This window comes from Massilia sp. LXY-6 (assembly GCF_051233485.1).
GTDB lineage: Bacteria > Pseudomonadota > Gammaproteobacteria > Burkholderiales > Burkholderiaceae_D > Telluria.
This window is the reverse complement of sequence record NZ_JBKFGF010000026.1, coordinates 56104-112801: the sequence shown is the minus strand read 5'-3', so window position 1 is coordinate 112801 and position 56698 is coordinate 56104. Positions and strand designations below refer to the sequence as shown.

Genomic DNA, 56698 nt, shown 5'->3' with positions numbered 1-56698 from the left:
ATCGGCATCAACGAGCGCTACGAGGACTATGGCGAAAAGCCTGCATTGGAGCTCGAATTGCGTTGATGCGCAGGGTGGGCACCCCGTGCCCACGCGTAAGGTTCGCGCCATGTTTGGTTGCCGCGTGGGCACGGAGTGCCCACCCTACCCGGAACGGCCAGTATAATGTTCTGCTCACCTCCCTTTAGTCCGCAGAACATCATGCAAGATAAATATAGTCCAGCCGAAGTCGAACAGGGCGCCCAGGCCTACTGGAAGTCGATCGACGCCTATAAAGCGGTCGAAAACGATCCGCGTTTCCCAAAAGGCAAGTATTACGCCTGCTCGATGCTGCCTTACCCGTCCGGTAAGCTGCACATGGGTCACGTGCGCAACTATACGATCAACGACGTGATGTACCGCTACCTGCGGATGAACGGCTACAACGTGCTGATGCCGATGGGCTGGGACGCGTTCGGCATGCCCGCCGAAAACGCGGCGATGGCCAACAACGTACCGCCGGCCGAGTGGACCTATTCGAACATCGCCCACATGCGTGGCCAGATGGAGTCGATGGGCCTGGCCATCGACTGGTCGCGCGAAATGACCGCCTGCAAGCCGGACTACTACAAGTGGAACCAGTGGATGTTCCTGAAGATGCTCGAGAAGGGCATCATCTACCAGAAGACCGGCACCGTGAACTGGGACCCGGTCGACCAGACCGTGCTGGCCAACGAGCAGGTCGTCGACGGCCGCGGCTGGCGTTCGGGCGCGCTGGTCGAAAAGCGCGAGATCCCGATGTACTACGTGCGCATCACCGACTACGCCGACGAGCTGCTGGACTACGTCGACAACAAGCTGCCGGGCTGGCCGGAGCGCGTGCGCATCATGCAGGCCAACTGGATCGGCAAGTCGACCGGCGTGCGCTTCGCCTTCCCGCACGTGATCATGGACGAGCAGGGTGAGCTGATCAACGAGGGCAAGCTGTACGTCTTCACCACTCGCGCCGACACCATCATGGGCGTGACCTTCTGCGCGGTCGCCGCCGAGCACCCGCTGGCGGCGCAGGCGGCCAAGGACAATCCGGAACTGCAGGCCTTCATCGCCGAGTGCAAGCAGGGTTCCGTGATCGAAGCCGACATGGCGACGATGGAAAAGAAGGGCATGCCGACCGGCCTCACCGTCATGCACCCGATCACCGGCGAACAGGTCCCGGTCTGGATCGGCAACTACGTGCTGATGACCTATGGCGACGGCGCCGTGATGGGTGTGCCGGCGCACGACGAGCGCGACTTCGCGTTCGCGAAAAAATACGAGCTGCCGATCAAGCAGGTCGTCGCGGTGGAGGGCGAGACCTTCTCGCTGGACGGCTGGCAGGAGTGGTACGGCGACAAGGAGAAGGGGGTCCTGATCGACTCCGGCAAGTACGACGGCCTGGATTACACGTCCGCCGTCAACGCGGTGGCCGGCGACCTGGCCGAGAAGGACCTGGGCGACAAGAAGGTGACCTTCCGCCTGCGCGACTGGGGCATCTCGCGCCAGCGCTACTGGGGCACGCCGATCCCGATGATCCATTGCGAGAAGTGCGGCACGGTGCCGGTCCCGGAGAAGGACCTGCCGGTCGTGCTGCCGGAAGACTGCGTCCCGGACGGCACCGGCAATCCGCTCAAGAAGCACGAAGCCTTCCTGAAGGTCGACTGCCCGTGCTGCGGCGCGCCGGCCCGCCGCGAGACCGACACCATGGACACCTTCATCGACTCGTCCTGGTACTACATGCGCTATACCTCGCCCGGTTCGAACGACGCGATGGTCGACCCGGCCCGCAACGATTACTGGATGCCGATGGACCAATACATCGGCGGCATCGAGCACGCCGTGCTGCACCTGCTGTACGCGCGCTTCTGGACCAAGGTGATGCGCGACTTCGGCCTGGTGAAGTTCGACGAGCCTTTCGTCAACCTGCTCACGCAGGGCATGGTGTTGAACGAGACCTATTATCGGGAAGAAGAATCCGGTAAGAAGACCTGGTTCAACCCGGCCGACGTCGACCTCGTGTTCGACGACCGCGGTCGTCCGCAGGCGGCGGCATCGAAGCTGGACGGCAAGCCGGTCGTGATCGGCGGCACCGAGAAGATGTCGAAGTCGAAGAACAACGGCATCGACCCGCAAGCCCAGATCGAGCAGTACGGCGCCGACACCGCGCGCCTGTTCACGATGTTCGCGGCGCCGCCGGAGCAGACCCTGGAGTGGTCGGAATCGGGCGTCGAAGGCGCGAGCCGCTTCCTGCGCCGCGTCTGGGCCTTCGCCTTTGCACAGCGTGAGTGTATCGCGGCCGCCCTCGGCGGCCAGCAGCAAGGAACCTCGGCCGCCACCCCGGTGGATGACGACCAGAAGGCCCTGCGCCGCGAAGTGCACAAGATCCTGCAGCAGGCCGACTACGACTTCAAGCGCATCCAGTACAACACCGTGGTATCGGCCTGCATGAAGATGCTGAATACCCTGGAGTCGGCCAAGCTGGCCGAAGGCGCGGCCAGCGATGCGGTCGTCGCCGAAGGCCTGTCGATCTTCCTGCGCATGCTGAACCCGGTGGCGCCACACATCACCCACGCGCTGTGGCAGGAACTCGGCTACGCCGGCGTGTACGGCGACATCCTGAACGTGCAGTGGCCGGAAGTCGACCCGGCCGCGCTGGAGCAGTCCGAGATCGAACTGATGATCCAGGTGAACGGCAAGCTGCGCGGCTCCGTCAAGGTGCCGAAGGAAGCCGACAAGGCCGCCATCGAAGCCGCCGCGCTGGCCTCGGAAGCGGCCCAGAAATTCGTCGAAGGCACGCCGAAGAAGGTCATCGTCGTCCCCGGTAAACTCATCAACATCGTGGTGTAATCGATGCGCGTCCCTATCAACAAGAAGGTGGTGCGCACTGCGCAGTTGGCAACTGCTGCGCTGCTGATCGCAAGCACGCTGACGGCCTGCGGCTTCCAGCTGCGCGGCTCGAACGGCAGCTACACGATGCCCTTCCACAGCCTGTACCTGACCTTCCCGGACACGTCTCCGCTCGGCACCGAGCTCAAGCGCAACCTGCGCGCGGGCAAGGTGGCCATCGCCGACAAGCCGGAAGCGGCGGAAGCGCAGTTCGTGGTGCTGAGCGAGAACCGCGGCAAGTCGATCCTGTCGCTGAACAGCCTGGGCCGGGTGCGCGAATACCTGCTGAGCTACACGCTGACCTTCGCGGTCCGCGACAGCAAGGGCGTCGAGCTGCTGCCGGCCACCGAGATCACGCTGCGCCGGAACATGGCCTTCGACGAGACCCAGGTGCTGGCCAAGGAATCCGAGGAAGCGCTGCTGTACCGCGACATGCAGGCCGACCTGGTGCAGCAGATCATGCGCCGCCTGGCCGCCCTGAAGCCTCCGGCAAAGTAAGGAAGAGAGACTATGCAGTTGCGGCCTGAGGCGCTCGACGGGCACCTCGCCAAGGGGCTGGCGCCCCTTTACGTGATCACCAGCGACGAACACCTGCTGGCGCTGGAGGCGGCGGACAAGATCCGCCGTGCCGCCCGCGCGCAAGGCTATTCCGAGCGCGACGTGCTCACGGTCGAGCGCAACTTCAAGTGGGGCGAGCTGCTGGCCGCCAACCAGGCCATGTCGCTGTTCGGCGACAAGAAGCTGATCGAGCTGCGCATCCCCGGCGGCAAGCCCGGCAAGGACGGCAGCGCGGCACTCCAACACTACGCGAAAGACCTGAATCCGGACAACCTGACCCTGATCACCCTGCCGAAGCTCGACTGGCAGACGGCGAAGGCGGCCTGGGTGGGCAGCCTGCAGCAGGCGGCGGTCTACGTCGAGATCCCGAGCGTGGAACGTCCCGCATTGCCGGCCTGGATCGGCATGCGCCTGTCCGGCCAGCAGCAGAGTGCCGACCGCCAGAGCCTGGACTTCATCGCGGACCGCGTGGAGGGCAATCTGCTGGCCGCGCATCAGGAAATCCTGAAGCTGGGACTGCTGTACGAGCCGGGCAAGCTGAGTTTCGAGCAGGTCCAGGATGCCGTGCTGAACGTGGCGCGCTACGACGTGTTCAAGCTGTCCGAAGCAATGCTGGCCGGCGATCCGGCGCGCCTGGTGCGCATGCTGGAAGGCCTGAAGGGCGAGGGCGAGGCGCTACCGCTGGTCTTGTGGGCGGTCTCCGAGGAAATCCGCACGCTGCTAAAATTGAAATCGGGGATGGCGCAGGGGCGGCCGCTGGGCGCGCTCCTCAAGGAATACCGGATCTGGGGACCGCGCGAGCGCATGATGGAACCGGCGCTGCGCCGGGTCTCGCTGCCGACCCTGGAAGCGGCCATGCAGGAGGCGGCCCAGGTCGACCGCATGGTCAAGGGCCTGCGTGCGAAGCAGTTCGCGGGCGATGCATGGGATGCGATGCTGCAGCTTGCGCTGCGGGTCGCTTCATAACGTATGTGTGGGCACCACCTGCCCACGTTGAACGGAAAAAGCGTCATGGACATCAACGAATACATGCAGCAAATCGGCCGCCAGGCGCGCACGGCTTCGCGCGCGATGGCGCGCGCCGACAGCGCCACCCGCAACCGCGCGCTGCTCCTGATTGCCGACGCCATCGAGCGCGACAGCGCCCAACTGGTCGAAGCGAACGCGCGCGACCTCGACGCCGCGCGCAATGCCGGCCTGGCGCCGGCCCTGCTGGACCGCCTGGCCTTATCGGATAAAGCGATCGCCACCATGGTCGACGGCCTGCGCCAGATCGTCGCGCTGCCGGACCCGATCGGCGAAATCTCCAACATGAAGTTCCGCCCGAGCGGCATCCAGGTCGGGCAGATGCGCGTGCCGCTGGGCGTGATCGGCATCATCTACGAGGCGCGCCCGAACGTGACGGTCGATGCGGCCGGCCTGTGCATCAAGAGCGGCAACGCCGCCATCCTGCGCGGCGGCTCGGAAGCCATCCACTGCAACCGCGCGCTGGCCGCGCTGGTCGCTGAAGGCCTGCGCGGCGCCGGCTTGCCGGAACATGGCGTGCAGGTGGTCGAGACCACCGACCGCGCCGCCGTCGGCGCCCTGATCACGATGCCGGAGTTCGTCGACGTGATCGTGCCGCGCGGCGGCAAGGGTCTGATCGCGCGCCTGATGCAGGAAGCGACGGTCCCGATGATCAAGCACCTGGACGGCATCTGCCACGTGTACATCGACGCCAAGGCCGACATCGCGAAGGCGCTGCCGATCGCCATGAACGCGAAGACCCACCGCTACGGCACCTGCAACACCATGGAAACCCTGCTGGTGGCGCGCGCCATCGCCCCGAGCGTGCTGCCGCAGCTGGCGGAGCTGTACGCAACGAAGGAAGTCGAGCTGCGCGCCGACCCGGAAGCGCTGGCCATCCTGCGGGGCTATCCGCACCTGACGGCGGCGACCGAAGAGGATTGGAGCACCGAATACCTGGCGCCGATCCTGGCGGTGAAGATCGTGGCCGGCATCGACGAGGCCATCGGGCACATCAACACGTACTCGTCGAAGCACACCGACGCCATCGTCACCGAAGACTACACGGATGCGCTGCGCTTCCTGCGCGAAGTCGATTCGGCCTCGGTGATGGTGAACGCCTCGACGCGCTTCGCCGACGGCTTCGAATACGGTCTGGGCGCCGAGATCGGCATCTCGAACGACAAGCTGCATGCACGCGGGCCGGTCGGACTGGAAGGCTTGACCTCGCTGAAGTATGTGGTGTTTGGGCACGGCGAGATACGTAACTGATCGGGGTCAGAGCCCGGTTCACCCGGGTGGGCTCTGACCCCGACTGGCTATAGGTTTGGTGGCTGATAACAATAAGGAAAAGAATGTACCTCTGGATCAAGGCCTTCCACATCGTCTTCATCGCCTCCTGGTTCGCCGGCCTGTTTTATTTGCCGCGCATCTTCGTGAACCTGGCGCAGGAAACCAATCCGGCAGCCCTTGAGCGCCTGCTGGGCATGGGGCGCAGGCTGTACCGCTTCACCACGATGCTGATGGTGCCGGCGTTGCTGCTGGGCCTGTGGTTATGGCTGGGCTTCGGCATCCGCGGCGGCTGGCTGCATGCGAAACTGGCGCTGGTCATTCTCGCGATCGGCTACCATCATGCGTGCGGATCGCTGCTGAAGAAGTTCGAGCGCGGCGCGAACACGCGTACCCACAAGTGGTTCCGCGTGTTCAACGAAGTGCCCGTCCTCCTGCTGATTGCGATCGTGATCCTGGTCGTCGTTAAACCTTTTTAAATACTCGGGGTCAGAGCCCGGTTCACCCGGGTGGGCTCTGACCCCGACTAATTAATTACCTCGGGGTCAGATCCCGGTTCATTCGGGTGGGCTCTGACCCCGACTGACTACGGGGGGCAGGCCCGGTTCACCCGGGTGGGCTCTGACCCCGACTGACTCTGACCCGACTGACTACAGACGATTTAAGATGAGCAAAACCATCCAGTATTTCTTTGCGCCGCAGTCGCCCTTTGTCTACCTCGGGCACGAACGCCTGCTCAAGCTGGGCGCCCAGTACGGCGCGATGATCGAGCCCAAGCCTTTCGACATCGGCGCGGTGTTCGCCGAAACCGGCGGCCTGCCGCTGGCCAAGCGCGCGCCGCAGCGCCAGGCCTACCGCCTGCAGGAACTGGAGCGCTGGTCCCGGCATCTGGGCCTGCCGATGAACCTGCAGCCGAAGTTCTTCCCGGTCGACCAGACGCCGGCATCGCTGCTGCTGGTCGCCGCCCGCGAGGAGAAGGGTGCCGACCAGGCCCTGGAACTGGCCAGCGCCATCGTGCGCGCGGTGTGGGCCGAGGACAGGAATATCGCGGACCCGGCCACGCTCGAAGAACTGGCCGGCGACGCCGGCTACGACGGCGCAGCCCTGCTGGCGGCATCGCGGTCGCCGGAAACGCAGCAGAAATACGAAGGATTCACGCAGGAAGCGCGGGACGCCGGCGTGTTCGGCGCGCCCTGGTACGTCGTCGACGGCCAGGGCTTCTGGGGCCAGGACCGGCTCGATTTCGTCGAGCGGCTGCTCCAGGCCTAGTTCTACCGTCGTTCCCGCCTGCGCGGGAACGACGGATGTTGGCGGCCGGGCTGATTCCGGCCGTTTTGTTTTTCTATTTAACGGACAAAGGGTACACCTACATGGCCTCATACTTTTGCCCATGCCCGCGCGGCATGGAAGCGGCGCTTGCCGAAGAACTCGCCGAGATCGCGCAGACCACCGGCAGCGCCACGCTGAAGGTGCACAACCAGGTGCCGGGCGGCGTGCACTGCTCGGGCAGCATGCAGGATGCCTACCGCATCAACCTGCACTCGCGCATCGCTTCGCGCGTGCTGATGCGCATGGCGAACAAGACCTACAACAACGAGAACGACATCTACGACCTGGTGCTCGAGCAGCCCTGGGAAGACTGGTTCGACGTCGACCACACGATCCGGGTCGACATCACGGCCGTCAAATCGCCGCTGAAGAGCCTGGAGTTCACCACGCTGAAGATCAAGGACGCCGTCTGCGACCGCTTCCGCGACCAGTTCGGCAAGCGCCCCTCGGTCAACACGCGCGAGCCGGACATGCGCATCCTCGGCTTCCTCGACCAGCGCAACTTCACGATCTACCTCGATACCTCCGGCGAGGCGCTGTTCAAGCGCGGCTGGCGCGAAGAGACCGGCGATGCGCCGCTGCGCGAGAACCTGGCCGCCGGCCTGCTGCGCGTGGCCGGCTGGAAGCCCGGCGTGCCGCTGTTCGACCCGATGTGCGGCTCGGGCACGATCCTGATCGAGGCGGCCCAGATGGTGCAGGGCATCCCGCCCGGCGCGCGGCGCCGCTTCGCTTTCGAAAAATTCCGCAACTTCGAGCGCGCGGCCTGGCAGGACATGAAAACGGCGATCAAGCCGAACCCGCTGCCGGACACTCCCACGATCTTCGGTTCCGACATCTCGGGCGACATGGTCGCGATGACGCGCCATAACCTGCGCGTTGCCGGCGTCCTGTTCGAGGTGCCGCTCAAGCAGATCGAAGCGCAGCAGGTGCAGCCGCCCACCAGCCAGCCGGGCATCCTGCTGACGAATCCTCCGTACGGCGAGCGCATCGGCGTGCGCGGCGATTCCACCATCCCGCAGGACGAGATGGCGGTCGGCTTCTACCAGGCCCTGTCCGGCACCCTGAAGCAGCGCTTCGCCGGCTGGACCGTCTACCTGTTCACCGCCGACCTCTCGCTGCCCAAGATGCTGCGTCTGAAGGAATCGCGCAAGACCCCGTTCTTCAACGGCGCGCTCGAATGCCGCCTGTTCCGCTTCGACATGGTCGCCGGCTTCAACCGCAGAGATGCGGCAAAGCCGGCCGAAGCGAAGCCCCAACCCGAGTAAACAATGCTGCCTGAACCCGAACCGGACAACCTGCCCAAAGACCCCGTCATTCCGGTCCCGCTGCCGACGCCGCACAAGATCACGATGCTGTCGGCCGGCGGCCTGGCCTCGCTGCTGGCCGCGCTGGCGATGCTGGGACCGTTCTCCGTCGACGCCTACCTGCCGGCCTTCCCGCGCATCCAGGCGACCCTGCATGCGACTCCGCTGGAGGTGCAGCAGACCCTGACGGCCTACATGCTGGCCTTCGCCGTCATGTCGCTGTGGCATGGCGCGATGTCGGATGCCTTCGGGCGCCGCAACGTGGTATTGGTCGGGCTGATCGTGTTCGCGGTCGGCACCCTCGGCTGCGCGTCGGCGCATTCGGTGCACTACCTGTGGGTGTTCCGCATCATGCAGGGCATCTCGGCCGGGGCCGGGGTGGTGGTGGGGCGGGCGATCATCCGCGACCTGTACTCGGACGCGCCGGCCGCGCGCCTGCTGTCGATGGTGACGATGATCTTCTCGATCGCGCCGGCGGTGGCGCCGGTGCTGGGCGGCTGGGTCGTGACCCTGCTGGACTGGCGCGCGATCTTCCTCGGCCTGCTGGTGTTCAGCCTCGGGCTGTGGTGGGTCTGCTGGCAGCACCTGCCGGAGACCATGCCGAAGGAACGGCGCCAGCCCTTCAACCCGCGCTTCCTGGCGCGCAGCTACTGGGACATCTTCAGTTCGGTGCTGTTCCAGATGAAGTCGGCGGTGGTCGCCTTCAATTTCGGCGGCATGTTCCTGTTCATCGCCGGCGCGCCGGTGCTGCTGCCGGTGCACCTGCACCTGGGGCCGTCGGACTTCGCCTGGCTGTTCGTGCCGGCGGTGGCCGGTATCTTCCTGGGCGCGCTGGCCGCCAACCGCCTGGCCGGCAGGATGCATTACGGGCGCCAGATCGGGATCGGCTACATCCTGATGCTGTCGGCGGTGAGTGGCAGCGTCCTGTACCACTCCTTCCTGCCGCCGGCCCTGCCGTGGACGGTGCTGCCGATGTTCTTCTATAACTTCGGCAGCTCGATCATCAACCCCAGCGCGACCTTGCTGACGCTCGACCTGTTCCCGCACATCCGCGGCACGGTGGCGTCCTGCCAGTCCTTCGTCACCACGCTGATGGGCGCCATCGTGGCCGGCATCATCGCCCCGGCGCTGACCCATTCGGTGCTGGCGATGGCGCTGGGCCAGGCCGGTTTTGCGCTGGCCTCACTGGCGTGCTGGATGGTGTCGCGCCATTACCGGCGCAGGCAAGCGTTGGCGTAAATCAAGAAGATTTCGGTCGCGTAGGAAGGCGACGTGAGGCGCGTCAAGACGCGCGGCCGAGGTGTGACTCTAAAACGCATCACTTTTTCCTGAAAGTGTTGTTCCCTTTCAGAAATGTATATATGCTAAGATAAGTTTTTCACGTTCGGAACAAGGGCCTGAACCCCGTCTTGTTCCGGGGACCACAATAAGAATTGTCGTGGCAGCTTAGCCGGGAAAAGCCGCCACAATCATCCAGAACAGCAGTGGCGGCCGTGCTTGAAACCAACTACCTACCAGACCAGGATATCCGCAATCGCTTGCTGATCGCGCGGCTGCCTGCCATGCCGCAGATTCTCATCAAGCTGCTGGCGCATTTGCAGGCGGACGACCTCGGCATGCCGGAGCTGGCCGCGCTGGTGGCCAAGGATGCGGGCATGACGGGCAAAATCCTGAGCGTCGCCAACACCTCGGCCTATCACCGCGGCGGGCGCCAGCCCAACCTCGAGCAGGCCATGGTGACGCTCGGCACCGACATGATCAAGACCCTGGTGATCAGCGATTCGGTGTTCCAGACCTTTAACAGTTTCCCGAATTCCGGCGCGACCGACCTGCGCGCGTTCTGGAAGAACTCGCTCACCGCCGCCGTGCTGGCGCGCGACCTGGCGCGTCACCTGAATTATTCGCAGCCCGAGGAAGCCTACCTGGCCGGCCTGCTGCACAACGTCGGCCGCCTGGCCTTGCTCGCCGCCGCGCCCAAGGAATACGGTTTCAACTTCACCGCACGCGACGACGAAGACCTGTGCGCGGTCGAGCAGCGGACACTCCAGATCACCCACGCCGAAGCCGGCGCCTGGCTGATCGAACGCTGGCAGCTCGACTCCTTCCTGGCCGACTCCGTGCTCTACCACCACGAGCCGGGCGAGCGCCTGGAGGGAACCCATCCCCTGATCCGCATCGTGCGCGCCGCCCACCTGCTGTCCGGCCATGCCGACGACCCGAACCTGGTGGTCGAGGCGGCCGGGCTGTGCGATATCGAACCCGAAGCGGCCGACCAGCTGCTGGCCCAGGCCGCGCGCCAGGTCGAGCGTGCCGCGGCCCACCTCGGGATCGACCTTGCCGGCGCCGACGACATCCCGGCCCCGCCGGCTTTCGCGCCGGCGGCGCCCGTCGATCCGGTGCAGCAGCGCCTGAGCGAAGAGATGCGCAACCTGGTGCTGGTATCCGAGATCGGCCAGTCCTTCGCCCGCCAGCAGGGCGAATCCGGCTTGCTGGAATCGATGACGCGCTCGGCGCGCGTGCTGTTCGACTTCGAGAACGCCGCCGTGCTGCTGGAGAATCCGACCGGCCACGCGCTGGTGGGCGCGCCCACCGCCAGCCAGCAGCGCATTGCCGAATTCTCGATCTCGCTGGCCAAGGGCGGTGCCGTGGCCAAGGCCGCGCTGGAACGCCGCCTGGCATTCGTGCGCCGCGACGGCGCCCCGCTCGGCCTGTCCGAGGAACAGCTGCTGCGCATGCTGGGCACCGAATCGCTGGTCTGCGTGCCGCTGGTGAGCGGCGCGCGCTGCCTGGGCGTGCTGGTCGGCGGCATCGCCAGCTGGCAGGTGCCGTCCTGCCAGAAGCGCGAACGCTTCATGCAGTCGTTCGGGGCCCAGGCCGCCAGCGCGCTGGAGAACGCGATGTCCGAGCGCGGCCATGCGCGCCGCCAGCTGGCCCACGTGGCCGAGGAGTACCGCGAGGCGTCGCGCCGCGTGGTGCACGAGGTGAACAACCCGCTGTCGATCATCAAGAACTACCTGTCGGTCCTCGACGGAAAACTGGAACGCCAGGAACCGGTGGCCGGCGAGCTGTCGATCCTGCACGAGGAGATCGACCGCGTCGGCCAGCTGGTCAACAGCCTGACCGAAGTCCGTCCCGACGTGCAGCCGAGCCGCGAGAGCCCCGGCGCAAACGTGGCGAAGGTGGTCGAGGACGTGCTGCGCCTGTTCCGCGCCACCGACTTCGTGCCGTCGAACGTCGAGATCGTGGTCAGCATGTCCGACGAAGCCGGCCGCATCGAGGGCGACCCGGACATCCTCAAGCAGATCCTGGTCAACCTGGTCAAGAACGCGATCGAGGCGCTGGCGGCCACCGGCGGACGCATCGAGATCGCCAACCGCGGACACGTCAACCGCGAGCGCAGGCTGTACCTGGAGCTGGTCGTCTCCGACACCGGTCCGGGCCTGTCGCGCGAGGTGCTGGCCAACCTGTTCTCCGCCGTGAAGAGCACGAAGGAAGGGCCGCACCATGGGCTCGGCCTGTCGATCGTGCACAGCCTGGTCAAGAAGCTGAACGGGCACATCGCCTGCCGCAGCGGCACGACCGGCACCAGTTTCGAAATCCTGCTGCCGGCGCATGCCGGCGCCAGCGCCCCGGCCGGATTGCCGGTGCGCGCGCTCGGATCCGTATAAGGTAACAATGAATCCCATCTCCGCCAGCGCCCCGCCGTCCACTCCCCACCATGCGCTTGTGCCGCACGCCGCATTCCCGGCCGGGCTGGAGCAGCCGCGCCTGCTGCTGGTCGACGACGAGCCTCGCCTGCTGTCCTCGCTGTACGAGCTGCTGCAGGGCCGCGGCTACCAGCTGGTCACCGCCGCCACCGGCAGCGAAGCCCTGGCCCACCTGTCGAAACTGCGCTTCGACCTGGTCCTGCTCGACCTGCGCCTGCCCGACATCGGCGGCCACGAGATCATGGACTTCATCAACGAGAAGGGCGTCGGCGCCGACGTCATCGTGATGAGCGGCGAGGTCGGGATCGACGCCGCGATCGGCGCCCTCAAGCGCGGCGCCTACGACTACCTGCGCAAGCCCTACAGCCGCGAGGAGCTGCTCAAGACCGTGGGCAATGCGCTCAAGGCGCGCCGCCTCGAAGAAGCCAACCGCCGCATCGCGAACCAGCTGGAAAACTCGGAGAAGATGTACCGCTACCTGGTGGACTCCTCGCCGGACATCATCTATACCCTGAACCACGAGGGCCGCTTCACCTTCGTCAACGACCGCGCCTACCAGCTGCTCGGCTACAAGCGCGAGGAGCTGATCGGCCAGCACTACTCGGTGCTGGTGCACGAAGAGGACCTGGAGCGCGCGCGCTATTCCTTCAACGAGCGCCGCGTCGACGAGCGCGCCTCGCGCAACGTCGAGCTGCGCCTGAAGTGCCACGCCGGTTCGAACCTGGAACGCACCTTCAACAATACCCTGATGACGATCTCGCTGAACGCGATCGGCATGCACGTGCCCGACCAGGAGGTGAAGAAGCTGGAGTTCTTCGGCACCTATGGCGTGGCGCGCGACATCACCGACCGCAAGCGCGCCGAGGAAGTCATCTCCTACCAGGCCTACCACGACATCCTGACCGACCTGCCGAACCGCATCCTGTTCAAGGACCGGCTCGGCTTGGCGGTGATTCAGGCCAAGCGCAAGCAGACCGAGCTCGCGGTGATGTTCATCGACCTCGACCGCTTCAAGCTGGTCAACGATACCCTCGGCCACGTGAAGGGCGACGAGCTGCTGCAGCAGGTGTCCGTGCGCCTGAAGGACTGCCTGCGCAAGGGCGACACCCTGGCGCGCCAGGGCGGCGACGAGTTCACCATCGTGCTGCCCGAGCTGCGCGACCGCGACGACGCCAGCATGGTCGCCGACAAGTTCCTGGAATGCCTGCAGCTGCCGTTCGACCTGGACGGCCACCAGGTCCACATCTCGGCCTCGATCGGCATCGCGATCTATCCGGGCCACGGCGAGTCGATCGACGAGCTGCTGCGCCACGCCGACATCGCCATGTACCAGGTCAAGGGCCAGGGCAAGAACGGCCATGCCTTCTACGATGCTTCGATGCAGGACATCTCGCACCAGAAGATCGCGCTCGGCCAGAGCCTGCGGCGCGCGCTCGAAAACGACGAGCTGGAGATGTACTACCAGCCGCAGATCGACGCCGCCAGCGGCCGTATCGTCGGCGCCGAGGCGCTGATGCGCTGGAACCATCCGACCCGCGGCATCGTCACGCCGGGCGAGTTCCTGCCGTTCGCCGAGGAGAACGGCTTGATGATCCCGATCTCGGACTGGATGATCGGCGCCCTGTGCCGCGACATGCTGCATTGGAAGAACATCTGCGCCAACCAGGTGCGGCTGTCGCTGAACCTGTCGCCGCAATACCTGGACCGCGGCGACTTCTTCGAGAAGATGCGCGGCGCCCTGGTGCGCTACGGGATCGCGCCGAGTCAGATCGAAGTCGAGATCACCGAGAACATCTGCATCCGCAATCCGCAGCATGCGATCGAACAGTTGAACAACCTGGGCCAGCTCGGGGTCTCGGTCGCCATCGACGACTTCGGCACCGGCTATTCGTCGCTGGCCTACCTGCACCGCTTCCCGGTCCACACGATCAAGATCGACCAGTCCTTCGTCAAGGAGATCCACGACGAGTACGGCCACTATCCGGTGGTGCTGGCGATCATCTCGATCGCGCGCGGGCTGGGCCTGAACCTGATCGCGGAAGGCGTCGAGACCGAGCCGCAGGCGCGCTACCTGCGCGCCAACGGCTGCATGACGATGCAGGGCTACCTCTACCACCGGCCGATGCCGCTGGGCCGCTTCACGGACGTGCTGCGCACGCAGGGCCTGGCGGCCGGCGCCGGCACCGTGCTCGCGTTCCAGGCCTGAGGACGGTCGCGCCATGCCGGATACCGTTGCGCACCACACGGCCGAATTCCTGCGCGTAAAGGCGCTGGCCGAGCGCGGCGTCGCCAGCGCCCAGCACAGCCTGGGCTTCATGTACGTGAACGGCCAGGGCGTGCCGAAGAACTACGAGCTGGCGGTGGCCTGGTACCGGATGGCGGCCAGCGCCGGCCTCGAACAGGCCCAGTACAACCTCGGCGTGATGTACCAGAAGGGCCAGGGCGTGCCGCAGGACCTGGCGCAGGCCGTGCACTGGTACACCCAGGCGGCCGAGCAGGGGTATGCGGCGGCCCAGTACAACCTGGGCTGGCTGTACGCCAGGGGCCAGGGCATCCCGGCCGACGTGCTGCAAGCCCAGCACTGGTTCAGCAAGGCGGCCGAGCAGGGCGACCCGGGCGCCCAGCACAACCTCGGCATGATGTACGAGGGCGGCAAGGGCGTGGCCCAGGACATCGGGCGCGCCATCGAATGGTACCGCCGCGCCGCCGAACAGAATTACGCGCGCTCCCAGTTCAACCTGGCCCTGCGCTACGAGAGCGGGCAGGGCATCGCGCGCGACGTCCAGGAGGCCGTCCACTGGTTCCGCAAGGCGGCCGAGCAGGGCTATGCGCCGGCCCAGTTCAACCTCGGCCTGCGCTACGACAAGGGACAAGACCTGCCGCAGGACAGCGAAAAGGCGATCCTGTGGTACGGCCGCGCCGGCGAGCAGGGCCACGCCAGCTCGCAATTCAACCTGGGCCTCATCTACGACAGCGGCCACGGCGTCGACCGCGACCCGGACCTGGCGCTGCACTGGTTCCGCAAGGCGGCCGAGCAGGGCCATGCCGGAGCCCAGGACAACCTCGGCCTGCGTTACGAGCACGGCCAGGGCGTCGGCCAGGATCATGCGATCGCGGCGCAGTGGTACCGCAAGGCCGCCGAGCAGGGCTTCGCCGGCGCCCAGTACCACCTCGGCCAGCTCTGCGACGCCGGGAACGGCGTGCCGCAGGACCCACAGCAGGCGATCGACTGGTACCGCAAGGCCGCGGAGCAGGGCCACCTGCGCGCCCAGTTCGACCTCGCGCTGCGCCTGGAAGACGAGGCGATGGTCTGGTACCGCAAGGCCGCCGACCAGGAATACGCACCGGCCCAGTACATGCTGGGCCAGCTGCTGGACCGCGACGATTCCGGCACGGTCGATCCGCGCCAGGCCTACGAGTGGTACCACAAGGCCGCCGACCAGGGCCACGCCCTCGCCCAGTTCGCGCTCGGCCTGCGCTACGACAGCGGCCACGGCGTCGAACGCGACTACGAAGCCGCCCATTTCTGGTACCTGTGCGCGGCCCGCCAGGGCCATGCGCGCGCCCAGTTCAACCTCGGGGTCATGTACGCCAGCGGCCAGGGCGTGCACAAGGACCTGATCGAGGCCTACGCCTGGCTGCACCGGGCCGGCGCCGCCGGCGTCATCCCCGCCACCAGCTACATCCAGCGCATCGCCGCACGCATGGAGCCGGCCCTGCTGGCGCAGGCGAACGGCTATGCCGGCATCGCTTGACCATCACCACGCCGCAAGCCGGGCTGGGGTAAAGTGACGGTGCCGGGCAGACCGTGAGGTGCCTGCCCGGCGTGGATTCAATGCGTGCGGCCCGCCGCGCCGCGCGGCAGTTCGATGCCGGACAGTTTCCAGCGCCACAGGCCCTCGCGCCTGAAGATGAAGCTGCCGCCATCCTCGCTCTTGGCCGCCACCGCGATCCGGTTCCAGCCACGGTAGGCAATCGCATAGTCGACCTTGCGGCCGCGCTCACCGCTATCTCCCGCCGCGCCATTCTCCGGCAGCTTTGCCTTGCCGCTTTCCAGCATGGCGATGACGCCGGCTGGCGACACCATCGCATCGACCAGCGGATTCAGGAAGGCCATCGCCAATGCCTGGCCCATCACGGCAAAGGGATTGGCGGCGGCCTCGGTGTTCTTCGCTTCATTGCCCATCACGGCCATGAGCTGGCCCTTGACGCTTTCGCGCAGGGAGGGGAAGTCGACCTGTTCCGCGACGGCATCCGCATCGTGGTGCTGGATGGCGGAGTGGAGGCGGTGCAACTCCCAATAAGGACTGGCATACAGGGAAGCGGCAAACAGGCCGGTAACAATGGCAGCGGTGACGATGATACGAGAACGATTCATGATGCACGTCGTATGGATGAGAAACAGACATGATAACGGCCCGGCGTCACCAGGGCGGCAAATAAGTCTTTGCCTCGGTGCGTCCGCGCACGCAAACCGACTTTGGAATGCGCTATACTGTTCATCCATACAGTATTTACTGCGCAATGGAACTCAAAGACAAGCTCGAGATCCTGGCCGATGCCGCCAAATACGACGCCTCCTGCGCCAGCAGCGGGGCGCCCAGGCGTGACTCGGCCGACAAGGATGGCCTGGGTGCCACCAACGGCATGGGCATCTGCCACAGCTACACGCCGGACGGGCGCTGCGTGTCGCTGCTGAAGATCCTGCTGACCAACTTCTGCATCTACGATTGCCAGTATTGCGTGAACCGCCGCACGTCGAACGTGCCGCGGGCCCGCTTCGCGGTCGGCGAAGTGGTCAAGCTGACCCAGGATTTTTATCTCCGCAATTACATCGACGGGCTGTTCCTCAGCTCGGGCATCATCCAGTCCAGCGACTACACGATGGAGCAGCTGGTCGAGGTCGCGCGGCGCCTGAGGGAGGAACATCAGTTCCGCGGCTACATCCACCTGAAGACCATTCCCGACGCCGACCCGCGCCTGATCGAACTGGCCGGCAAGTACGCCGACCGGCTGTCGGTGAACATCGAGCTGCCGACCCAGGACAGCGTGAGCCGCCTGGCGCCGGAAAAGAACGTCCACACGATCAAGCTGGCGATGGGGTCGATCCGCACCAGGCTCGACGAGAAGGACGGGCACCCGAAGGCTCCGGCCTTCGCGCCGGCCGGGCAGAGCACCCAGATGATCGTCGGCGCCGACGCCAGCGACGACCGGACCATCCTCAACACGGCCCAGACCCTGTACGGCAGCTATAAACTCAAGCGGGTGTACTACTCGGCCTTCAGCCCGATTCCGCAGAGCCCGTCCAGCGTGCCGTCCGCGCCGCCTCCCTTGCAACGCGAGCACCGCCTGTACCAGGCCGACTTTCTCTTGCGCGGCTACGGCTTCACGGCCGCCGAGCTGATGCCGGAGGCCGGCAACCTGGCGCTCGACATCGACCCCAAGCTGGCCTGGGCGCTGTCCAACCGCGATCACTTCCCGCTCGACCTGAACCGCGCCGACGAAGGCATGATCGCGCGCGTGCCCGGCATCGGGCTGCGCTCGGCCAGGCGCCTGATCGACCTGCGCCGGCTGCGCCGCATCCGCTGGGAAGACCTGTCCCGCCTGCGCTGCAGCCTCAAGAAGCTGGCGCCCTTCGTGCTCACCGCCGACTACAAGCCGGCGCAAGGCGCCGCTTCCTCCGAGCTGCTGCGGCGAACCATGGCCGACGCCCCGCAGCAAATGAACTTGTGGCCGGAACTCCAGGCCGCATGAGCACCAAAGGATCAGCAAGCGAGCAGCTCCGCGCCGGCCAGCCGCTGCTGGTCGAGACCTTCGCCGAATGGCGCGAGGCGGCGCGCGAGCTGCTGGTCCACGACGTGCCGCCGGAAGCGGTCAGCTGGAGTACGCCGTACGCGGGCGGCGACCTGTTCTCGGGTGCGCCGCCTATGGCCGAGCCAACGCATAATTCCTCGAACCCGCCGCAACCAGCGCCGGATGCGCCACGCCATCCGCCGCCGCATGTTCCCCGGTCCCTGATGGACATGCTGCAAAGCGCCGCCTGCTGCCGCGTGCCGGACCGCTGGGCCTTCCTGTACCGCGTGATCTGGCGCTGGCAGCGGGGCGAGCACGAGGTGCAGTCACCGGCCGACGAGGATGGCGCGCGCCTGCATGCGATGGTAAAGGCGGTGCACCGCGAGGAGCACGACATGCATGCCTACATCCGATTCCGCGAACGTCCGCCCGAGGCCGGGCCGCCGCGCTTCGTCGCCTGGTACGAGCCGCAGCACGACGTGCTGCCCCAGGTCGCCGAGCATTTCATTTCCCGCATGGGCAAGGTCAGCTGGATGATCGCCACCCCCGAGGCCAGCGTGCTGTGGGATGGCCATACCCTGCACAACACCGGCCCGCTGGTGAAGAACTCCGAGGATCTCGAAGATACTGGCGAAGCCCTGTGGCTGACCTATTACCGCAGCGTGTTCAACCCTGCGCGCCTGAACCAGTCGGTGATGCAGCAGCACATTCCTTCGCACCGCTGGAAAAATTTACCAGAAGGCAAAATCGTGCCGCAGATGATCTCCGAAGCGGCGCGTGGCGCACGCAAGACCGGCCAGTACGAGGCCGTTGGCCAGCGCAAGGGCACGACCATCCCGATCGCCCCCGAGGACGCCCAGCCGGAACGCCAGCAGCCGTCCAAGCTCGACGAGTGCCGGCGCTGCGAGCTGTGGCAGTTCGCCACCCAGGCGGTCGGCGGGGAAGGGCCCAAGAAGGCGAAGATCATGTTCGTCGGCGAGCAGCCGGGCGACCAGGAAGACCTGACCGGCCAGCCTTTTGTAGGGCCCGCCGGCAAGCTGCTCGACCGCGTGTGCGAGGCGGCCGGCGTCGACCGCGAGACGATCTACGTGACCAACGCCGTCAAGCATTTCAAATGGGAGCCGCGCGGCAAGCGCCGCCTGCATAAAACCCCGGCGCAGAAGGAAATCGAAGCCTGCCACTACTGGCTCGAGAAGGAGCTGGCGCACGTGAAGCCGACCGTGATCGTGGCGCTCGGCGCGACCGCGCTGAAATCGGTGATGCGCACCGCGAACGTGACGCTGAAGAACTCGCTGGGCAAGCCGGTCTTCCACGAAGGCCACTGGATCGTCACCACCTACCATCCCTCGTACGTGCTGCGGGTGCCGGGCGAGGATGCCAAGCACGAGGCCTTCCAGGTGATGGTGGACAGCCTGAAGCTGGCCCATGACCTGTTGAACCGGCAGCCGGAGGAGCCGCCGGCCTGACCCTTGGGCATACACAGCTTGTAACATCCTGTTGCGACCCTATCGCCACCGATGCCAATTAGGTAATCTTTGGCAACACAACAATAAGGGGTCATCCATGGTTGCTGCACGCGTTGCCTGTGTCTTGTCCCTGGGTCTGCTGAGCGCCGCGGCGCTGGCGCAGACCGATCCGCCATCCGAACCGGCCGAACCGGCCCCGGCCCAGATCCTCATCTCCGGCAAACGTCCGGGCCCCGGCCTGTGGAAGGTATCGAAGGACGGCCACGTGATGTGGGTGGTCGGCATGCTGGCGCCGCTGCCGCAAAAGATGGAGTGGGACGACGGCCGGGTCGAGCGCCTGGTCGGGCAGTCGCAGGAAGTGCTCGGGCCGCCGGGAACGGGCGTCGGTGTCGGATGGCTCGGTGGACTGAAGGCGCTGGCCGCGCTGCCCGCGCTGGTCGGCATGAAGAAGAATCCCGACGGTGCCCGGCTGCACGACGTGCTCCCGGCCGACGTCTACGCGCGCTGGGGTGTGCTCAAGCAGAAATATATCGGCGAGGACGACGGCGTCGAAGGCTACCGGCCTTTCTTTGCCGCGCAAGAGCTGATGGACGCCGGCTTGAAGAAGAGCGGCTTGTCCGGCGGCATCGAAGTGCGCAGGCAGATCGAGGGCATTGCGAAAAAGCGCGGCGTGAAGCTCACCGACACCGGTTTCTTTGTCCAGCTCGACGATCCGGGCGCCGTCCTGAAGGAATTCAAGAAGTCGCAGATGGAAGACACGGCCTGCTTCACGAAGACCCTGGAGCGCTTCGAGGGCGACATCGAGGCGATGCGCACGCGGGCCAAGGCATGGGCCGAGGGCAACATCGCCGAGATCAGCAGCCTCGACTACGCCGAGCGCGACGATGCCTGCAATGACGCCGTGCTGAACAGCCCCGCCGCGAGGAAGCATCCGGCCTTCCAGAACCTGCGCGAACGGCGGCTCGCCTCGTGGCTCAAGGCGGCTGAAAAATCGCTGGACAGCAATGCGTCCACGGTCGCCATGCTGTCGATGAGCGACATCCTGGGACCGAAGAGCTACCTGGCCGCGCTGCAGGCCAGGGGCTATACCGTGGAAAGCCCGAAGTAATTCCTACTCCGGCGCGTCGGCGGCACCGAAGGTCTCGAATACCTCTTCGCGCGAGGCCGCCTGGGCGACCCGTGCGCCCGGCGCCAGGTCGTGGGTCAGCCAGACGTTGCCGCCGATGACAGCCCCTCTGCCCACCGTGATGCGGCCCAGCACGGTGGCGCCGGCGTAGATCACCACGTCGTCTTCCACGATCGGATGGCGCGGCAAGCCTTTCTGCAGGCTGCCGTCGGCATTCGTCGGGAAGCGCTTGGCGCCCAGGGTGACGGCCTGGTACAGGCGCACGCGCTGGCCGATGACGGCGGTCTCGCCGATCACCACGCCGGTGCCGTGGTCGATGAAGAAGCCGGCGCCGATCTTCGCGCCCGGATGGATGTCGATCCCGGTGGCGGCGTGCGCCAGTTCGGAGATGATGCGCGCCAGCAGCGGCAGGCCGAGCTCGTACAGGCGGTGCGCCAGGCGGTAGTGGATCATCGCCAGCACGCCGGGGTAGCACAGCAGCACTTCGTCGACGCTGCGCGCGGCCGGGTCGCCCTGGTAGGCGGCCAGCACGTCGCTGTCGACCTGGACGCGGATTTCCGGCAGGGCCGCCCCGAAGGCGCGGGTGGCTTCCACGGCCTGGCTGGCGATGTCGGCGTCGGTGCGCTGCTGTAAGGCGGCGCTGTAGTGGAGCTCGACCTCGACCTGGCGCAGCAGGGCGTGCAGCGCGGAATCGAGGGCGTGGGCGACGTGGAAATCCTCGCTGTCCCGGCGCAGGTCCGGCGGCCCCAGGCGCATCGGGAACAGCACGCCCTTGAGCTGGGCGACGATCGCCGCCAGCGCGTCGCGCGACGGGAATTCGATGCCGCGCGCCTCGCCGGCGGGACGGTGGGCCTGGCGCCATTGCTGGCGGGCGTCGTGCAGCTCGCGCACGATGGTGCCGATGTCGAAGTGTGCCATCAGTGTCTTCCTGAAGTGAACGGATGCCGGCGCCGGGGGGCAAGCGCCGCAAAAGCAGTCAATATATCGGATTTGTCCGGCCTACCCATCTTAGGTGGCAACGCGCGCGGGGCAGTCGGGATTTGTCAAATGGGCCAGAACACGCGTAGAATGCGGGCAACGCGGGTGTAGCTCAATGGTAGAGCAGAAGCTTCCCAAGCTTACGACGAGGGTTCGATTCCCTTCACCCGCTCCAGCTTTCCCTCCTCGACCGCCCCGTGCGGCTCGCCGCTTGAAGTTATGGCAAACTTGGGCCTTCGCCTCACCAGTCTTGACCATGCAACAACACGCCACACGCCCTGAGCGGCCATCGCACGACGCTGACAGCCTTGCCGGCTCGCTCATGTTTCTGAGCGGAGGCGGGGAGGCCGGCGCGTTGATGCGCACCCAGGACTGGAGCACTTCGCCGCTCGGGCATCCGCGCACCTGGCCGCAGGCGCTGCGCACGGTGGTCGGGCTGATCCTGAATTCGAAGTTCCCGATGTTCGTCGCCTGGGGCACGGACCTCGGCTTCCTGTACAACGATTCCTACCGCGAGATCCTCGGTGACAAGCATCCGCGCGCGATGGGCGGGCGCTTCCACGACATCTGGTCCGAGATATGGAGTGACATCGCCCCCTTCATCGAGCGCGCGCTGAACGGCGAGGCCAGCTACGTCGACCGCCTGCTGCTGGTGATGAACCGCCACGGCTACGACGAGCCGACCTGGTTCACCTTCTCGTACTCGCCGGTGCGCGACGAGCATGGCGTCATCCAGGGCATGCACTGCGCCTGCGTCGAGGTCACCGACCAGGTGCTGGCCGAAAAATACCGCAACGAGGAAAACGAGCGCTTCCGCGCGCTGTTCGAGCAGGCGCCTGGCATCATGGCCGTGCTGCGCGGGCCCGAGCACGTGTTCGAGCTGACCAACCAGTCCTACCTGCAGCTGATCGGCCACCGCCAGATCATCGGCAAGTCGGCGCGGCAGGCCTTGCCGGAAGTGGCCGGGCAGGGCTTCTTCGAACTGCTCGACAGCGTCTACAGTACCGGCGAACCCTTCGTCGGGCACGCCTTGCCGCTGCGCCTGCAGCGCGAGCCGGACGGGGCCCTGGAAGAGCGCTACATCGACTTCGTGTACCAGCCGATCGTTGACGCCAGCGACGCCGTCTCCGGCATCTTCGTCGAGGGCAGCGACGTCACCGCGCGCAAGCAGGTCGAGGACGAGCTGCGCGCGGCGAACCGCCAGAAGGACCAGTTCCTGGCCATGCTGGCCCACGAGCTGCGCAATCCGCTGGCACCGATCATGACCGCGGCCCAGCTGCTGAAGGTCGGCAGCCTCGATGCCAGGAACATCGCCAACGCCAGCGAGATCATCCTGCGCCAGGCGTCGCACATGACCGACCTGGTGAACGACCTGCTGGACGTCTCGCGCGTTACCCGCGGCCTGGTCACGCTCGAGAAGGAGGAGCTCGACCTGAATGTGATCGTGTCCGCCGCGGTGGAACAGGTGCGCCCGCTGATCGACGCGCGCCGCCACTCGCTCACGCTGCAGCTGTCCGGCCGCAGCGCCCACGTGATCGGCGACCGCACCCGCCTGGTGCAGGTGATCTCGAACATCCTCAACAACGCCGCCAAGTACACCGCGCCGGGCGGCCGCATCACGCTGTCGGTGACGGTCGACGAGCGCTACGTCAGCGTCGGCGTGCGCGACAACGGGGTCGGCATCGCGCCCGACATCCTGCCCTATATCTTCGACCTGTTCACCCAGGCCGAGCGCACCCCGGACCGTTCCCAGGGCGGGCTCGGCATCGGCCTGGCCCTGGTCAAGAGCCTGGTCGCCCTGCACGGCGGTACCGTGCAGGCGAGCAGCGACGGGCTCGGACTGGGCAGCGAATTCTGCATCAGCCTGCCGCGCCTGGCGGCGCCGGCCGACACGCTGGACAACCAAGTCCCTGGCGCCGGCATGCAAGCGCCGGGCGGGCTGCGTGTGATGGTGGTCGACGACAACGTCGATGCCGCCCAGATGCTGGCCGCGCTGCTGGAAGTGCAGGGCCATGCCGTCTGCGTCGAATACGATGGCAGGGGCGCGCTCGAACGTGCGCGGCGCGAACGCCCCGAGGTGCTGCTGCTCGATATCGGCCTGCCCGACATGGACGGCTACGAACTGGCACGGCAGCTGCGCAGCCAGTCCGAGAGCGCGGATGCGACCCTGGTCGCGCTGACCGGCTACGGCCAGAACCAGGACCGCGAGGAGGCCGAGCAGGCCGGCTTCGACCACTACCTCGTCAAGCCGGCCGACATGGACCAGGTGAATGACGTGCTGGCCCAGGCGGCCCGGGCGCGGGGGCGCTGAGCGGCCTTTCGGCTGCTGTCACTCTGTCATCAAGCCGTAACCGGCGCTGGCTAGACTCATCGGCATGAGCAAGCCCAGCACGCATACCGCCCCGCGCACCCACCGATTCCTTGCGTTACTGTGGCCAGTGCTGGCCCTGCTGACCTGCGCCGCGCTGTGGAGCACCGCGATGCTGCGCGCGAACGCCGAACACCGGCGCGCCGAGGAGCAGGCCGTCAAGGAGGCCGAGGCCTACGCCGAGGCCTACGAGCAGTACGTCACCCGCTCGCTGGCGCAGATGGACCAGATCACGATGCAGCTCAAGCACAGCTGGGAGCATTCGCACAACCGCGCCCTGATCGAGGACATGCGGCGCGACGGCATGTTCACCGATGGCGCCTTTGTCGCGGTGAGCGTGATCGGGCGCGACGGCAGGCCGGCCTCGTCGAGCGGGCCGCAGCTGGACGGCGCCGATGTCTCCAGGGCCGGCTTCTTCATCCACCACCGCGACAACAACTCGTCCGCGTTGCGGATCGCCATGCCGCCGCCGGGGCTGGCGGCGCTGCGCGGCGCGGTGCTGTTCACGCGGCGCCTCGATACCGCCGATGACGAATTCGGCGGCGTGCTGCTGATGGCGGTCGACGCCGCCTACTTCACTTCCTTCGTCAGCTCGCCCACGCTGGGTCCGCACAGCCTGCTGGCGCTGGTCGGCAGCGAGGGCAACCTGCATATCGAGCAGGACGGCAGCGGCATCGTGCGCACCCAGGCGGACGGCTCGCTGCTGCCGGCGAATGCCGAGCGCTGGCCGGTGGCGCGCGGCGTCCAGCTGGTCGGTGCGGTCCGGGGCCCCGGCAGGGCCGGGCAGGCCGGCTTCGGTGACGGTCACGCACGCGTGCTGGGCTGGCGTCGCTCGGCGGCTTATCCGGTAGTGGCGCTGGTCGCGCTGTCGCACGAGGTGGCGCTGGCGGGAGCCGATGCCTACTGGCGCGACAGCCGCGCCTTTACATCGATGGCGACCGCGGTGCTGCTGTTGATGGCGGCGATCGCCAGCATGCTGTCGCTGCGCGCGGCCGCGCGGGCACGCGAGCAGGACGCGGTAGCGCGCGCCTACCGCACCGCGACCGAGAGCGGCAACGACGGCTTTTACATGGTTGCTCCGCTGCGCGACCGCAAGGGCCAGGTGCAGGACTTCCGCATCGTCGACTGCAACGAGCGCGGCGCCTTCTTCTACGGGATGACACGCGACCGCCTGGTGGGCAGCCTGGTGTCCCAGATCGACCGCGGGCTCGGGTCGAAAGAACTGATCGCCAACTACCGCCAGGCGCTGGCGACTGGCTTCCACCAGGAGGACCGGCGCATGCCGGACCGCATCACGGCCGGTGACAATCGCTTGAACATCCGCTGGCACCACCGGCGCCTGGTGCGGGTCGGCGACGGCCTGGCCGTCACCCTGCAGGACATCAGCGAACGCAAGGAGCACGAAGCCCAGCTGGCGCGCCTGGCCAACGAGGACAGCCTGACCGGCCTGCCGAACCGCCACTGGTTCCTGCACTTCGTGCCGGCGGCGCTGGCGGATGCCGAGGACAAGGAGCAGGGCGTGGCCTTGCTGTTCATCGACCTCGACGAATTCAAGCAGGTCAACGACTCGCACGGCCACGCGGTCGGCGACCAGCTGCTGAAGGCGGCGGCCACGCGCCTGCTGTCGCAGCTGCGCCCGAGCGACCACGTGGCGCGCTTCGGCGGCGACGAATTCATGGTCCTGCTCAGCCCCTTCGACAACGACGAGCAGGTCGGCATGGTGGCGCAGCGCATCGTCCAGGCTTTCAGCAAGCCGTTCCAGATCGGCGGCGAGCGGCACGCGATCGGCGCCTCGGTCGGCATCAGCGTGTTCCCGCGCGACGGCCGCGATGCGGCGACGCTGATCCGCCATAGCGACATCGCCATGTACGCCGGCAAGAACGAAGGAAAGGGCCAGTACCGCTTCTTCGACCCGGCCCAGTCCAGCACCCTGAAGACCCGCGCGCAGTTGCGCCAGCACCTGCTGGAAGCGATCGACAAGCGCCAGTTCGTGCTGCATTACCAGCCGCGCGTGGACACCCGCAGCGGCGAGCTGCTGAGCATGGAAGCGCTGCTGCGCTGGGAGCACCCCCAGCTGGGCAGGATCCGCCCCGACGAATTCATCCCGCTGGCCGAGGCGAGCGGCCTGATCGTGCCGATCGGCGCGATCGTGATCGACCAGGCCTGCGCCCAGCTGGCGGCATGGTCGGCCGGCGGCATGCCGCTAGTGCCGGTCTCGATCAATGTCTCGCCCAAGCAGTTCCTGCGCGGCGGTGTGCGGCGCGAACTGGCCGATGCCCTGGAGCGCCACGCGGTCGCGCCGCAGCTGCTGGAAGTCGAGATCACCGAGTCGGCGATGATGGGCGACCACGACGAGATCCTGGCCGAGCTGGCGGCGATCCGCGCGCTCGGCGTCAAGCTGCACCTCGACGATTTCGGCACCGGCTACTCTTCGCTGTCGCAGCTGCAGCGCATGAAGATGGACGTGCTGAAGGTGGACCGCTCCTTTACCGCCGAGCTGGGGCAGTCGAAAGAGGGCACCGTATTCTTCCAGGCGATCGTCTCGATGGCGCACGCGCTCGGCATGGAAGTCGTGGCGGAAGGCGTCGAGAGCGAGGCGCAGCTGGCGATCCTGCGCACGCTGGGCTGCAACGAGGTGCAGGGCTACCTGGTCGCGCGGCCGATGCCCGCCGATGCGATGGCCGCATTGCTGGCGCAGCGCTACCTGTTCGACGAGAGCTTGGCCGCATGATGGCCGTCCCCGCGCAGGCGGGAACGACGGGCTATTGACCCAGCAGGCTGCCGCTGCGGAACGCCGCATCGCCGGCGATCTTGCAGACGTGCATCCCGCGCAGCAGATGCCGGTGCGCCGTGCTGGCGAACAGGATGCCGGTGCGGGCCGCGCGCAGCGTGGTGAGCTTGCCGCTGACCGGGTTGACGATGTCGGCCACCGCTTCGTTTTTCTGCACGCGGTCGCCCAGGCGCTTGTGGAATACCAGCACGCCCGAGTGCGGCGCCGTCATCGGTTCCACGCCTTCCAGCGGGGTCGGCTCGGCGACCAGGGGCGGCAGCGGATCGAGCGCGACGTCGAGCACGCCCTGGTAGGCCAGGTATTGCAGCAGCCCGTGCGCATCCTTTTCGGCCAGGTCGTAGCGCACGTCCATTTCGCCGCGCAGTTCGACGGTGACGCCGATACAGGCCATCGGGATGGGAGTCTCCGGCCCGAAGTGCTCGGCCAGCTCCCACCACAGGCGGCTGCAGGCTTCGTCGAAGGGTTCGCCGCCGGACTCGCGCGCCAGCAGGGTCGCGTGCGCGCCCAGTAGCGCGGCCAGCGGCTTGACCTGTCCGGCCAGCGGGGTGCCGGTGTACAGGTGCAGCACGGCCTCGTTATCGCAGTGCAGGTCGAGCATGATGTCGGCGTCGATCGCCATCCCCAGCAGGATCTTCTTCAGCTCCTGGGTCGGGTTCTCGGCCTTCCACTCGGCCACCGAGCGGCGCGCATGCTCGCGCACCAGGGCCGTGTTGGCCTGTGCATCCGGGCCCAGCTTGCCCTTCAGGGATGCCTTCAGGTCGGCCGCGACGTGCTTGTAGAAACGGTTGAAGTTGACGCCGCTGGCGAGGTCGAAGCGGCCGAAGGGCGCGCCGTGGACGACTTGCGACAGGCCGATCGGATTGGCGGCCGGCACCAGCACGATCTCGCCCCTGATCCGCCCTTCGGCTTCCAGGCGCTCCAGTTCGCCCCGCAGCACGTGCGCGACCAGCATCGCCGGCACCTCGTCGGCGTGCAGCGAGGCCTGGATATAGACCTTTTTTCCGGCGCCGGGGTGGCCGAAGCGGAAGGAAGTCAGCTGGAAACAGGCGACGTTGTCTTCGGTCGCGATCGGGTGGGACGTGGGCTGCATGCGCTTCTCTCTCTTCATTCTCTCCATGCGGGAAGCGCCATTATGTCCGAGAACGGCGGCCGGGCATGTCCGGTTGGGGCTATAATGTCGACCCTTTTCTCTTGTCTCCGATCGATCATGTCTTCCGATACGCCCACCAACAGCCAAGGCCGTCCGATGCTCTACGACCCGCTTGATCACCGCATCCGCAGCTTCGTCACCCGCGCGGGACGGCTGTCGACCGGGCAGGCGCGCGCGCTCGAGGAGTTCGGTCCGCAATTCATGATCGAGTACCGCAAGGAGACCTTCGATTTCCACGCGCCGTTCGGCCGCAGCGCGCCGCTGGTGCTGGAAATCGGCTTCGGCATGGGCGACACCACGGCCCACATCGCGAAGGCGATGCCGGACACGGACTTCGTCGGCGTCGAAGTGCACACCCCGGGCGTGGGCAGCCTGCTCAAGCAGATCGGCGAACAGGGCATCGGCAACCTGCGCCTGATCCAGCACGATGCGGTCGAGGTACTGAACAACATGATCGCGGACGGCGCGCTGGCCGGGGTGCACATCTTCTTCCCGGACCCGTGGCACAAGGCGCGCCACAACAAGCGCCGCCTGATCCAGCCGCCGTTCGTCAAGCTGCTGTGCCAGAAGCTGGCCCCGGGCGGCTACATCCACTGCGCCACCGACTGGGAAGATTACGCGGTGCAGATGCTGGAAGTGCTGGGCGCCGAGCCGGCCTTGCGGAACACCGCCGAGGCCTATGCGGAAAAACCGTCCTACCGCCCGCTGACCAAGTTCGAGAACCGCGGCCTGAAGCTGGGCCACGGGGTGTGGGATCTGGTGTTTACGAAAAAATAATCTCAGACCATCTCGGTGATCATGGCGACGATCTCGTCGCCATACGAGCTCAGCTTCTTCGCGCCCACGCCGGAGACGACGCGCAGTTCGTCCAGCGAGGTCGGCTTGACCTTGGCGATCTCGCGCAGGGTCGCGTCGCCGAAGATGATGAAGGCGGCGACGCTGTGCGCCCGCGCCGTCTCCATGCGCCACCAGCGTAGCTTCTCGAAGATCTTCTGCTCGGCCGGCGACAGGTCCATCTCCACATAGCTCTTGGCGGAGCCGGCCTGGCGCTTCTGCTTGACCGGCTTCTGGTACTGGCGCAGCTCGACCTTGCGCTCCCCTTTCAGCACCGCGCGCGCCGCTTCCGTCAGCTTGAGCGAGCTGAAGGCGTCGTGGTCGACCGTGATCAGGCCCAGCGCGATCACCTGGCGTACGATGGCGCGCCATTCCTGTTCGCTGCGGTCGGCGCCGACGCCGTACACGGTCAGCTTGTCGTGGTGCCACTGGCTGATGCGCTCGGTCTGCGCGCCGCGCAGCACGTCGATCACGTGGCCGGCGGCAAAGCGCTGGTCGACCCGGTAGATGGCCGACAGCAGTTTCTGCACAGGTACGGTCGCGTCTTCCGACACCGGCGGAATCAGGCAGGTGTCGCAGTTGCCGCAGGGGCCGGAGCGCTCGCCAAAGTATTCCAGCAGGCGCATCCGGCGGCAGCTCAATGTCTCGCACAGGCCCAGCATGGCGTCGAGCTTCGAGCCCAGCACGCGCTTGAAATTCTCGTCGGCTTCGGATTCGTCGATCATCCGGCGCTGCAGCACCACGTCCTGCAAACCATACGCCATCCAGGCGTTCGATGGCAGGCCGTCGCGGCCGGCACGTCCGGTTTCCTGGTAATAGCCCTCGAGGGACTTCGGCAGGTCGAGGTGGCAGACGAAGCGCACGTCCGGCTTGTCGATGCCCATGCCGAAGGCGATGGTTGCCACCATCACGATGTTATCTTCGCGCAGGAAGCGCGCCTGGTTATTCGCACGCAGCGCGTAGTCCATGCCGGCGTGATAGGGCAAGGCGCGGATACCGTTCTCGTTGAGGAACTCGGCGGTTTCCTCGACCTTTTTTCTCGACAGGCAGTACACGATGCCGGAATCGCCCGTGTGTTCCGTGCTGATGAAGTCCAGCAGCTGCTTGCGGCCGTTGGTCTTCTCGACGATGGCGTAGCGAATATTTGGTCTGTCGAAGGACGAGACGAACTGGCGCGCTTCTTCGAGCTGCAGGCGCTGGGCGATCTCGGCGCGGGTGAGCTGGTCGGCGGTGGCGGTCAGCGCGATGCGCGGCACGTGCGGGAAGCGCTCGTGCAGGATCGACAGGCGGATGTACTCGGGGCGGAAATCGTGGCCCCATTGCGAGACGCAGTGCGCCTCGTCGATCGCGAACAGCGAGATGTGCGAGGCCTCGAACAGCTCCAGGCAGCGCGGCGTCATCAGGCGCTCGGGCGCCACGTAGACGAGGTCGATCTCGCCGGTGCGCACCAGGCGTTCGATGCGCAGGGTTTCTTCGAAGGTCTGGGTCGAGTTCAGGAAGGCCGCGCGCACGCCGACTTCGGCGAGGGCGTCGACCTGGTCCTGCATCAGCGCGATCAGTGGAGAAACGACGACGCCGACACCGTCGCGCACCAGCGCCGGGATCTGGTAGCACAGCGACTTGCCGCCGCCGGTGGGCATCAGGACGAGCGCGTCGCCGCCGCTGGCCACGTGCTCGACGATCTCGTCCTGCTGCCCGCGGAAGGCGGGATAGCCGAAGACCGTCTGCAGGATGTGCAGCGCGCGTTGCTGGATGTCGCTCGTCATGGTATTGCTTTGTTCAGCTTTGTGCAGGTTAGTCGGCCCAGATCACCCAGCCGAAATGCGCCGTGACCAGAATGAGGATGCCGAACACGATACGGTACCAGGCGAATCCCGTGAAGTCGTGCGTGCTGATGAAGCGCAAGAGCCAGCGCACGCACAGGAAGGCGGAAACGAAGGCCGCCAGGCCGCCGATGAGGAACAGCGGCAGGTCGGTCGTGTGCAGCTCGTGGCGCGCCTTGAACACCGAGTACACGGTGGCCGCCAGCAGCGTCGGGATCGCGAGGAAGAACGAGAATTCGGTGGCCGCCTTGCGCGACAGGCCGAACAGCATGCCGCCGATGATGGTGGCGCCCGAGCGGCTGGTGCCCGGGATCAGGGCGAAGCACTGGGCGCAGCCGACCTTCAGTGCGTCGACCATGCTCATGTCGTCCACGGTTTCGATGCGGTGCGCACCCGCCACCACCTTGTGGCGGCGCTCGGCCCACAGGATCACCAGCGCGCCGATGATGAAGGCAAAGGCGACCGGCGCCGGCGCGAACAGGTGGGCCTTGATCGCCTTGCTGAACAGCAGGCCGAGCACGGCCGCCGGCAGGAACGCGACCACCAGATTCAGCGCGAACTTCTGCTGGCGCGGGTCCGAGCCCAGGCCACCCAGCACGGTGCCGATGCGCGCGCGGTACTCCCACATCACGGCGAAGATGGCGCCGGCCTGGATCGCGATTTCGAACACCTTGGCGACTTCGCCCGTGAAGTTGATCAGGCTGCCAGCCAGGATCAGGTGGCCGGTGGAGGAAATCGGCAGGAACTCGGTGAAGCCCTCGACGAGGCCCATGATGATCGCTTTCAGGGCGAGAATGATGTCCATGAAGTTATTAGTTTGAGTTGGTTGGGATGCTGACGGGGAAGGGATACTGTGGTGCTGCGGCAAGCAGGGCGCAAGCTTACCACGGCCAGGGGGCCTACCGTCGAGTTACCAGCAATAGGTGGTGGCTTTTTTGCCGCAGGCAAGAGTCCGCCGCGGTCGCCGGCCTCACGCCGTCAGCCGTTCCAGCTCCGCCAGGTAAAACATCGCCTGTCCGCTTGAGTCGCCGCACATCTCCCGCGAAGGCTGGAGGCTGCCGCAGACCCTGGGCCGCTCCGCTTGCCCAAAGATCCTGCAACCGTTGTGTTCGTCCAGCTGCACGCAGCGCACGCCAGCCGGTTTGCCGTTCGGCATACCGGGAATCGGCGAGCTGATCGAGGGCGCGATGCAGCAGGCGCCGCAGCCGGGGCGGCAGTCGATGGGGGAGGGCGGGGACGTCATGCGCCAAGTATACTCTGCATCGCTTGACTGCCCCCAGCGCCGGGTCTATATTTCCTGACTCAACAGTTAGTTGTCGGACAGAAGCATGCCATGCCCATTCGAAGCCAAGCCACGCTGGGAACGCCGTAAAGACGCGCGGCCCCAGGAGTTGCTCGAGGCAGCCATCGACCTGTTCGTCGAACGTGGCTACGCCGCCACACGCCTGGAAGACGTCGCGCGCCGCGCCGGGGTCTCGAAGGGCACCCTGTACCTGTATTACGAGAACAAGGAAGAACTGTTCAAGGCCGTGGTCCGCAGCAGCATCGTGCCGGTCATCGGCGAGGCCGAAGTCTCGGTCGCCGAATTCGAAGGCCACAGCGCGGAACTGCTGCGCCACCTGATCCATTCCTGGTGGCAGCGCCTGGGCGCCACCAAGGCTTCCGGCATCATCAAGCTGGTTACCGCCGAGGCCGATAATTTTCCCGAACTGGCCCGGTTCTACCAGGAAGAGGTCATCAACCGCGGCACCAGGACCATGTCGAGCATGCTCGAGCGCGGCATCGAACGCGGCGAGTTCCGGCCGATCGACGTCCACCTGATGACCCAGGTGCTGATTGCGCCCATGCTCATGCTGATCACCTGGAAGCATTCGGTCGGCCCCTGTCCGCGTGCCGAACTGGAGCCGCAGGCCTTCCTCGACACCTTCCTCGACATGGCCCTGCACGGCCTGCTGCCGCCCGCCGCGTGAGCGACCTGTCGCGTCAAGATGCCGTTTTCCGGCGTTCATCCCTTTTAAACTGCAGACTGTCGCAATTTCCCGTGGTCTCGGGTGCCATATCGCTAAGATATGTTCCCGAGGCCGTTCAACGATAAAATATCGGATTATTTCTTTTTCCGCCGAACACCAACATGAATATCGAACAAGCCCGCTTCAACATGATCGAACAGCAGATCCGCCCCTGGAACGTGCTGGACACTGACATCCTCGACCTGCTGCACGTGGTCAAGCGCGAACAGTTCGTGCCGGCCGCGTACCAGAACCTGGCCTTCGCGGACGTCGAGATCCCGCTGCCGGGCGGCGAGGCGATGCTGAGCCCGAAACTTGAGGCGCGCATCCTGCAGGACATCGGCCTGAAAAAGCATGAGACCGTGCTCGAAATCGGCACCGGCTCGGCTTACATGGCAGCCTTGATGGCGCACCGCGCGGCCAAGGTCACCACCGTGGAACTGAATCCACAGATCAAGGAACTGGCCGAGAAGAACCTGGCCAAGGCCGGCATCGGCAATGTGTCGGTGGAACTCGGCAATGGCGCCGCAGGCTGGAGCAAGGGCGCGCCGTACGACGTGATCGTGATCTCGGGCGCACTCGAAGTGCTGCCGGAAGCCTTCCTGACCCAGGTGAAGGTGGGTGGCCGCATCGCCGCCATCGTCGGCGAAGCGCCGGCCATGGAATTCAACATCGTCACCCGCACCGGCGAGAACAGCTGGACCACGGTAAAGGTGTTCGAGACCAATGTGAAGTACCTGGCCGGCGCGCCGGCGGTGTCGCACTTCCAGTTCTGAAGGAAAGAAGGCAAAGCGATGGAGCACATCACCGCACCTGAATTGGCAGCCTGGCTGGCCGACCCGTCGCGTCCGAAGCCGCTGCTGCTCGACGTGCGGGAAAACTGGGAATTCGAGACCTGCCATATCGCGGGCTCGACCCAGATCCCGATGAACCTGATTCCGATCCGCGTCGGCGAACTGGACGATGACCAGCAAATCGTCTGCGTGTGCCACCACGGCGCGCGCAGCATGCAGGTGGCGGCTTTCCTGGAACGTAACGGATTTGAAAAGATTACGAATTTGACAGGCGGCGTACACGCCTGGGCCGTGCAGGTCGACCCTTCGATGCCGAAGTACTGAGCAGACATCGGCGGCCTGCGTCCTTGACTATTGATGACTCCGACGGAGAAAGTAATGCAGAAACCCCTCATCGCCGTGCTGTTGGCCAGCGCGTTCTTCTCGCTCAACGCCCAGGCGGCCGATCTGCTCCAGGTGTACCAGCAGGCGCTGGCGAATGACGCCACCTATGCGAGCGCGCGCGCTTCCGCCGCGGCGGGAAGGGAACGCATTACTCAGGGACGTGCGGGCTTGCTGCCTACTGTCAGCGCGTCGGGTAACATCACCCGCAACAACAACGATTATTCGCCGTTCAACGAAGGCCAGCCGATCCGCGACGCGAACGGCAACATTACCGGCACCGTGGCCTCGGGCGGCCCGCACCTGACCACCAAGGACATCACTGTCCAGCTGGCGCAGCCGCTGTTCCGCTGGGACCGCTGGGAAACCTACCAGCAGAGCAAGCTGCAGCAGGCGATTTCGGAAGCCCAGTTCGCCCAGGCCCAGCAGGACCTGATCACCCGCGTGGCCCAGGCCTACTTCGACGTGCTGGCGGCCCAGGACACCCTGGCCTCGACCCGCGCCCAGAAGGAAGCCGTGACCGAGCAGCTGGCCTCGGCGAAGCGCAACTTCGAAGTCGGTACCCAGACCATCACCGATACCCATGAAGCCCAGGCCGCCTACGACCTGGTGGTCTCGCAGGAGATCGCCGCGGTCAACGACCTGGAGACCAAGAAGACCGCACTGCAGGCGATCATCGGCACGCCCCCTAGCGCGCTGGCGACCCTGCGCACCGGCGTGAACCTGACCGCGCCGCAGCCGGTCAACGTCGACCAGTGGGTGTCGGCCGCCGAGAACCAGAACTACGCCGTGTCGGTGGCCCAGCTGCAGCTGGAATCGGCCAAGCGCGACATCTCGAAGAACCGCGCCGGCCATTACCCGACCCTGGACCTGGTGGCGAGCTCGCAGCATCGCAACGTCAACGGCGAGTTCACGGGCCAGTCGGGCCGCACCACCAACAACGCGATCGGCATCGCCTACAGCATCCCGATCTTCAGCGGCTTCGCCGTCACCAGCCGCGTGCGCGAATCGATCGCCCTGGAAGACAAGGCGAGGAACGACCTGGAAGCGAACCGCCGCAACGCCGCGCTGGTGGCGCGCCAGTCCTTCCTCGGCGTGAACTCGGGCCTGGCCCAGGTGAAGGCGCTGGAAGCGGCCGAAGTGTCGAGCAACTCGGCGCTGGAATCGAACAAGCTGGGTTACCAGGTCGGCGTGCGCATCAACATCGACGTGCTGAATGCCCAGCGCCAGCTGTACCAGACCCGTACCGACCTGGCCAAGGCACGCTACAACACCATCCTGGCCGGCCTGAAGCTGAAGGCGGCAGCCGGTTCGCTGCGCGAGGAAGACCTGCAGCCGATCAATGCGCTGCTGTCGCAGCCGTAAGTCCCCGCGCAGCCGTAAGTCCCCGCGCAGGCGGGGATCCAGGTTTTACTAAGCCGCCTTCTGCTCCAGCCGCGTGCGCCACTCGATCAGCTCGGCAATCGTCAGGATCGGATAGCCGCGCGCGCGCGCGAAGCGTTCGATCGCCGCGCCGCGCATCATGCTGCCGTCTTCGGTCATCAGCTCGCACAGCACGGCGGACGGCTGCAGGCCGGCCAGGATGGCCAGGTCGACCGAGCCTTCGGTGTGGCCCTTGCGGCCCAGCACCCCGGCCGGGTTGGCGCGCAGCGGGAACACGTGGCCCGGGCGTACCAGATCGGCGGGCTTGGCGTCAGCGGCGATGGCGGCGCGGATCGTGGTCACGCGGTCCTGGGCCGAGACGCCCGTGGTGACGCCTTCGCGCGCCTCGATCGAGACGGTGAACGGGGTACCGTAGCGGCTGCCGTTTTCCTGCGCCATGGGAGGCAGGTCGAGGGCGCGCACCTTGTCGGCGGACAGGCACAGGCAGACGATGCCGCTGCATTCGCGGATCATCACGGCCATGGTTTCCACCGTGAGTTTTTCGGCGGCGACGATCAGGTCGGCCTCGTTCTCACGGTCGAAGTCGTCGAGCAGGATCACGGGAATGCCGGCGCGCGTGGCCTCGACGGCGGCGGCGATGCGGCCTTCCAGGTCGCTGCTTTCGAGAGTGAAGGTGTGGATGCTGCTGGTGGTGTTGCTGGTCATTGAGACGCTCCTCGCCATTTTAAAAAGGAACGCATCAGGGCAAAGCGAAACGACGCGGCGCCGCATGCCGAAACGGCAGCAGGACACGTAATAACGCACATCTTCTTTCATCCGGACTATACCGTCGGCCCTGGCTTCTCACCAGGTCTGCTGACCCTGCATGGCAGGCGCTCGCGGGCTCGGCCGTGATGGCCATACCGCCGGTGGGGAATCGCACCCCGCCCCGAAGACGTATTTGGTTGTTGAGAAAGATTGTAGCAGGGCCGCCAAAAGCCTGCCGGCCCCGGCCGTTTTAGCTGCTCAGGCCGCCGCCGCCGGCATTGTCGGCGCGTTCGATCAGCTCGACCTTGTAGCCGTCCGGATCGGTGATGAAGGCGATCACGGTGCGGCCGCCCTTGACCGGGCCCGGTTCGCGGGTGATGTTGCCGCCGTTTGCTCGCACCTGATCGCAGGTCGTATAAATGTCTTCGGTCGAGATCGCGATGTGGCCGTAGGCGGTGCCCATCTCGTACTTGTCGGTGCCCCAGTTGTAGGTCAACTCGAGTTCGGCGTGGTCCGGGTTGTTGCCGTAGCCGACGAAGGCCAATGTGTACTTGTATTCCGGGTTCTCGCTGGTGCGCAGCAGCTTCATGCCGAGCACCTTGGTGTAGAAGTCGATGGAGCGCTGCAGGTCGCCGACGCGTAACATGGTGTGCAGAATGCGCATTGTTTGTTGTTCCTGGTGGAAGAAAAGGAAAGCGCCGATTTTATGCGCTCGAGCGAATCTTTGCCGACACCGCTAACGTAGGTGGGCACACCGTGCCCACCCTGCCTGGATCAAGCCTGCAATTTGGCATCCAGCGTGATGTTGGCGTTGAACAGCTTGGACACCGGACAGCCTTCCTTGGCCTTGCGGGCCGCTTCCTGGAACGCCTGCTCGTTGGCGCCCGGGATGGTGGCGACCAGGTCGAGGTGAACGGCCGGGATCGCAAAGCCGCCGTCGGCCTTGTCGAGCGAGACGGTGGCCGTGGTTTCCAGCTTCTGCGCGGTCATGCCGGCTTCACCCAGCTGGGCCGACAGTGCCATCGTGAAGCAGCCGGCATGGGCCGCCGCGAGCAGCTCTTCCGGGTTGGTACCGGCACCGTCCTCGAAGCGGGTGTTGAAACCGTACTGGCTCTGGTTCAGCACGCCGCTCTGGGTCGAGACCGTGCCCTTACCGTCCTTCAGTCCGCCGCTCCAGACGGCGCTTCCCTTACGTTTGATCATTTGAGTAACTCCTTTTGCTCATTTGGTTAATGTTGCTGGCGTGATCCGCCAGACCACGTTGCCGACGTCGTCCGCCAGCAGGATCGCGCCCTGCTTGTCGACCACGACGCCGACCGGACGCCCGTAGGCCTTGCCGTCGCGGCTCAAAAAGCCGGTCAGCACGTCCCGCGGCGGGCCGCTCGGCTTGCCGTCGGTGAAGGGTACGAAGATCAGTTTGTAGCCGGAATGCGGCTTGCGGTTCCACGAGCCGTGCTGCCCGATCAGCGCGCCGTTCCTGAACTGCGGCATCAGGTCGGCGTCGTAGAAGGCCAGGCCCAGCGAGGCCGTGTGCGCGCCGAGCGCGTAGTCGGGCGGGATCGCCCTGGCGACCAGGTCCGGCTTCTGCGGCTTGACGCGGGTGTCGACGTGCTGGCCGTAGTAGCTGTAGGGCCAGCCGTAGAAGGCGCCGTCCTTCACGGCCGTCATGTAGTCCGGCACCAGGTCCTTGCCCAGTTCGTCGCGTTCGTTGACGGCGGTCCACAAGGCCTTGGTCTGCGGCTGGAAATCCATGCCGTTCGGGTTGCGCAGGCCGGAAGCATAGATGCGGCTCTTGCCGCTGCCGATGTCGACTTCCCAGATCGCGGCGCGGCCCTGTTCGATCTCCATGCCGTTCTCGGCGACGTTGCTGTTCGAGCCGACGGTGATGTACAGCTTCCTGCCGTCGGGCGAGGCCACCACGTTCTTGGTCCAGTGATGGTTGATCCCGGACGGCAGGTCGAGCACCTTGCTGCCCTTGCCGCTGAGGACGGTCTCGCCGGTCCTGTACGGGAAGCGCCACAGCGCGTCGGCATTCGCGACGTACAGGTCGTTGCCGACCAGGGTCATGCCGAAAGGCGAATTCAGGCCCTGCGCGAACACGGTGCGGGTTTCCGCCGTGCCGTCGGCCTTCAGGCCGCGCAGCAGGATGATGCGGTTGGGGGACTCGACGCCCGCGCCGGCGCGCTTCTGCTCGATCCCCTGGACCATGGCGCGGATCCCTTTTTCCTTGGGCCCATTGTCCGGCTTGTTGCTTTGCGCGACCAGCACGTCGCCGTTCGGCAGCACGTATAGCCAGCGCGGGTGATCGAGGCCGCTGGCGTAGGCGGTGACGGCCAGCCCGGCGGCCGGAGTCGGGTGGGTGCCCTTCGGCCAGGGCTCGGCCGGTGCGATGTTCAGCGTCGGGATCAGCGAATGTTCGGGCGCCGGCAGGGTCGGATTGGGACCAAAGCCGGGCGCATATCCCCCGGCTGGCGGCTGCTGCGAGACTTCCGGCCCGGCGCACGCGCCCAGGCCGGCGGCGCCCAGCAGGGCCGCCGCCAGGGCGCGCAGGTTCACCGGTTCTTTCCTTCGTCGACGGGGACCACCGAATCGTGGTCGCGCATGTCGCGATTGCGCTCCGGCAGGGGATCGGCCTGGCCGGTGGCGCCCGGTTTCGGCTGCACCGCCTGTTCGATCCCCGGGGTGCCGCGGCCTTCGTAGTTCTCGGTATCGACCAGGCCTTGTTCCAGGTCCGAAGCAGCCTGCTGCATGATGCCGCGCGGCTTGACGCTCTGGCCGTCCGGCGACTCGTCGCGCTCGTGCGGTTCGCGCTTGTAGTCCTGCTCCTCGATCTTGCGGTCGGTGTTGACGACGCGGTCTTTGGCTTCTTCCACCATGGCATACTCCTCGACATTGCTCAAATTGCTTAAATCCTAACGCGCTGACCTGAAGCGGGTCGCGCAATTGGATGATGCTTTTTTGCAATTACCTGTTTAACATGGGGGTTTGTGTGCCAGTGCCGGGAATTGCCGTGAATTCTGAAGCCGTCCTCCATCATGCCGCCAGCGCCTGCGCGAATTGCGGGGCCACCGTGTCCGGAAACTTCTGCCACGAATGCGGACAGGCGACCGTGCTGCATCCGCCCAGCACCCGCGAATTCCTGCATGAATTCATCGGCCATTACGTTGCGCTGGAGGGCAAGCTGCTGCAGACGATGAAGCTGCTGCTGTTCAAGCCCGGCCAACTGAGCCTCGAATACTTGCACGGCCGCCGTGTGCGCTACATCGAACCGCTGCGTGTCTACCTGAGCTTCAGTCTGATCTTCTTTGCCGTGTTTAAGTTCATGGGCGAGGATCACCATATCGGCGACGTCAAGCTGAAGGGTGTTCCGGTGGTCCAGGTCGATCCACAGGACAAGAAACATGCGGCGCCCGCGCCCGCGGCCAGGCTCGAAGCAAGCACAAGCGCCAGGCCGGATGAGAACGAGGGCGACGACAAGGCCGCGGATGCGGACAAGGCGCCGAACGACCGCGATGAAGAGAAATCGGGCTTCGAGGCGCTGATCGAAAAAATCGTCGACGCCGCCACCGACGAGGACGGTGCCAGGTTCAAGAAGGCCTTCTTCGGTTACGCGCCGTACGCCGTGTTCGCCATGATGCCGCTGTTCGCCTTGTTCCTGAAGATACTGTACCTGGGCTCCGGCAAGCGCTACGGCGAGCACCTGTTGTTCGCGCTGCACACGAATGCGTTTGCTTTCCTGATGCTCGCCCTCATCCTCCTGACGCCGGCGGTGATTCCTTTCGCCGGCAAGCTGCTGTTCCTGTGGCTGGCCTTCTACCTGCCGATCGCGATGCGGCGGGTGTATGGCGGCTCGCGCAAGCTCACGGCGCTGCGGTGGGGCGTGCTAATGTTCCTGCACCTGACGGCATTGACCGTCGCCATCGCCGGCACGGTGGGGATCGGGGCATCCCATTAAGTTCCTGCGAATCTTGCCGGATCTGCGCCGCCCAAATATACTGTGCGTTTGTACAGGTGCGACCTGAAAAGTCGCTGTTTCAACCGTCCTGCTTCCGGTAGGAAAGGATGACAGGACCTGCTGTTCTGCCAGCAGTAGCCTACCTGAACGTGCGTGGCTGGTAACGGCTGGGTGCGAAGCTTCAGGGACAAGGTACCGCGGTCGAAAGACCTAAATCATACCGCGAGGTATGAGGACCTCTGCGAGCATCACGCGGAGAGCTGGGCCTGGCTTGAATGGAAGATGGTTAACGTAAGTGAACCTTTGCAAGCGTCGTGAGCATACAGTCCAGCCAAAGATGCTGAAAGGCTGAGGGCAAAAGCTATGGGACCTGGTGTATCCCGTCTGGCTAGGGAGCACGCAGACGATAACGATCCCCGGCGTAAAGAAGGAACCTGGCCATTCTGTTGAAATTGCGGAACAGGGTAAGCCCGTCTATCTGCCCTCGGGCAGGTGGACCGTGAGGAACACTGTTGGGTAGGCGGGTAAAGGAGGCTGGAGAAAGTAAAGGCCGGGCTGTAATGGTCCGGATATGGGTGCAGGGTCACACCGGAGTCACCCAACGCGAAAGCGGGCAGACTTCCAGCTGGTTTCTCGTCACGAGAGCGTTTGCATAATCTTCGAAGGCAGGAAGGCAAATGAGCGGGCAGTCGACGTGTGCGCTTGCCGACATGACGACACCTTGGCACGGAATCGATTGGGCCGAGGCGTACAGGCATGTCAGGAGAATGCAGACCCGTATCGTGAAGGCGACTCAGGAAAAGCGCTGGAACAAGGTGAAAGCCTTGCAAAGGCTGCTGACCAGCTCGTTTTACGGCAAAGCGTTGGCCGTACGGCGGGTAACTGAAAACCAGGGCAAACGCACGCCCGGAGTGGATGGCGCAACATGGTCGACTCCGGAAACCAAGATGGACGCGGTGTATTCGTTGAAGAGGCGGGGGTATCAGCCTTTGCCGCTCAAACGGATATATATCCCGAAGAGTAACGGGAAAATGCGGCCCCTGAGCATCCCGACGATGCGGGACCGGGCCATGCAAGCCTTGTACTTGCTGGCGCTGGATCCTGTGTCCGAAACGGTCTCCGATGAACAATCGTATGGGTTCCGCAAGGCTCGCTCCACCCATGATGCGATCGCGCAGTGTTATTTGAACGCGCGCTATCACGGAAATCCGGACGACAGCAGAGGAGCGCGTCGCTCGGCGGAGTGGATTTTCGAAGCAGATATTCAAGGCTGCTTCGATAGCATCGACCATGACTGGTTGCTCGCCAATGTCCCGATGGACGCGAGCATATTGAGGAAATGGCTGAAAGCCGGTTACTTGGAAAGGAACGTATTCGCACCGACGCAGAAAGGAGCGCCGCAAGGCGGGGTCATCAGTCCGGTGCTGGCGAACTTTGCGCTGAATGGATTGGAACAGGCTCTCAGGGATGCACTCGGGAGCAAGGAACAATGCAAGAAGGCGAAAGTGAACCTGGTACGTTACGCGGATGATTTCGTCATCACGGGTGTTACCAGAGAATTGCTGGAAGAACGGATCAGGCCAGCGGTAGAGAAGTTCCTTGCTGGTCGTGGACTGTTGCTTTCACCCGAAAAGACGAAGATCAGTCACATCACGGAAGGGTATGACTTCCTTGGGCAGAACATCAGGCGATACAACAGCAAGCTGTTGATCAAGCCGTCCAGGAAGAACGTCAAGGCTTTCCTGCAGAAGGTGCGGGGTCTTGTAAGGGAACTATGTGCGGCGCCGCAGTTAAAGGTCATCGAGGTGTTGAATCCTGTGATCGATGGCTGGGCCAGGTATCACCGTCACGTGGTTTCAAAGCATACGTTTTCGAATGTGGACAACCAGATTTGGTACTGTTTGTGGCAATGGGCAAAACGCCGTCATCCGAACAAAATCAACAACTGGATAAAAGAGCGGTATTTCCACCGGATCGGAGAGCGAAGCTGGATGTTTGCAGTCCGAGTCGGTGGCCTGTCCGAGGAAGGCGAACCTGCGTACAAGGTGTTAAGGCACGCGGCAAAACTTCCGATAGAGCGTCATCAAAAGATCAAGGCGGATGCGAATCCCTACGATCCTGCTTGGGAAGAATACTTCGAGAAGCGTGCGGTCTGGCGTATGGAGCAATCGACCCAGGGCAGAAAAAGAATCGCCGACCTGTGGATGTCTCAGCATGGTCGATGCCTCGTATGTCACCAGTTACTGGAGGTCGGCGACATGCATGTGCATCACCTCATTGAGCGCTGCAAGGGCGGCAAAGAGATAGCGTCCAACGAGGTCCTGTTGCATGAAACTTGCCATAAGCAGGTGCATAGCCAGGGAATCAAGTTGGAGAAACCGGGTCCGGTAAAACGGGCCTTTGTAGAAACTTGAGCCGTATGCCGGGAAACTGGCACGTACGGTTCTGAGGGGGCGGGGCTGTGGAAACACAGCCTTGCTACCCGACTAATTGCTGAGCGGCCGATGGCAGAAGCCGGGAGAATCGGTTAATCTCCCCCGTGTCGTTTTCATTACCGCCGAGATCCTTATGCCCGCTACGCCCGAACCGCAACAAACCATCGCGCTGGTCGTGCGGCATCATACCGCCGGCATCGACGAGCCGGTGCAGGCCATCGTCGACTTCCTGCGCGGCGCCGGCTACCTGCCCGTGCTGGAGCTCGAGACCGCCGGCCACGTGAAGGTGGACGGCGTAGCCGCGATCACGGTGGCCGAGATCGGCGAACGCGCCAGCGCCGCCATCGTGGTCGGCGGCGACGGCACCATGCTGGGCATCGCGCGCCAGCTGGCCCGCTACAAGGTGCCCCTCATCGGCATCAACCAGGGCCGCCTGGGCTTCATGACCGACATCCCGATCGGCCGCATGATCCCCGCGCTGGCCGAGATCCTCAATGGCAAGGCCAAGGCCGAGGAGCGCACCCTGCTGGAGGCGCGCCTGGTCCGCGACGGCAAGGAGATCCACTGCTCGATGGCGGTGAACGACGTGGTGGTGGCGCGCGGCTCCGGCGCCGGCATGGCCGAGCTGAAGGTCACGGTGGACGGCGCCTTCATGTACAACCAGCGCTCGGACGGCCTGATCGTCTCCACGCCCACCGGCTCGACCGCCTACGCGCTGTCGGCCGGCGGCCCGCTGCTGCATCCGACCCTGGCCGGCATCGTGCTGGTGCCGATCGCGCCGCACGCGCTGTCGAACCGTCCGATCGTGGTGCCGGACACCAGCGACATCGTGGTCGAGATCATGAATGGCCGCGACATCAGCGTGAACTTCGACATGCAGACTTTTACCAGCCTGCAGCACGGCGACCAGATCATGATCTCGCGTTCGCCCGACACCATCACCTTCCTGCATCCCGAAGGGTGGAGCTACTACCACACCCTGCGCGAAAAGCTGCACTGGAACGAGTACCCGTCCAGCGACGGCAAGCTCAAATAAACACACAAGAATCCGATTTCAGGAGACCCGTTTCTTCATGTTGCGCCTACTTTCCATCCGCGACTTCGTCATCGTCGACACGATCGAACTCGAGTTCTCGAATGGCTTCACGGTCTTTACCGGAGAGACCGGCGCCGGCAAATCGATCCTGATCGATGCGCTGCAGCTGGCCCTGGGCGGACGCGGCGAAGCCAGCATGGTGCGCGAGGGCGCGGCCAAGGCCGACATCAGCGCCGACTTCGCCCTCACGCCGGCCGCCACCGCCTGGCTCGAACAGCACGAGTTCGGCATCGAGGAGGGCGGCGCGCTGCTGCGCCGGGTGATCGACAACGCCGGCCGCTCGAAGGCCTACATCAACGGCATCTCCGCCACCGCCGGCCAGCTGCGCGAGCTGGGCGAGCTGCTGGTCGACATCCACGGCCAGCACGCGCACCAGTCGCTGCTCAAGCAGGACGCCCAGCGCGCCCTGCTGGACAACCAGATCGCGGTGCGCAATCCCGAGTCCACCGCCCAGGTGCAGGCGGTTGCCAGCTGCTACAAGGCGTGGCGCGCGTTGGCCCGCCAGCGCGAGGAATTCGAGACCAATGCCAAGAACGTGCTGCTCGAACGCGAGCGGCTCGAATGGCAGGTCGGCGAGCTCGACAAGCTGGCCGTCAAGCCGGGCGAGTGGGCCGAGATCACCAACGAGCACAGCCGCCTGTCGCACGCCGCTAGCCTGCTCGAGGGCGCGCAGGAAGCGCTGAACGCCATCTCCGAAGCCGAGCACCCGATCCTGTCGCAGCTGTCCTCGCTGAACCAGAAGCTGGGCAAGCTGGCCGACGTCGATGCCGGCCTGCAAGCCGTGCTCGACTGCATGGAGCCGGCCCGCATCCAGCTGCAGGAAGCGGTGTACGCGCTGAACGACTACATCGACAAGGTCGAGCTCGATCCCGAGCGCCTGGCCCAGGTCGATGCGCGCATGGACGCGATCCACAGCACGGCCCGCAAGTTCCGCGTCACGCCGGACGAGTTGCCGGACGAGCACGCCACATTGAAGGCCAAGCTGCGCCAGCTGGCCGACGCCAGCGACGTCGAAGGCCTGCGCCGCCAGGAAGAGAAGGCGAGGGCCGTCTACCTGGAAGCGGCCGGCAAGCTGTCGGCCACGCGCCAGGAAGCGGCCAAGCGCCTGAGCGAGCAGGTCTCGGAAGCGATGCAGGAACTGTCGATGAGCGGCGGGCGCTTCGTGGTCGCGCTGAATCCCTGCGAGCCGGCGGTGTATGGCCTGGAGCAGGTCGAGTTCCTGGTCGCCGGCCACGCCGGCGTCGCCCCGCGTCCACTGGCCAAGGTGGCCTCGGGCGGCGAGCTGGCCCGCATCTCGCTGGCGATCGCCGTGATCACCTCGCACGCCACCACGGTGCCGACCCTGATCTTCGATGAGGTCGACACCGGCATCGGCGGCGGCGTGGCGGAAGTGGTGGGGCGGCTGTTGAAACGTCTCGGCCACAGCCGCCAGGTGCTGTGCGTGACCCACTTGCCGCAGGTGGCGAGCCAGGCCAACCAGCACTTCCAGGTGGCCAAGGGCGCGACCGGCGACGGCAGGACGGTCTCGCGCATCGATGTGCTCGACAAGAAGGAACGGGTGGAGGAAGTGGCGCGCATGTTGGGCGGCATCGAGATCACCGAGACCACGCGCAAGCACGCGCGCGAACTGCTGGCGTCCTGAAATTCGAGCAGGTAATTTAACCCGTCGTCCCCGCGCAGGCGGGACCCAATCTATGCCCTTCAAAAAAGAACCGCCGCATACCCACGGCACGATCGCCAAGAGCGCCGTCGTGCTGGTCAACCTCGGCACCCCCGACGCGCCCACGCGCAAGGCGGTGCGGCGTTACCTGAAGGAGTTCTTGTCCGACCCGCGCGTGGTGGAGATTCCGCGCGCGGTCTGGAACCTGATCCTGAAGCTCGTGATCCTGCCTTTCCGCTCGGGCAAATCGGCGCAGAAGTACGCGATGATCTGGACCCGCGAAGGCTCGCCGCTGAAGGTGTACACGGCCAGGCAGGCGGCGAAGCTGGGGGAACTGCTCGGCGAGCGCGGCCACGAGGACGTCGAGGTGGCGATGGCGATGCGCTACGGCTCGCCGGCGCTGCCGCAGGTGCTGGACGAACTGAAGGCGAGGGGGATCGAGCGCATCGTGGTGCTGCCGGCCTATCCGCAATACTCGGGCACGACCACGGCCTCGATCTGGGACGCCGTCTACGCCCACTACGGCCAGGTGCGCAACATCCCCGAGCTGCGCCTGGTCAAGCACTACCACGACCACGAAGGCTATATCGAGGCGCTCGCCGATTCCGTGCTGGCCTATTGGGAAAGCCACGGCCGCGGCGAAAAACTGGTGATGAGCTTCCACGGCGTGCCCAAGCGCACCTTGATGCTGGGCGATCCCTACCATTGCGAATGCCACCGCACCGCGCGCCTGCTGGCGGCGCGCCTGCGCCTGTCGCCCGAACAGTACGTGCTCACCTTCCAGTCGCGCTTCGGGCGCGCCGAATGGCTGCAGCCCTATACCGCGCCGACCGTGCAGCAGCTGGCGCGCGACGGCGTGAAACGCATCGACGTGATGTGCCCGGGCTTCACCAGCGACTGCCTGGAGACGCTGGAAGAGATCAATATGGAAGTGCGGCACGATTTCGAATCGAACGGCGGCCAGGAATACCACTACATTCCCTGCCTGAACGACAATCCAGCCTGGATCACGGGCTTGGCGGAGATCGCCGAGCAGCACCTGATCGGCTGGCCCACCATGATGAGCCCATCACAGCGCGAAGCCCGGCGCAAGGATGCCGAAACCGCCCGCGAGCATGCGGCCCGGCTAGGGGCGTAACGCCGGCGCCGCATGGGCACGGGATGCCCATGCGGCGCGTAGGAGGGCAGCCGTGCCCACGCGGACGAAGCTGTTAAAATGGCACGTTTTGCGGCGTCGCCCCGAGTTCCGCCAGGCAGATCGCTGCCAACGCGAGGGTGGTCCAGACCACCACGGCGCCGCTGATCAGATGCAGTCTCATGATCCGTTCCCCTGTTCCTGTTAAGAAACATGGTAGAACGATTAACTGCTGATGGGTTCTGCTGCCGCGTAAATCTTGTAACAAAAAACTACGCGATATGCACATGTTAGCCCTGCAATTCCCCTTGAAAAGTAGGGGGATCACCCCATATGCGGCCAGTGTGACAAGCAGGATAAGTCAATCAATCAGCCAAGTCCTTGATTCTAGGAGTTTTTTCGATGCACGACCAAGAAAACCAAGAGGTATCCAAGCAGCCGGAAGGTGCGAATGCAGCTGATCCTGCAGCCAACGCAGCGAATGCGGGCCAGGCGGCACCGGCCACGGAGCCGAGTCTCGAAGAACAACTGAGCGCGACGGAGGCCAAGCTGGCCGAGATGCACGATGCATTCATGCGCGCCAAGGCCGAAGCGGACAATATCCGACGCCGCGCCCAGGAAGATGTCAGCAAGGCCCATAAATTTGCGATCGAAAGCTTTGCCGAGGCCATGGTGCCGGTGCGCGATAGTCTCGAGATGGCCCTGAAGGTCGAAGCGCCCACCGTGGAGTCGATCAAGGAAGGCGTCGAGATGACCCTCAAGCAGCTCACCACCGCGTTCGAGAAGAACCGCCTGGTCGAAGTGATGCCGCAGCCGGGCGACAAGCTCGATCCGAACAAGCACCAGGCCGTGGCCGTCGTACCGTCCGAGCAGGAAGCGAATACCGTCGTCGCAGTGTTGCAAAAAGGCTATATGATCGCCGATCGCCTGCTGCGTCCGGCCATCGTGACTGCTGCACAGCCGAAATAAAAATTGTTGAGACTGCTCTCAAGCTCTTGAAAGCACGCAGTTTTTCCCTATATTCGACACATCTGAAAACTAAGTATTAAAAAGGAAAATATTATGGGCAGAATCATCGGTATCGACCTGGGCACCACCAATTCCTGCGTGGCGATCATGGAAAATGGTCAGCCCAAGGTCATCGAAAATGCTGAGGGCGCCCGCACGACGCCTTCCATCATCGCTTACCAGGAAGACGGCGAGATCCTCGTCGGCGCGCCGGCGAAACGCCAGGCCGTGACCAACCCGAAGAACACCCTGTTCGCCGTCAAGCGCCTGATCGGCCGCAAGTTCGACGAGAAGGAAGTCCAGAAGGACATCTCGCTGATGCCGTATTCCATCGTCAAGGCCGACAACGGCGACGCATGGGTGTCCGTACGCGACAAGAAGCTGGCACCGCCGCAGATCTCGGCCGAAGTGCTGCGCAAGATGAAGAAGACCGCCGAGGACTACCTGGGCGAAGAAGTCACCGAAGCCGTGATCACCGTGCCGGCCTACTTCAACGACTCGCAGCGCCAGGCGACCAAGGATGCCGGCCGCATCGCGGGCCTGGACGTCAAGCGCATCATCAACGAGCCGACCGCGGCCGCGCTGGCATTCGGCCTGGACAAGACCGACAAGGGCGACCGCAAGATCGCCGTGTATGACCTCGGCGGCGGCACCTTCGACGTGTCGATCATCGAGATCGCCGACGTCGATGGCGAGAAGCAGTTCGAAGTGCTGTCGACCAACGGCGACACCTTCCTGGGCGGCGAAGACTTCGACCAGCGCATCATCGACTACATCATCGACGAGTTCAAGAAGATCAACGGCCTCGACCTGTCGAAGGACCCGATCGCCCTGCAGCGCATCAAGGCCTCGGCCGAGCGCGCCAAGATCGAGCTGTCGTCCTCGCAGCAGACCGAGATCAACGAGCCGTACATCGCCATGGCGAACGGCGCGCCGGTCCACCTGAACCTGAAGATCACCCGCGCCAAGCTGGAAGCCCTGGTCGAGGAACTGATCAACAAGACCATCGAGCCGTGCCGCGTCGCGATCAAGGACGCCGGCGTGAAGGTCTCGGACATCGACGACATCATCCTGGTCGGCGGCATGACCCGCATGCCGAAGGTGCAGGAAAAAGTGAAGGAGTTCTTCGGCAAGGACCCGCGCAAGGACGTCAACCCGGACGAGGCCGTCGCAGTCGGCGCCGCGATCCAGGGCTCGGTGCTGGCCGGCGACCGCAAGGACCTGCTGCTGCTGGACGTGACCCCGCTGTCGCTGGGTATCGAAACCCTGGGCGGCGTGATGACCAAGATGATCCACAAGAACACCACGATTCCGACCAAGTTCTCGCAGGTGTTCTCGACCGCCGACGACAACCAGCCGGCCGTGACCATCAAGGTCTTCCAGGGCGAGCGTGAGATCGCCGCCGGTAACAAGGGCCTGGGCGAGTTCAACCTCGAAGGCATCCCGCCGGCACCGCGCGGCACCCCGCAGATCGAAGTGACCTTCGACATCGACGCCAACGGCATCCTGCACGTGGGCGCGAAGGACAAGGCCACCGGCAAGGAAAACAAGATCACCATCAAGGCCAACTCGGGCTTGTCGGAAGACGAGATCCAGAAGATGGTGAAGGACGCCGAGCTGAACGCGGAAGAGGACAAGAAGGTCAAGGAACTGGCCGAAGCCCGCAACCAGGGCGACGCGCTGGTGCACCAGACCAAGAAGTCCCTGACCGAGTACGGCGACAAGCTGGATGCCGGCGACAAGTCGAGCATCGAATCGGCCATCAGCAGCCTGGAAGGGGTGCTGAAGTCCGGTGACAAGGCCGAGATCGAATCGAAGATCGCCGCCCTGAACACCGCCGCGCAGAAGCTGGGTGAGAAGATGTACGCCGACCAGGGCCAGGCGGGTGCTGCCGGTGCGGCTGGCGCGCAACAGCCGGGTGCCGATTCGACGGCCAAGGCGGACGATGACGTGGTCGATGCTGACTTCAAGGAAGTCAAGGACGCCAAGTAATGTCACAATAGGGGGTTGCGGGATGGCCGATGTGGCCACCCGCCATCCCTCGCGGAACATCCCGAGCCGATGCGGCCATATGGCGCCCGGCTCGGTTTTTTTGCACAGATAGTTCAGTAGATAGAGCAAGGTGCCGACAAATGGCAAAGCGTGATTTTTACGAGATCCTCGGCGTCGCGAAGACTGCGTCGGAAGACGAGATCAAGAAGGCTTATCGCAAGCTTGCGATGAAGTACCACCCCGACCGCAATCCCGACAACAAGGAAGCGGAGGAGAAGTTCAAGGAGGTCAAGGAAGCCTACGAGATGCTGACCAATCCGGAGAAGCGCGAGGCGTACGACCGCTACGGTCACGCCGGCGTCGATCCGAACAGCGGCATGGGCGGCGGTTTCGGCGCCGGTGGCTTCGGCGATGCTTTCGGCGACATCTTCGGCGACATCTTTGGCGGCGGACGCGGTCGCGGCGCGGGTCCGCAGGTGTACCGCGGCGCCGACCTGCGCTACAACCTCGAGATCACGCTGGAGCAGGCAGCCGCCGGCTTCGACACCACCATCCGCGTGCCGAGCTGGGACAAGTGCGATACCTGCCACGGCAGCGGCGCCAAGCCGGGCACGCAGCCGGTCACCTGCTCGACCTGCCACGGCCACGGCCAGGTGCGCATGCAGCAGGGTTTCTTCTCGATCCAGCAGACCTGCCCGAAGTGCCACGGCAGCGGCAAGATCATTCCGGAACCGTGCGCGGCCTGCGGCGGCGCCGGACGCATCAAGCGCAACAAGACCCTGGAAGTCAAGATCCCGGCCGGCATCGACAACGGCATGCGGATCCGCTCCTCGGGCAACGGCGAGCCGGGTACCAACGGCGGGCCGCCGGGCGACCTGTACGTGGAGATCCACATCAAGCCGCACGAGGTGTTCCAGCGCGAAGGCGACGACCTGCATTGCGAAATGCCGATCTCGTTCACCAAGGCGGCACTGGGCGGCGAGATCGAAGTGCCGACCCTGGGCGGCAAGGTGTCCTTCACCATCCCTGAAGGTACCCAGACCGGCAAGACTTTCCGCCTGAAGGGCAAGGGCATCAAGGGCGTGCGCTCCGGCTACGCGGGCGACTTGTTCTGCCACGTGGTGGTCGAGACCCCGGTCAAGCTGACCGACAAGCAGAAAGACCTGTTGAAGGAATTCGAGCGCCTGACCAAGGAGGGCGGCTCCAAGCACAGCCCGCAGAGCAAGGGCTGGATGGATAAAGTGAAGGACTTCTTCGAGTAAGAAGTCCACAGACCGCTGAATGGTGCGAGCCTTCGGCGGTTTTTTTTGACTAGAATATAGCCGATTAAATAACGTCGTCCCCGCCTTCGCGGACGACGAGAATAGGAATTCTCATGGCAAAAACTCCCACCGGCCTCACCGCCGCCGACCTGTTCGAGCGTAACCGCAAGTGGGCCGCTGAAATGGTCCAGGAAGACCCGGGCTTCTTCAAGGACCTGGCTTCGCAGCAGTCTCCCGAATACCTGTGGATCGGCTGCTCGGACAGCCGCGTGCCGGCCAATGAACTCGTGGGCATGGCACCGGGCGAGCTGTTCGTCCACCGCAACATCGCCAACGTGGTCGTGCATTCGGACCTGAACGCGCTGGCCGTGCTGCAGTTTGCGGTCGACGTGCTGAAGGTCAAGCACATCATCCTGTGCGGCCACTACGGCTGCTCGGGCGTTGGCGCGGCCCTGAACAACGTCCGCGTCGGCCTGGCCGACAACTGGCTGGGCCACGTGCGCGACGTGCGTGAGAAACACGGCAAATACCTGGGCAATGTGGCCGGCCTGGCCGCCACCAACCGCCTGGTCGAGCTGAACGTGGCCGAGCAGATCATCAACATCGCCCAGACCACGGTCGTGCGCGATGCCTGGGAACGTGGCCAGGAACTCACCATCCACAGCTGGGTCTACGGCGTGCACGACGGCCTGTTGCGCGACCTCGGCATCACCGTCAGCAGCCACGAGGAGATCCAGCCGAAGCTGGAACGCGTCCTGCAGGGCTACCTGGACAGCGACGCGCGCAGCCAGGCCAGCAACCAGGCTAGCAACTAAGCAAGCAAAAGGAAGGGCGCCGTCAGAAGCGGTGGCGCAAACCCATCGCGAGCTGGCGGTTGCCCGTGCCCGGCTCCTCGCTGTTGCCTTCGGTGTAGGCCGCGCCATTGTGGTTGTGGATCACGCCGTAGGAAGCGTAGACGTCGCTGCGCTTCGAGAACGCGTACATGTAGGCGGCGCCCAGCTGCTGCGCATCCTGGTTGTGGATGCCGCGGTCGTCCATCCGCACATAGGTCAGCACGACGGTACTCACGCCGAACGGCACCGACGCTCCCAGCAGCATGTCCCGGCTGTCGGTCGACGCGATCGGCGGCGCGCCGCCGAACACCGCCGCGCCATTGTTCAGGGGCGCGCTGTTGCGCCCTTTGTTGATCTCGTAGCCGAAGTAGGTGCGCACCACCCCGAAGTCGTAGTTCGCGCCCAGCAGCAGATTGCGGGCCGGGTCAAGGCCGGTCAGGGTGGCGCTGTCGTTGTTCTTGCGGTGGTAGGCGATGCGGGCGGCGAGCGGGCCTTTGCTGTAGCCGAAGGAGCCGCCGAAGGCACGGTTGGCAGCGCTGTCGCCGGGAACTTCGCCAGCCACGTACATCAGGTCGCCGCTGAAGCCGTTCATGTCGGGGCTGCGGTACAGCACCGAATTCGAGGCCCGGAAGCCGGTTGGCGGCATCAGGTTATTGGAGCGGACGACGCCGTTGCGCAGCGGGTCGACCACCACGTTGAGCGTGGTGAACAGCGGCGTGTCCTGCAGGCCGGCGGAGACCGAACCGAAGCTGCCGCGCAGTCCGACGATCGACGTGCGGCCGAACAGGGTGTTGTTCTGGGTCGAGGTGCCGTTGTCGGCGTGGATGCCGCCTTCGAGCACGAAGAACGCGGCCAGCCCATCGCCCAGGTCTTCGGTGCCGCGGAAGCCCCAGCGGCTCTGGGTGGCCATGCCGCTGGTCACGCGGGTCGAGGTGCCGGCGATGCCGCCCTGGTCGACCGACACGCCCACGTCCATCACGCCATAGAAGGCGACCGAACCGTCGGCCAGCGCGTTGCCGCTACATAAAATCGCGCTGCACAGCATGGCGGCGCACGGCAGAGAGAATTTAGCTTTCATTATGTTGTTCTACTTTCTTCGTGGTTCTTTTAAGCGGCGGTGACGGTGGCACGTACGAGTTCCGGATCGGGGATCGGCTCGATCTTCCCGAGCACGAACACGAAGCAGATGATGCCGACGATGAGGATGACGCCGGCGACGAAGAAGGCATTGGTGAACGAGGCGGTGGCACCGACGATCATGCCGGTCACGATCGGCGCGGCCGCGCCCATCAGGTTGTTGGCGAAGTTCATGATGCCGCCGATGGTGCCGGCGCCACCCTTCGGTGCGATCAGGGAAGGCAGCGACCAGCCGACCGGCGCGGCCGAGGCCAGGCCGCCCAGCGCGATCGAGATCCAGAAGATGGCCCAGGCCGGATCGTTGGTCTGGGTGGCCCCGAACACCGCCAGGCCGAAGAACATGCCGACGATCAGCACGCCCTTGCGCACCTTCGATTCATCCTTGCCGCGCGAGATCAGGTGGTCGATCAGCCAGCCGCCGACGAACAGGTCGGTCAGGGTGGCGAAGGCCCAGGGGATGGCGGCGAAGCCGGCCGACTTGATGATGCTCATGTGCATCTGCTCGACCAGGTAGCCGGGCAGCCAGGTCAGGAACAGGTAAAAGGTGTAGCCGTAGGCCGCGAAACCGAGCGTCAGGCCCCATACCTTGGCCTTGGTCAGCAGGTAGCCCAGCATGTTGAGCGCGCCGGCATCGGCCGGGCCTTCGGGGGCGGCGCCGCCGCGCTGGATGTAGTCGAGTTCCGCTTTCGACAGGTTCTTGTCCGCGCTCGGGTCGCGGTACAGCACGTAGAAGGCGATGAAGTACAGGAAGCTCAGGGTCGCGGTGAGCGCGAAGCCCCAGCGCCAGCCGAAGGCCACCACCGTGACCGCCACCAGCGGCACGCCGATCACGTTCGAGAACTTGGCGGCGGCATCGAAGATCGCGGTGGCCAGGCCGCGCTCATTGCGCGGGAACCAGTAGCCGGTGGCCTTCGAGCTGACCGGGAAGGCCGGCGCCTCGGCCACGCCCAGCAGGATGCGCGCCACGAAGATGCCGGCGAAGCCGCTCGAGAATGCCGTAATGACCGAGGCGATGCCCCACAGGAAGGCGCCCCAGCGCCCGACCCGGGTCGGACCGAAGCGGTCCAGCACCATCCCGACCGGGATCTGCAGCAGCGAATACGACCACGCGAACGCGGAGAACAGCAGGCCCAGTTCGACGGCGCTCAGGTGGAACACGTCCTTGATCTGGGGCGCCGCGACCGACAGGCCGATGCGGTCGATGTAGTTGATCAGGACGCCGACGCCGAGCAGCGCGCCGATGCCCCAGCGGCGGCGGGGAATGCCTTGGTTTCTGGTTGATGCCATGCTTGTCTCCTGTGACAGGTGGGTAGGGTTCTAGCGACCCTCGGGGTGAAGGATTTCTTGGGTGAGTTCCGGAAGCGTCTTGCCGATGTCGAGCAGCAGGCCGGCTTCGTCCTGCTGCAGGGGTTCGAGGTCGCGTAGCTGGCTGTCGAGCAGCGAGGCCGGCATGTAATGGGCGGTCCGGGCCAGCATGCGCTGGGCGATCAGCTCGCGCGGCCCGCTCAGGTGGGCGAAGCGCAGGCCGGGATCGGCGGCGCGCAGCAGGTCGCGGTAACGGCGCTTGAGGGCCGAGCAGGCCAGCACCAAGCCTTCGCCGCGCGCGCTGGCGGCGGCGATCTCGGCCTGCAGGGTGCGCAGCCAGTCGGCGCGGTCGTTATCGTCGAGGGGAATCCCGGAAGCCATCTTGGCCACGTTCGATGCGCTGTGGTAGGCATCGCCTTCGAGGAAACGCACGTTCAGCGCATGCGCCAGCCGTTGCCCGACTTCGCTTTTGCCGCAGCCGGAGACGCCCATCACGACCCAGCGGGCCGGGGGCAGGGAAGAGTCGACGTTATCTTGCATATTTACAATACCGATCAGTAAGGATGTTTTGGTAGCGCTACCAAATTTTGGCCGAGTCTACGCCGATCAGATATTTTGTAAAGATATTTCTATGCTGCGGCGCAGCACATAACTGCGGCGGCGCTGGTGACGCGGCCGCGCCCTTTTCGAGTGGCGGCCGGGAGGAAGGATCAGGCGCTTTCTCGCGCCATCAAGGTAAAGCCGAGATCGATGCGGGTCGAGGAGGGGTGTTCGCCACGGATCACGGCACGCAGCAACTGGGCCGCTTCGAAGCCGACGCGGTAGCGCGGGGTGGCGATGGTGGTGACGGACGGGTTCATCCAGGCCGATACCGGCAGGTCGTTGAAGCCGCAGATGGCAACCCGGCCGGGGACGGCGATGCCGCGCCGCTGGCACTGGAAAATGGCGCCCTGGGCCAGGTCGTCGTTGCAGCAGAAGATCGCGTCGCAGTCGGGCGTCACCGACAGCATGCGGCCCAGCAGCTCGGCGCCGAGCGCGATGGTCGACGGGTCGCCGACCATCAGTTCGAGCTGAGGATCGAGGCGGCCGGCTTCCTGCAGCGCGCGGCGGTAGCCTTCCGCGCGTTTCAGCGTACGCTCGTCGCGCTGGGCGCCCATGAAGCCGATGCGCCTGTAGCCTTTATCGAGAAGATAGCGGGTCATCGTGTAGCCGGCCTGGAGCTGGGAAAAGCCGACCGACAGGGCATCCGGCGAACTCGCCAGGTCCATCATCGACACCACCGGCAATTTCGAAGAGGCGAGCAATTCCGTCACCCGTTTGCTGTGGGTCAGCCCGGACAGGAGGATGCCGTCCGGGTTCGACTGCATATAAGTGCCGAGCAGCTTTTCTTCTTCGGCATCGGAATAGCGGGTGTTGCCGATCAGGATCTGGTAGCCGTCCGCTTCGAGTGCGTCCTGGATGCCGGCCAGGACTTCGGTGAACACGGCGTTCGACAGCGAAGGCACCAGCACCACGATCACTTTCGACTGGCTCGATGCCAGGGCGCGCGCGGCGCGGTTGGGCACGTAGCCCAGTTCCGCCACGGCCTGGGCAACGCGCGCGCGCAGGGCCGGCGACACCATGTCCGGCTGGCTGATCGCACGCGACGCGGTCATGGTGCCGACGCCGGCCCGGGCCGCCACCTCGGCCAGCGTGACGCGGCCGCTGGCACGGCTGCGGGGACTCTCTGGTTTATTCATCTGGTGGTCAATGGACAGTTTTGGTAGCGTTATCAAGGTTTCGACGGTAGCCGGGCGCTGTATGATGGCCTTCCCGCGCATGCGAACACTTGTATTGGAGCACGATTATGGCAAATGATCCGGCACTTGGCGACCTGGCGCAGCTACGCGACATCGTGCGCCAGTTCGTCGACGAGCGCGACTGGGACCAGTTCCACTCGCCGAAGAACCTGGCCGCGGCGCTGACGGTGGAAGCGGCCGAGCTGCTGGAGCACTTCCAGTGGCTGCACAACGGCCGTCCCGAGGAACTCGGTCCCGCCAAGCTGGTGGAGGTGCGTCACGAAATGGCCGACGTGCTGGTCTACCTGGTGCGGCTGGCCGACAAGCTCGACGTCGACCTTCTTGGCGCCGTGCAGGAGAAGATGGTGCTCAACCGGGCCAAGTACCCGGCCGAGCAGGTGCGCGGGGATGCGCGCAAGTATCACGAGTACAAATCGTAGGGTGGGCACCCCGTGCTCACCCTACATCCCGCCAAGGTAATGGCTCAGCACCCCATCCGAACTCCCGATGCCGAGGATCTCCATCAGCCGCTCGAGTTCGACACCGATGTGCTCGCGCGCCTCGGTGTCTTCTTCCTGCACGAGTTCCAGCGATTCCTGGAACTGCTTGAGTACCCAGAACTTGGTCGGATGGGCCTCGACGCCCGCCAGCAGCCGGGTGGCCAGGTCGTCCAGCACCACCGCCAGGCGCTCGCGTTCCGGCGACGGGTTCTCGCCCGGCAGGTCGGCCAGCTTGGGACCCTCGCGGAAGGCGCGCAGCCGTTCGAGCGTGCGCGGCACGACGAACAGCGGCGCGTCCTGCACGAACTCGAACGGGTCGCCGTCCATGCTTACAGGCCGCCCAGGCAGATGTACTTGACGACCAGGTAGTCGTCCATGCCGTACTTCGAGCCTTCGCGACCCAGACCGGACTGCTTCACGCCGCCGAAAGGCGCGATCTCGTTCGAGATCAGGCCGGTGTTAACGCCCACCATGCCGGTCTCGATCTGCTCGGCCACGCGCCACACGCGGCCGATGTCGCGCGAGTAGAAATAGGAGGCCAGGCCATACTCGGTGTGGTTGGCCAGGGCAATCACTTCTTCCTCGGTCTTGAAGCGGAACAGCGGCGCCACCGGGCCGAAGGTTTCTTCGTCCGATACCAGCATGCTCGGCGTCACGTCGGCCAGCACGGTCGGCTGGAAGAAGCTGTGGCCGAGTTCATGGCGCTTGCCGCCCAGCAGCAGGCGGGCGCCTTTCGACAGCGCGTCGGCGATGTGGTTTTCGACCTTGACGATCGCCTTGTCCTCGATCAGCGGTCCCTGGTTCACGCCCGGCTCCATGCCGTTGCCGACCTTCAGTCCCTTGACCTTCTCGGTGAAGCGGCGCG

The 56698-nt window shown here is 65.2% G+C and carries 49 protein-coding genes, 1 tRNA gene and 1 riboswitch (2 of these 51 running past the window's edge); of the genes, 33 read left to right on the top strand and 17 right to left on the bottom strand.

The window, feature by feature from the left end; genetic code table 11:
• The 12 genes from ACI48D_RS13350 to ACI48D_RS13295 all read left to right on the top strand — a co-directional run.
• A protein-coding gene (locus tag ACI48D_RS13350; RefSeq protein WP_435571712.1) for a barstar family protein crosses the window boundary here: on the top strand, nucleotides 1–66 show its 3' portion. 261 nt of this gene lie to the left of the window's left edge; only the last 66 of its 327 coding nucleotides appear in the window; the start codon falls outside the window, past its left edge; it ends in the stop codon at nucleotides 64–66.
• A gap of 135 nt (nucleotides 67–201) precedes the next feature.
• A complete protein-coding gene (leuS, locus tag ACI48D_RS13345) occupies nucleotides 202–2862 on the top strand; it encodes a leucine--tRNA ligase (RefSeq protein WP_435571711.1) in 2661 nt (886 codons plus the stop codon).
• A gap of 3 nt (nucleotides 2863–2865) precedes the next feature.
• Nucleotides 2866–3399, top strand: coding sequence for an LPS assembly lipoprotein LptE (gene lptE / locus ACI48D_RS13340; RefSeq protein WP_435571710.1), 534 nt, complete (start codon nucleotides 2866–2868; stop codon nucleotides 3397–3399).
• Between the two features lie 12 nt (nucleotides 3400–3411).
• Complete coding sequence (gene holA / locus ACI48D_RS13335; RefSeq protein WP_435571709.1) at nucleotides 3412–4425, top strand: DNA polymerase III subunit delta; 1014 nt, start codon at nucleotides 3412–3414, stop codon at nucleotides 4423–4425.
• Between the two features lie 45 nt (nucleotides 4426–4470).
• Nucleotides 4471–5736, top strand: coding sequence for a glutamate-5-semialdehyde dehydrogenase (locus ACI48D_RS13330; RefSeq protein ID WP_435571708.1), 1266 nt, complete (start codon nucleotides 4471–4473; stop codon nucleotides 5734–5736).
• Between the two features lie 83 nt (nucleotides 5737–5819).
• The gene (locus ACI48D_RS13325; RefSeq protein ID WP_435571707.1) at nucleotides 5820–6233 is read left to right on the top strand and encodes a CopD family protein; all 414 of its coding nucleotides are present in this window, start codon (nucleotides 5820–5822) and stop codon (nucleotides 6231–6233) included.
• Between the two features lie 187 nt (nucleotides 6234–6420).
• Complete coding sequence (locus tag ACI48D_RS13320) at nucleotides 6421–7023, top strand: 2-hydroxychromene-2-carboxylate isomerase (RefSeq protein ID WP_435571706.1); 603 nt, start codon at nucleotides 6421–6423, stop codon at nucleotides 7021–7023.
• Between the two features lie 101 nt (nucleotides 7024–7124).
• Nucleotides 7125–8348 carry a THUMP domain-containing class I SAM-dependent RNA methyltransferase gene (locus ACI48D_RS13315; RefSeq protein ID WP_435571705.1) on the top strand — a complete coding sequence of 408 codons (1224 nt, stop codon included), beginning with the start codon at nucleotides 7125–7127 and terminating at the stop codon, nucleotides 8346–8348.
• Between the two features lie 3 nt (nucleotides 8349–8351).
• Nucleotides 8352–9626 carry a multidrug effflux MFS transporter gene (locus ACI48D_RS13310; RefSeq protein WP_435571704.1) on the top strand — a complete coding sequence of 425 codons (1275 nt, stop codon included), beginning with the start codon at nucleotides 8352–8354 and terminating at the stop codon, nucleotides 9624–9626.
• Between the two features lie 323 nt (nucleotides 9627–9949).
• Entirely contained in the window at nucleotides 9950–12055 is a 2106-nt protein-coding gene (locus tag ACI48D_RS13305; RefSeq protein WP_435571703.1) for an HDOD domain-containing protein, read from the top strand.
• 7 nt (nucleotides 12056–12062) lie between these two features.
• Complete coding sequence (locus ACI48D_RS13300; protein WP_435571702.1) at nucleotides 12063–14300, top strand: putative bifunctional diguanylate cyclase/phosphodiesterase; 2238 nt, start codon at nucleotides 12063–12065, stop codon at nucleotides 14298–14300.
• Nucleotides 14301–14313: 13 nt separating this feature from the next.
• A complete protein-coding gene (locus ACI48D_RS13295) occupies nucleotides 14314–15849 on the top strand; it encodes an SEL1-like repeat protein (RefSeq protein WP_435571701.1) in 1536 nt (511 codons plus the stop codon).
• Nucleotides 15850–15926: 77 nt separating this feature from the next.
• Here ACI48D_RS13295 and ACI48D_RS13290 read toward each other — a convergent pair whose 3' ends face one another.
• Nucleotides 15927–16472, bottom strand: coding sequence for a DUF2939 domain-containing protein (locus ACI48D_RS13290; protein ID WP_435571700.1), 546 nt, complete (start codon nucleotides 16470–16472; stop codon nucleotides 15927–15929).
• A 146-nt stretch (nucleotides 16473–16618) separates the two neighbouring features.
• On the opposite strand from ACI48D_RS13290, the gene ACI48D_RS13285 reads away from it, so the two are divergent.
• From ACI48D_RS13285 to ACI48D_RS13275, 3 genes are all read left to right on the top strand, one after another.
• Nucleotides 16619–17848 (top strand): putative DNA modification/repair radical SAM protein, encoded by a 1230-nt coding sequence (locus ACI48D_RS13285; protein ID WP_435571699.1) that lies wholly within the window; start codon nucleotides 16619–16621, stop codon nucleotides 17846–17848.
• On the top strand, nucleotides 17845–19353 hold the full coding sequence (locus ACI48D_RS13280) for a UdgX family uracil-DNA binding protein (protein WP_435571698.1): 1509 nt from the start codon (nucleotides 17845–17847) through the stop codon (nucleotides 19351–19353). Before ACI48D_RS13285 ends, ACI48D_RS13280 begins: the two co-directional genes overlap by 4 nt.
• 97 nt (nucleotides 19354–19450) lie before the next feature.
• Complete coding sequence (locus ACI48D_RS13275) at nucleotides 19451–20461, top strand: TraB/GumN family protein (protein WP_435571697.1); 1011 nt, start codon at nucleotides 19451–19453, stop codon at nucleotides 20459–20461.
• Nucleotides 20462–20464: 3 nt separating this feature from the next.
• Here the strand turns inward: ACI48D_RS13275 and epsC are convergent, their stop codons facing one another.
• Nucleotides 20465–21397 (bottom strand): serine O-acetyltransferase EpsC, encoded by a 933-nt coding sequence (gene epsC, locus ACI48D_RS13270; RefSeq protein ID WP_435571696.1) that lies wholly within the window; start codon nucleotides 21395–21397, stop codon nucleotides 20465–20467.
• A gap of 161 nt (nucleotides 21398–21558) precedes the next feature.
• Between epsC and ACI48D_RS13265 the strand changes: the two genes are divergently transcribed.
• The 3 genes from ACI48D_RS13265 (at nucleotide 21559) to ACI48D_RS13255 (ending at nucleotide 26556) form a co-directional block, all read left to right on the top strand.
• Nucleotides 21559–21632: transfer RNA gene (locus tag ACI48D_RS13265), tRNA-Gly, on the top strand.
• 147 nt (nucleotides 21633–21779) lie between these two features.
• Nucleotides 21780–23768, top strand: a complete 1989-nt coding sequence (locus ACI48D_RS13260) for a hybrid sensor histidine kinase/response regulator (protein ID WP_435571695.1) — start codon at nucleotides 21780–21782, stop codon at nucleotides 23766–23768.
• Nucleotides 23769–23832: 64 nt separating this feature from the next.
• Entirely contained in the window at nucleotides 23833–26556 is a 2724-nt protein-coding gene (locus ACI48D_RS13255; RefSeq protein WP_435571694.1) for a bifunctional diguanylate cyclase/phosphodiesterase, read from the top strand.
• Between the two features lie 31 nt (nucleotides 26557–26587).
• Here ACI48D_RS13255 and ACI48D_RS13250 read toward each other — a convergent pair whose 3' ends face one another.
• Nucleotides 26588–27724 (bottom strand): succinylglutamate desuccinylase/aspartoacylase family protein, encoded by a 1137-nt coding sequence (locus ACI48D_RS13250; RefSeq protein ID WP_435571692.1) that lies wholly within the window; start codon nucleotides 27722–27724, stop codon nucleotides 26588–26590.
• A gap of 138 nt (nucleotides 27725–27862) precedes the next feature.
• Between ACI48D_RS13250 and trmB the strand changes: the two genes are divergently transcribed.
• Nucleotides 27863–28543 carry a tRNA (guanosine(46)-N7)-methyltransferase TrmB gene (gene trmB, locus ACI48D_RS13245; RefSeq protein WP_435571822.1) on the top strand — a complete coding sequence of 227 codons (681 nt, stop codon included), beginning with the start codon at nucleotides 27863–27865 and terminating at the stop codon, nucleotides 28541–28543.
• 2 nt (nucleotides 28544–28545) lie between these two features.
• Here trmB and recQ read toward each other — a convergent pair whose 3' ends face one another.
• The 3 genes from recQ to ACI48D_RS13230 all read right to left on the bottom strand — a co-directional run bounded on the left by recQ (nucleotide 28546) and on the right by ACI48D_RS13230 (nucleotide 31666).
• Nucleotides 28546–30366: a DNA helicase RecQ gene (gene recQ / locus ACI48D_RS13240; protein WP_435571690.1), complete on the bottom strand. Its 1821-nt coding sequence runs from the start codon at nucleotides 30364–30366 to the stop codon at nucleotides 28546–28548.
• A gap of 28 nt (nucleotides 30367–30394) precedes the next feature.
• Complete coding sequence (locus tag ACI48D_RS13235; RefSeq protein WP_435571688.1) at nucleotides 30395–31228, bottom strand: undecaprenyl-diphosphate phosphatase; 834 nt, start codon at nucleotides 31226–31228, stop codon at nucleotides 30395–30397.
• Nucleotides 31229–31393: 165 nt separating this feature from the next.
• Complete coding sequence (locus tag ACI48D_RS13230) at nucleotides 31394–31666, bottom strand: YkgJ family cysteine cluster protein (RefSeq protein ID WP_435571686.1); 273 nt, start codon at nucleotides 31664–31666, stop codon at nucleotides 31394–31396.
• Between the two features lie 85 nt (nucleotides 31667–31751).
• Between ACI48D_RS13230 and ACI48D_RS13225 the strand changes: the two genes are divergently transcribed.
• The 4 genes from ACI48D_RS13225 to ACI48D_RS13210 all read left to right on the top strand — a co-directional run bounded on the left by ACI48D_RS13225 (nucleotide 31752) and on the right by ACI48D_RS13210 (nucleotide 34972).
• Complete coding sequence (locus ACI48D_RS13225) at nucleotides 31752–32393, top strand: TetR family transcriptional regulator (protein WP_435571684.1); 642 nt, start codon at nucleotides 31752–31754, stop codon at nucleotides 32391–32393.
• 161 nt (nucleotides 32394–32554) lie between these two features.
• Nucleotides 32555–33208 (top strand): protein-L-isoaspartate O-methyltransferase family protein, encoded by a 654-nt coding sequence (locus ACI48D_RS13220; RefSeq protein WP_435571683.1) that lies wholly within the window; start codon nucleotides 32555–32557, stop codon nucleotides 33206–33208.
• Nucleotides 33209–33226: 18 nt separating this feature from the next.
• A complete protein-coding gene (locus ACI48D_RS13215) occupies nucleotides 33227–33550 on the top strand; it encodes a rhodanese-like domain-containing protein (RefSeq protein ID WP_435571682.1) in 324 nt (107 codons plus the stop codon).
• A gap of 54 nt (nucleotides 33551–33604) precedes the next feature.
• The gene (locus tag ACI48D_RS13210) at nucleotides 33605–34972 is read left to right on the top strand and encodes a TolC family outer membrane protein (protein WP_435571681.1); all 1368 of its coding nucleotides are present in this window, start codon (nucleotides 33605–33607) and stop codon (nucleotides 34970–34972) included.
• Between the two features lie 48 nt (nucleotides 34973–35020).
• On the opposite strand, the gene ribB is transcribed toward ACI48D_RS13210, so the two are convergent.
• The 5 genes from ribB to ACI48D_RS13185 all read right to left on the bottom strand — a co-directional run bounded on the left by ribB (nucleotide 35021) and on the right by ACI48D_RS13185 (nucleotide 38613).
• Nucleotides 35021–35695, bottom strand: a complete 675-nt coding sequence (gene ribB / locus ACI48D_RS13205) for a 3,4-dihydroxy-2-butanone-4-phosphate synthase (RefSeq protein WP_435571680.1) — start codon at nucleotides 35693–35695, stop codon at nucleotides 35021–35023.
• A gap of 95 nt (nucleotides 35696–35790) precedes the next feature.
• Nucleotides 35791–35930, bottom strand: a riboswitch (FMN riboswitch).
• A gap of 57 nt (nucleotides 35931–35987) precedes the next feature.
• Complete coding sequence (gene gloA, locus ACI48D_RS13200; RefSeq protein WP_435571678.1) at nucleotides 35988–36401, bottom strand: lactoylglutathione lyase; 414 nt, start codon at nucleotides 36399–36401, stop codon at nucleotides 35988–35990.
• 110 nt (nucleotides 36402–36511) lie between these two features.
• Nucleotides 36512–36940 carry an OsmC family protein gene (locus ACI48D_RS13195; RefSeq protein ID WP_435571677.1) on the bottom strand — a complete coding sequence of 143 codons (429 nt, stop codon included), beginning with the start codon at nucleotides 36938–36940 and terminating at the stop codon, nucleotides 36512–36514.
• A gap of 18 nt (nucleotides 36941–36958) precedes the next feature.
• Nucleotides 36959–38293 carry a PQQ-dependent sugar dehydrogenase gene (locus ACI48D_RS13190; protein ID WP_435571676.1) on the bottom strand — a complete coding sequence of 445 codons (1335 nt, stop codon included), beginning with the start codon at nucleotides 38291–38293 and terminating at the stop codon, nucleotides 36959–36961.
• Nucleotides 38290–38613, bottom strand: coding sequence for a hypothetical protein (locus tag ACI48D_RS13185; RefSeq protein WP_435571675.1), 324 nt, complete (start codon nucleotides 38611–38613; stop codon nucleotides 38290–38292). Before ACI48D_RS13185 ends, ACI48D_RS13190 begins: the two co-directional genes overlap by 4 nt.
• Before the next feature lie 134 nt (nucleotides 38614–38747).
• Between ACI48D_RS13185 and ACI48D_RS13180 the strand changes: the two genes are divergently transcribed.
• From ACI48D_RS13180 to can, 9 genes are all read left to right on the top strand, one after another.
• Nucleotides 38748–39692 carry a DUF3667 domain-containing protein gene (locus tag ACI48D_RS13180; protein WP_435571673.1) on the top strand — a complete coding sequence of 315 codons (945 nt, stop codon included), beginning with the start codon at nucleotides 38748–38750 and terminating at the stop codon, nucleotides 39690–39692.
• 677 nt (nucleotides 39693–40369) lie between these two features.
• Nucleotides 40370–42106: a group II intron reverse transcriptase/maturase gene (gene ltrA / locus ACI48D_RS13175; protein WP_435571672.1), complete on the top strand. Its 1737-nt coding sequence runs from the start codon at nucleotides 40370–40372 to the stop codon at nucleotides 42104–42106.
• A gap of 154 nt (nucleotides 42107–42260) precedes the next feature.
• On the top strand, nucleotides 42261–43163 hold the full coding sequence (locus ACI48D_RS13170) for an NAD kinase (RefSeq protein ID WP_435571671.1): 903 nt from the start codon (nucleotides 42261–42263) through the stop codon (nucleotides 43161–43163).
• A gap of 37 nt (nucleotides 43164–43200) precedes the next feature.
• On the top strand, nucleotides 43201–44865 hold the full coding sequence (gene recN / locus ACI48D_RS13165; RefSeq protein WP_435571670.1) for a DNA repair protein RecN: 1665 nt from the start codon (nucleotides 43201–43203) through the stop codon (nucleotides 44863–44865).
• Between the two features lie 52 nt (nucleotides 44866–44917).
• Entirely contained in the window at nucleotides 44918–46021 is a 1104-nt protein-coding gene (gene hemH / locus ACI48D_RS13160) for a ferrochelatase (RefSeq protein WP_435571669.1), read from the top strand.
• A gap of 399 nt (nucleotides 46022–46420) precedes the next feature.
• On the top strand, nucleotides 46421–46987 hold the full coding sequence (gene grpE / locus ACI48D_RS13155; RefSeq protein ID WP_435571668.1) for a nucleotide exchange factor GrpE: 567 nt from the start codon (nucleotides 46421–46423) through the stop codon (nucleotides 46985–46987).
• Between the two features lie 93 nt (nucleotides 46988–47080).
• Complete coding sequence (dnaK, locus tag ACI48D_RS13150) at nucleotides 47081–49018, top strand: molecular chaperone DnaK (RefSeq protein WP_435571667.1); 1938 nt, start codon at nucleotides 47081–47083, stop codon at nucleotides 49016–49018.
• Nucleotides 49019–49158: 140 nt separating this feature from the next.
• A complete protein-coding gene (gene dnaJ, locus ACI48D_RS13145) occupies nucleotides 49159–50280 on the top strand; it encodes a molecular chaperone DnaJ (protein WP_435571666.1) in 1122 nt (373 codons plus the stop codon).
• 113 nt (nucleotides 50281–50393) lie between these two features.
• Nucleotides 50394–51095 carry a carbonate dehydratase gene (gene can, locus ACI48D_RS13140; RefSeq protein ID WP_435571664.1) on the top strand — a complete coding sequence of 234 codons (702 nt, stop codon included), beginning with the start codon at nucleotides 50394–50396 and terminating at the stop codon, nucleotides 51093–51095.
• A 22-nt stretch (nucleotides 51096–51117) separates the two neighbouring features.
• On the opposite strand, the gene ACI48D_RS13135 is transcribed toward can, so the two are convergent.
• The 4 genes from ACI48D_RS13135 to ACI48D_RS13120 all read right to left on the bottom strand — a co-directional run bounded on the left by ACI48D_RS13135 (nucleotide 51118) and on the right by ACI48D_RS13120 (nucleotide 55294).
• Entirely contained in the window at nucleotides 51118–52191 is a 1074-nt protein-coding gene (locus ACI48D_RS13135; RefSeq protein ID WP_435571662.1) for a porin, read from the bottom strand.
• A gap of 29 nt (nucleotides 52192–52220) precedes the next feature.
• A complete protein-coding gene (locus ACI48D_RS13130) occupies nucleotides 52221–53537 on the bottom strand; it encodes an MFS transporter (protein WP_435571661.1) in 1317 nt (438 codons plus the stop codon).
• A gap of 30 nt (nucleotides 53538–53567) precedes the next feature.
• Nucleotides 53568–54095 (bottom strand): gluconokinase, encoded by a 528-nt coding sequence (locus tag ACI48D_RS13125; RefSeq protein WP_435571660.1) that lies wholly within the window; start codon nucleotides 54093–54095, stop codon nucleotides 53568–53570.
• 170 nt (nucleotides 54096–54265) lie between these two features.
• The gene (locus tag ACI48D_RS13120; protein WP_435571658.1) at nucleotides 54266–55294 is read right to left on the bottom strand and encodes a LacI family DNA-binding transcriptional regulator; all 1029 of its coding nucleotides are present in this window, start codon (nucleotides 55292–55294) and stop codon (nucleotides 54266–54268) included.
• 107 nt (nucleotides 55295–55401) lie between these two features.
• On the opposite strand from ACI48D_RS13120, the gene ACI48D_RS13115 reads away from it, so the two are divergent.
• On the top strand, nucleotides 55402–55773 hold the full coding sequence (locus tag ACI48D_RS13115; protein ID WP_435571657.1) for a nucleotide pyrophosphohydrolase: 372 nt from the start codon (nucleotides 55402–55404) through the stop codon (nucleotides 55771–55773).
• A 21-nt stretch (nucleotides 55774–55794) separates the two neighbouring features.
• Here the strand turns inward: ACI48D_RS13115 and ACI48D_RS13110 are convergent, their stop codons facing one another.
• Nucleotides 55795–56160, bottom strand: a complete 366-nt coding sequence (locus tag ACI48D_RS13110) for a DUF4844 domain-containing protein (protein ID WP_435571656.1) — start codon at nucleotides 56158–56160, stop codon at nucleotides 55795–55797.
• Between the two features lie 2 nt (nucleotides 56161–56162).
• On the bottom strand, nucleotides 56163–56698 hold the final stretch of the coding sequence (locus tag ACI48D_RS13105) for an NAD-dependent succinate-semialdehyde dehydrogenase (protein ID WP_435571655.1). The gene runs 919 nt beyond the window's last position; only the last 536 of its 1455 coding nucleotides appear in the window; the start codon falls outside the window, past its right edge — the gene reads right to left on this strand; it ends in the stop codon at nucleotides 56163–56165.

Bases quoted from the DNA above. Each gene is read 5' to 3' on its own strand.
- leuS (WP_435571711.1), top strand. From the start codon at position 202: ATGCAAGATAAATATAGTCCAGCCGAAGTCGAACAGGGCGCCCAGGCC.
- lptE (WP_435571710.1), top strand. From the start codon at position 2,866: ATGCGCGTCCCTATCAACAAGAAGGTGGTGCGCACTGCGCAGTTGGCA.
- holA (WP_435571709.1), top strand. From the start codon at position 3,412: ATGCAGTTGCGGCCTGAGGCGCTCGACGGGCACCTCGCCAAGGGGCTG.
- ACI48D_RS13330 (WP_435571708.1), top strand. From the start codon at position 4,471: ATGGACATCAACGAATACATGCAGCAAATCGGCCGCCAGGCGCGCACG.
- ACI48D_RS13325 (WP_435571707.1), top strand. From the start codon at position 5,820: ATGTACCTCTGGATCAAGGCCTTCCACATCGTCTTCATCGCCTCCTGG.
- ACI48D_RS13320 (WP_435571706.1), top strand. From the start codon at position 6,421: ATGAGCAAAACCATCCAGTATTTCTTTGCGCCGCAGTCGCCCTTTGTC.
- ACI48D_RS13315 (WP_435571705.1), top strand. From the start codon at position 7,125: ATGGCCTCATACTTTTGCCCATGCCCGCGCGGCATGGAAGCGGCGCTT.
- ACI48D_RS13310 (WP_435571704.1), top strand. From the start codon at position 8,352: ATGCTGCCTGAACCCGAACCGGACAACCTGCCCAAAGACCCCGTCATT.
- ACI48D_RS13305 (WP_435571703.1), top strand. From the start codon at position 9,950: ATGCCGCAGATTCTCATCAAGCTGCTGGCGCATTTGCAGGCGGACGAC.
- ACI48D_RS13300 (WP_435571702.1), top strand. From the start codon at position 12,063: ATGAATCCCATCTCCGCCAGCGCCCCGCCGTCCACTCCCCACCATGCG.
- ACI48D_RS13295 (WP_435571701.1), top strand. From the start codon at position 14,314: ATGCCGGATACCGTTGCGCACCACACGGCCGAATTCCTGCGCGTAAAG.
- ACI48D_RS13290 (WP_435571700.1), bottom strand. From the start codon at position 16,472: ATGAATCGTTCTCGTATCATCGTCACCGCTGCCATTGTTACCGGCCTG.
- ACI48D_RS13285 (WP_435571699.1), top strand. From the start codon at position 16,619: ATGGAACTCAAAGACAAGCTCGAGATCCTGGCCGATGCCGCCAAATAC.
- ACI48D_RS13280 (WP_435571698.1), top strand. From the start codon at position 17,845: ATGAGCACCAAAGGATCAGCAAGCGAGCAGCTCCGCGCCGGCCAGCCG.
- ACI48D_RS13275 (WP_435571697.1), top strand. From the start codon at position 19,451: ATGGTTGCTGCACGCGTTGCCTGTGTCTTGTCCCTGGGTCTGCTGAGC.
- epsC (WP_435571696.1), bottom strand. From the start codon at position 21,397: ATGGCACACTTCGACATCGGCACCATCGTGCGCGAGCTGCACGACGCC.
- ACI48D_RS13260 (WP_435571695.1), top strand. From the start codon at position 21,780: ATGTTTCTGAGCGGAGGCGGGGAGGCCGGCGCGTTGATGCGCACCCAG.
- ACI48D_RS13255 (WP_435571694.1), top strand. From the start codon at position 23,833: ATGAGCAAGCCCAGCACGCATACCGCCCCGCGCACCCACCGATTCCTT.
- ACI48D_RS13250 (WP_435571692.1), bottom strand. From the start codon at position 27,724: ATGAAGAGAGAGAAGCGCATGCAGCCCACGTCCCACCCGATCGCGACC.
- trmB (WP_435571822.1), top strand. From the start codon at position 27,863: ATGCTCTACGACCCGCTTGATCACCGCATCCGCAGCTTCGTCACCCGC.
- recQ (WP_435571690.1), bottom strand. From the start codon at position 30,366: ATGACGAGCGACATCCAGCAACGCGCGCTGCACATCCTGCAGACGGTC.
- ACI48D_RS13235 (WP_435571688.1), bottom strand. From the start codon at position 31,228: ATGGACATCATTCTCGCCCTGAAAGCGATCATCATGGGCCTCGTCGAG.
- ACI48D_RS13230 (WP_435571686.1), bottom strand. From the start codon at position 31,666: ATGACGTCCCCGCCCTCCCCCATCGACTGCCGCCCCGGCTGCGGCGCC.
- ACI48D_RS13225 (WP_435571684.1), top strand. From the start codon at position 31,752: ATGCCATGCCCATTCGAAGCCAAGCCACGCTGGGAACGCCGTAAAGAC.
- ACI48D_RS13220 (WP_435571683.1), top strand. From the start codon at position 32,555: ATGAATATCGAACAAGCCCGCTTCAACATGATCGAACAGCAGATCCGC.
- ACI48D_RS13215 (WP_435571682.1), top strand. From the start codon at position 33,227: ATGGAGCACATCACCGCACCTGAATTGGCAGCCTGGCTGGCCGACCCG.
- ACI48D_RS13210 (WP_435571681.1), top strand. From the start codon at position 33,605: ATGCAGAAACCCCTCATCGCCGTGCTGTTGGCCAGCGCGTTCTTCTCG.
- ribB (WP_435571680.1), bottom strand. From the start codon at position 35,695: ATGACCAGCAACACCACCAGCAGCATCCACACCTTCACTCTCGAAAGC.
- gloA (WP_435571678.1), bottom strand. From the start codon at position 36,401: ATGCGCATTCTGCACACCATGTTACGCGTCGGCGACCTGCAGCGCTCC.
- ACI48D_RS13195 (WP_435571677.1), bottom strand. From the start codon at position 36,940: ATGATCAAACGTAAGGGAAGCGCCGTCTGGAGCGGCGGACTGAAGGAC.
- ACI48D_RS13185 (WP_435571675.1), bottom strand. From the start codon at position 38,613: ATGGTGGAAGAAGCCAAAGACCGCGTCGTCAACACCGACCGCAAGATC.
- ltrA (WP_435571672.1), top strand. From the start codon at position 40,370: ATGAGCGGGCAGTCGACGTGTGCGCTTGCCGACATGACGACACCTTGG.
- ACI48D_RS13170 (WP_435571671.1), top strand. From the start codon at position 42,261: ATGCCCGCTACGCCCGAACCGCAACAAACCATCGCGCTGGTCGTGCGG.
- recN (WP_435571670.1), top strand. From the start codon at position 43,201: ATGTTGCGCCTACTTTCCATCCGCGACTTCGTCATCGTCGACACGATC.
- hemH (WP_435571669.1), top strand. From the start codon at position 44,918: ATGCCCTTCAAAAAAGAACCGCCGCATACCCACGGCACGATCGCCAAG.
- grpE (WP_435571668.1), top strand. From the start codon at position 46,421: ATGCACGACCAAGAAAACCAAGAGGTATCCAAGCAGCCGGAAGGTGCG.
- dnaK (WP_435571667.1), top strand. From the start codon at position 47,081: ATGGGCAGAATCATCGGTATCGACCTGGGCACCACCAATTCCTGCGTG.
- dnaJ (WP_435571666.1), top strand. From the start codon at position 49,159: ATGGCAAAGCGTGATTTTTACGAGATCCTCGGCGTCGCGAAGACTGCG.
- can (WP_435571664.1), top strand. From the start codon at position 50,394: ATGGCAAAAACTCCCACCGGCCTCACCGCCGCCGACCTGTTCGAGCGT.
- ACI48D_RS13135 (WP_435571662.1), bottom strand. From the start codon at position 52,191: ATGAAAGCTAAATTCTCTCTGCCGTGCGCCGCCATGCTGTGCAGCGCG.
- ACI48D_RS13130 (WP_435571661.1), bottom strand. From the start codon at position 53,537: ATGGCATCAACCAGAAACCAAGGCATTCCCCGCCGCCGCTGGGGCATC.
- ACI48D_RS13125 (WP_435571660.1), bottom strand. From the start codon at position 54,095: ATGCAAGATAACGTCGACTCTTCCCTGCCCCCGGCCCGCTGGGTCGTG.
- ACI48D_RS13120 (WP_435571658.1), bottom strand. From the start codon at position 55,294: ATGAATAAACCAGAGAGTCCCCGCAGCCGTGCCAGCGGCCGCGTCACG.
- ACI48D_RS13115 (WP_435571657.1), top strand. From the start codon at position 55,402: ATGGCAAATGATCCGGCACTTGGCGACCTGGCGCAGCTACGCGACATC.
- ACI48D_RS13110 (WP_435571656.1), bottom strand. From the start codon at position 56,160: ATGGACGGCGACCCGTTCGAGTTCGTGCAGGACGCGCCGCTGTTCGTC.